Annotated in this window: 53 protein-coding genes, 1 tRNA gene and 1 pseudogene (1 of these 55 only partly in view); 26 read left to right on the forward strand and 29 right to left on the reverse strand. The window is 69.9% G+C overall.

The features are described from left to right. Positions 1-44 precede the first annotated feature (44 nt). The 8 genes from OXS27_RS22250 to OXS27_RS22285 all read right to left on the reverse strand — a co-directional run bounded on the left by OXS27_RS22250 (position 45) and on the right by OXS27_RS22285 (position 6,463). On the reverse strand, positions 45-2,360 hold the full coding sequence (locus OXS27_RS22250) for an AAA family ATPase (RefSeq protein ID WP_267358705.1): 2,316 nt from the start codon (positions 2,358-2,360) through the stop codon (positions 45-47). Then, complete coding sequence (locus OXS27_RS22255; protein ID WP_267358706.1) at positions 2,357-2,644, reverse strand: hypothetical protein; 288 nt, start codon at positions 2,642-2,644, stop codon at positions 2,357-2,359. The genes OXS27_RS22250 and OXS27_RS22255 overlap by 4 nt, the downstream gene beginning before the upstream one ends. Positions 2,645-2,844: 200 nt before the next feature. Further along, on the reverse strand, positions 2,845-3,069 hold the full coding sequence (locus tag OXS27_RS22260; RefSeq protein ID WP_267358707.1) for a DNA-binding protein: 225 nt from the start codon (positions 3,067-3,069) through the stop codon (positions 2,845-2,847). 130 nt (positions 3,070-3,199) lie between these two features. Further along, positions 3,200-3,739: a hypothetical protein gene (locus OXS27_RS22265; RefSeq protein ID WP_267358708.1), complete on the reverse strand. Its 540-nt coding sequence runs from the start codon at positions 3,737-3,739 to the stop codon at positions 3,200-3,202. Positions 3,740-3,747: 8 nt separating this feature from the next. Continuing rightward, a complete protein-coding gene (locus OXS27_RS22270) occupies positions 3,748-4,935 on the reverse strand; it encodes a site-specific integrase (RefSeq protein ID WP_267358709.1) in 1,188 nt (395 codons plus the stop codon). A gap of 142 nt (positions 4,936-5,077) precedes the next feature. Beyond that, positions 5,078-5,170 (reverse strand) — tRNA-Sec (locus OXS27_RS22275). Positions 5,171-5,263: 93 nt separating this feature from the next. Then, positions 5,264-6,313: an oxidoreductase gene (locus tag OXS27_RS22280; protein ID WP_267358710.1), complete on the reverse strand. Its 1,050-nt coding sequence runs from the start codon at positions 6,311-6,313 to the stop codon at positions 5,264-5,266. Between the two features lie 27 nt (positions 6,314-6,340). Continuing rightward, positions 6,341-6,463, reverse strand: coding sequence for a hypothetical protein (locus tag OXS27_RS22285; protein ID WP_267358711.1), 123 nt, complete (start codon positions 6,461-6,463; stop codon positions 6,341-6,343). Between the two features lie 433 nt (positions 6,464-6,896). On the opposite strand from OXS27_RS22285, the gene OXS27_RS22290 reads away from it, so the two are divergent. From OXS27_RS22290 to OXS27_RS22325, 8 genes are all read left to right on the forward strand, one after another. Then, positions 6,897-9,257: a PAS domain-containing sensor histidine kinase gene (locus OXS27_RS22290; protein WP_267358712.1), complete on the forward strand. Its 2,361-nt coding sequence runs from the start codon at positions 6,897-6,899 to the stop codon at positions 9,255-9,257. Then, on the forward strand, positions 9,254-10,618 hold the full coding sequence (locus tag OXS27_RS22295) for a sigma-54 dependent transcriptional regulator (RefSeq protein ID WP_243927344.1): 1,365 nt from the start codon (positions 9,254-9,256) through the stop codon (positions 10,616-10,618). The genes OXS27_RS22290 and OXS27_RS22295 overlap by 4 nt, the downstream gene beginning before the upstream one ends. A 335-nt stretch (positions 10,619-10,953) precedes the next feature. Beyond that, positions 10,954-11,205 (forward strand): RNA chaperone Hfq, encoded by a 252-nt coding sequence (gene hfq / locus OXS27_RS22300; protein ID WP_007563033.1) that lies wholly within the window; start codon positions 10,954-10,956, stop codon positions 11,203-11,205. Between the two features lie 286 nt (positions 11,206-11,491). Next, entirely contained in the window at positions 11,492-12,904 is a 1,413-nt protein-coding gene (gene hflX / locus OXS27_RS22305; RefSeq protein ID WP_267358713.1) for a GTPase HflX, read from the forward strand. Continuing rightward, complete coding sequence (locus OXS27_RS22310; RefSeq protein ID WP_267358714.1) at positions 12,904-14,292, forward strand: adenylate/guanylate cyclase domain-containing protein; 1,389 nt, start codon at positions 12,904-12,906, stop codon at positions 14,290-14,292. Before hflX ends, OXS27_RS22310 begins: the two co-directional genes overlap by 1 nt. Before the next feature lie 458 nt (positions 14,293-14,750). Then, positions 14,751-14,981, forward strand: a complete 231-nt coding sequence (locus OXS27_RS22315; protein WP_267358715.1) for a hypothetical protein — start codon at positions 14,751-14,753, stop codon at positions 14,979-14,981. Between the two features lie 227 nt (positions 14,982-15,208). Beyond that, positions 15,209-16,099: a putative selenate ABC transporter substrate-binding protein gene (locus tag OXS27_RS22320; RefSeq protein ID WP_267358716.1), complete on the forward strand. Its 891-nt coding sequence runs from the start codon at positions 15,209-15,211 to the stop codon at positions 16,097-16,099. 5 nt (positions 16,100-16,104) lie between these two features. Beyond that, on the forward strand, positions 16,105-16,773 hold the full coding sequence (locus tag OXS27_RS22325; protein WP_267358717.1) for an ATP-binding cassette domain-containing protein: 669 nt from the start codon (positions 16,105-16,107) through the stop codon (positions 16,771-16,773). Between the two features lie 56 nt (positions 16,774-16,829). Here the strand turns inward: OXS27_RS22325 and OXS27_RS22330 are convergent, their stop codons facing one another. Together OXS27_RS22330 and OXS27_RS22335 are read right to left on the reverse strand one after the other, a co-directional pair. Next, positions 16,830-17,063: a hypothetical protein gene (locus tag OXS27_RS22330; RefSeq protein WP_243927356.1), complete on the reverse strand. Its 234-nt coding sequence runs from the start codon at positions 17,061-17,063 to the stop codon at positions 16,830-16,832. Positions 17,064-17,137: 74 nt separating this feature from the next. Then, entirely contained in the window at positions 17,138-19,015 is a 1,878-nt protein-coding gene (locus tag OXS27_RS22335; protein WP_267358718.1) for a glycosyltransferase family 2 protein, read from the reverse strand. A 265-nt stretch (positions 19,016-19,280) separates the two neighbouring features. On the opposite strand from OXS27_RS22335, the gene OXS27_RS22340 reads away from it, so the two are divergent. The 5 genes from OXS27_RS22340 (at position 19,281) to OXS27_RS22360 (ending at position 23,133) form a co-directional block, all read left to right on the forward strand. Next, positions 19,281-20,105 (forward strand): transporter substrate-binding domain-containing protein, encoded by an 825-nt coding sequence (locus OXS27_RS22340; RefSeq protein WP_267358760.1) that lies wholly within the window; start codon positions 19,281-19,283, stop codon positions 20,103-20,105. 76 nt (positions 20,106-20,181) lie between these two features. Further along, on the forward strand, positions 20,182-20,409 hold the full coding sequence (locus OXS27_RS22345; RefSeq protein ID WP_243927360.1) for a hypothetical protein: 228 nt from the start codon (positions 20,182-20,184) through the stop codon (positions 20,407-20,409). After that, positions 20,406-20,684: a type II toxin-antitoxin system RelE/ParE family toxin gene (locus tag OXS27_RS22350; RefSeq protein WP_267358719.1), complete on the forward strand. Its 279-nt coding sequence runs from the start codon at positions 20,406-20,408 to the stop codon at positions 20,682-20,684. The genes OXS27_RS22345 and OXS27_RS22350 overlap by 4 nt, the downstream gene beginning before the upstream one ends. 129 nt (positions 20,685-20,813) lie before the next feature. After that, positions 20,814-22,514 (forward strand): lysine--tRNA ligase, encoded by a 1,701-nt coding sequence (locus OXS27_RS22355; protein WP_267358720.1) that lies wholly within the window; start codon positions 20,814-20,816, stop codon positions 22,512-22,514. Positions 22,515-22,521: 7 nt separating this feature from the next. Beyond that, positions 22,522-23,133, forward strand: coding sequence for a pyridoxamine 5'-phosphate oxidase family protein (locus OXS27_RS22360; protein WP_267358721.1), 612 nt, complete (start codon positions 22,522-22,524; stop codon positions 23,131-23,133). Between the two features lie 96 nt (positions 23,134-23,229). Here OXS27_RS22360 and OXS27_RS22365 read toward each other — a convergent pair whose 3' ends face one another. The 6 genes from OXS27_RS22365 to OXS27_RS22390 form a co-directional block, all read right to left on the reverse strand. Further along, entirely contained in the window at positions 23,230-23,640 is a 411-nt protein-coding gene (locus OXS27_RS22365; protein ID WP_267358722.1) for a hypothetical protein, read from the reverse strand. Between the two features lie 307 nt (positions 23,641-23,947). Next, complete coding sequence (locus tag OXS27_RS22370; RefSeq protein ID WP_267358723.1) at positions 23,948-24,271, reverse strand: type II toxin-antitoxin system PemK/MazF family toxin; 324 nt, start codon at positions 24,269-24,271, stop codon at positions 23,948-23,950. Continuing rightward, positions 24,268-24,483, reverse strand: a complete 216-nt coding sequence (locus tag OXS27_RS22375) for an antitoxin MazE family protein (RefSeq protein WP_267358724.1) — start codon at positions 24,481-24,483, stop codon at positions 24,268-24,270. Before OXS27_RS22375 ends, OXS27_RS22370 begins: the two co-directional genes overlap by 4 nt. Positions 24,484-24,636: 153 nt before the next feature. Continuing rightward, positions 24,637-25,536: a transglutaminase family protein gene (locus OXS27_RS22380; protein ID WP_267358725.1), complete on the reverse strand. Its 900-nt coding sequence runs from the start codon at positions 25,534-25,536 to the stop codon at positions 24,637-24,639. Next, positions 25,533-28,070, reverse strand: coding sequence for a circularly permuted type 2 ATP-grasp protein (locus tag OXS27_RS22385; protein WP_243927462.1), 2,538 nt, complete (start codon positions 28,068-28,070; stop codon positions 25,533-25,535). The genes OXS27_RS22380 and OXS27_RS22385 overlap by 4 nt, the downstream gene beginning before the upstream one ends. Positions 28,071-28,083: 13 nt before the next feature. Further along, complete coding sequence (locus OXS27_RS22390; RefSeq protein ID WP_267358726.1) at positions 28,084-31,362, reverse strand: transglutaminase family protein; 3,279 nt, start codon at positions 31,360-31,362, stop codon at positions 28,084-28,086. A gap of 203 nt (positions 31,363-31,565) precedes the next feature. On the opposite strand from OXS27_RS22390, the gene OXS27_RS22395 reads away from it, so the two are divergent. Then, the gene (locus OXS27_RS22395) at positions 31,566-32,750 is read left to right on the forward strand and encodes a putative zinc-binding metallopeptidase (protein WP_243927372.1); all 1,185 of its coding nucleotides are present in this window, start codon (positions 31,566-31,568) and stop codon (positions 32,748-32,750) included. 312 nt (positions 32,751-33,062) lie between these two features. Here the strand turns inward: OXS27_RS22395 and OXS27_RS22400 are convergent, their stop codons facing one another. After that, positions 33,063-33,278, reverse strand: a complete 216-nt coding sequence (locus tag OXS27_RS22400; RefSeq protein WP_267358727.1) for a hypothetical protein — start codon at positions 33,276-33,278, stop codon at positions 33,063-33,065. A gap of 337 nt (positions 33,279-33,615) precedes the next feature. Next, positions 33,616-34,077 (reverse strand): manganese-binding transcriptional regulator MntR, encoded by a 462-nt coding sequence (gene mntR, locus OXS27_RS22405; RefSeq protein WP_243927376.1) that lies wholly within the window; start codon positions 34,075-34,077, stop codon positions 33,616-33,618. Between the two features lie 155 nt (positions 34,078-34,232). Between mntR and OXS27_RS22410 the strand changes: the two genes are divergently transcribed. After that, a complete protein-coding gene (locus OXS27_RS22410) occupies positions 34,233-35,561 on the forward strand; it encodes an Nramp family divalent metal transporter (RefSeq protein ID WP_267358728.1) in 1,329 nt (442 codons plus the stop codon). 18 nt (positions 35,562-35,579) lie between these two features. On the opposite strand, the gene OXS27_RS22415 is transcribed toward OXS27_RS22410, so the two are convergent. The 3 genes from OXS27_RS22415 to OXS27_RS22425 all read right to left on the reverse strand — a co-directional run bounded on the left by OXS27_RS22415 (position 35,580) and on the right by OXS27_RS22425 (position 38,136). Further along, positions 35,580-36,011, reverse strand: a complete 432-nt coding sequence (locus OXS27_RS22415) for a type II toxin-antitoxin system VapC family toxin (protein WP_267358729.1) — start codon at positions 36,009-36,011, stop codon at positions 35,580-35,582. A 90-nt stretch (positions 36,012-36,101) separates the two neighbouring features. Further along, complete coding sequence (locus OXS27_RS22420) at positions 36,102-36,356, reverse strand: type II toxin-antitoxin system Phd/YefM family antitoxin (RefSeq protein ID WP_267358730.1); 255 nt, start codon at positions 36,354-36,356, stop codon at positions 36,102-36,104. Positions 36,357-36,447: 91 nt separating this feature from the next. Beyond that, positions 36,448-38,136 (reverse strand): thiamine pyrophosphate-binding protein, encoded by a 1,689-nt coding sequence (locus OXS27_RS22425; protein WP_267358731.1) that lies wholly within the window; start codon positions 38,134-38,136, stop codon positions 36,448-36,450. Positions 38,137-38,370: 234 nt separating this feature from the next. On the opposite strand from OXS27_RS22425, the gene OXS27_RS22430 reads away from it, so the two are divergent. From OXS27_RS22430 to OXS27_RS22440, 3 genes are all read left to right on the forward strand, one after another. Further along, positions 38,371-39,519, forward strand: coding sequence for an acyl-CoA dehydrogenase family protein (locus tag OXS27_RS22430; RefSeq protein ID WP_267358732.1), 1,149 nt, complete (start codon positions 38,371-38,373; stop codon positions 39,517-39,519). Positions 39,520-39,539: 20 nt separating this feature from the next. Further along, complete coding sequence (locus OXS27_RS22435; protein ID WP_243927465.1) at positions 39,540-40,109, forward strand: cytochrome b; 570 nt, start codon at positions 39,540-39,542, stop codon at positions 40,107-40,109. An 84-nt stretch (positions 40,110-40,193) separates the two neighbouring features. Further along, positions 40,194-40,688, forward strand: coding sequence for a hypothetical protein (locus OXS27_RS22440; RefSeq protein ID WP_243927388.1), 495 nt, complete (start codon positions 40,194-40,196; stop codon positions 40,686-40,688). 141 nt (positions 40,689-40,829) lie between these two features. On the opposite strand, the gene OXS27_RS22445 is transcribed toward OXS27_RS22440, so the two are convergent. Next, entirely contained in the window at positions 40,830-41,522 is a 693-nt protein-coding gene (locus OXS27_RS22445; protein ID WP_267358733.1) for a helix-turn-helix domain-containing protein, read from the reverse strand. Between the two features lie 99 nt (positions 41,523-41,621). Here OXS27_RS22445 and OXS27_RS22450 point away from each other — a divergent pair, with 99 nt between their 5' ends. From OXS27_RS22450 to OXS27_RS22460, 3 genes are read left to right on the forward strand one after another with little or no spacing between them, the layout of a single operon-like run. Next, positions 41,622-42,413, forward strand: coding sequence for a VOC family protein (locus OXS27_RS22450; RefSeq protein WP_267358734.1), 792 nt, complete (start codon positions 41,622-41,624; stop codon positions 42,411-42,413). Positions 42,414-42,426: 13 nt separating this feature from the next. Next, the gene (locus OXS27_RS22455; protein ID WP_267358735.1) at positions 42,427-42,927 is read left to right on the forward strand and encodes a VOC family protein; all 501 of its coding nucleotides are present in this window, start codon (positions 42,427-42,429) and stop codon (positions 42,925-42,927) included. Continuing rightward, positions 42,920-43,585 carry a dihydrofolate reductase family protein gene (locus OXS27_RS22460; RefSeq protein ID WP_267358736.1) on the forward strand — a complete coding sequence of 222 codons (666 nt, stop codon included), beginning with the start codon at positions 42,920-42,922 and terminating at the stop codon, positions 43,583-43,585. Before OXS27_RS22455 ends, OXS27_RS22460 begins: the two co-directional genes overlap by 8 nt. Positions 43,586-43,681: 96 nt before the next feature. On the opposite strand, the gene OXS27_RS22465 is transcribed toward OXS27_RS22460, so the two are convergent. From OXS27_RS22465 to OXS27_RS22475, 3 genes are read right to left on the reverse strand one after another with little or no spacing between them, the layout of a single operon-like run. After that, the gene (locus OXS27_RS22465; RefSeq protein WP_267358737.1) at positions 43,682-44,923 is read right to left on the reverse strand and encodes a cytochrome P450; all 1,242 of its coding nucleotides are present in this window, start codon (positions 44,921-44,923) and stop codon (positions 43,682-43,684) included. Continuing rightward, a complete protein-coding gene (locus tag OXS27_RS22470; RefSeq protein WP_267358738.1) occupies positions 44,916-46,238 on the reverse strand; it encodes an FAD-dependent oxidoreductase in 1,323 nt (440 codons plus the stop codon). The genes OXS27_RS22465 and OXS27_RS22470 overlap by 8 nt, the downstream gene beginning before the upstream one ends. Next, positions 46,238-46,453: a ferredoxin gene (locus tag OXS27_RS22475; protein WP_243927402.1), complete on the reverse strand. Its 216-nt coding sequence runs from the start codon at positions 46,451-46,453 to the stop codon at positions 46,238-46,240. The genes OXS27_RS22470 and OXS27_RS22475 overlap by 1 nt, the downstream gene beginning before the upstream one ends. A gap of 499 nt (positions 46,454-46,952) precedes the next feature. Between OXS27_RS22475 and OXS27_RS22480 the strand changes: the two genes are divergently transcribed. Both OXS27_RS22480 and OXS27_RS22485 read left to right on the forward strand, forming a co-directional pair. After that, positions 46,953-47,741 (forward strand): SDR family oxidoreductase, encoded by a 789-nt coding sequence (locus OXS27_RS22480; protein WP_267358739.1) that lies wholly within the window; start codon positions 46,953-46,955, stop codon positions 47,739-47,741. 147 nt (positions 47,742-47,888) lie between these two features. Next, entirely contained in the window at positions 47,889-48,029 is a 141-nt protein-coding gene (locus OXS27_RS22485) for a hypothetical protein (RefSeq protein ID WP_267358740.1), read from the forward strand. Between the two features lie 190 nt (positions 48,030-48,219). On the opposite strand, the gene OXS27_RS22490 is transcribed toward OXS27_RS22485, so the two are convergent. The 3 genes from OXS27_RS22490 to OXS27_RS22500 form a co-directional block, all read right to left on the reverse strand. Then, positions 48,220-48,768, reverse strand: a complete 549-nt coding sequence (locus OXS27_RS22490; RefSeq protein ID WP_243927415.1) for a TetR family transcriptional regulator — start codon at positions 48,766-48,768, stop codon at positions 48,220-48,222. A 74-nt stretch (positions 48,769-48,842) separates the two neighbouring features. Continuing rightward, entirely contained in the window at positions 48,843-51,947 is a 3,105-nt protein-coding gene (locus OXS27_RS22495) for an efflux RND transporter permease subunit (protein WP_267358741.1), read from the reverse strand. Next, entirely contained in the window at positions 51,944-53,029 is a 1,086-nt protein-coding gene (locus OXS27_RS22500; protein WP_267358742.1) for an efflux RND transporter periplasmic adaptor subunit, read from the reverse strand. The genes OXS27_RS22495 and OXS27_RS22500 overlap by 4 nt, the downstream gene beginning before the upstream one ends. 417 nt (positions 53,030-53,446) lie before the next feature. On the opposite strand from OXS27_RS22500, the gene OXS27_RS22505 reads away from it, so the two are divergent. Beyond that, positions 53,447-53,656 (forward strand): hypothetical protein, encoded by a 210-nt coding sequence (locus OXS27_RS22505; RefSeq protein WP_267358743.1) that lies wholly within the window; start codon positions 53,447-53,449, stop codon positions 53,654-53,656. Positions 53,657-53,823: 167 nt separating this feature from the next. Here OXS27_RS22505 and OXS27_RS22510 read toward each other — a convergent pair whose 3' ends face one another. Continuing rightward, the gene (locus OXS27_RS22510) at positions 53,824-54,138 is read right to left on the reverse strand and encodes a ParA family protein (protein ID WP_267358744.1); all 315 of its coding nucleotides are present in this window, start codon (positions 54,136-54,138) and stop codon (positions 53,824-53,826) included. Between the two features lie 370 nt (positions 54,139-54,508). Here OXS27_RS22510 and OXS27_RS22515 point away from each other — a divergent pair. Beyond that, positions 54,509-54,850: pseudogene (locus tag OXS27_RS22515) on the forward strand (DUF4113 domain-containing protein); the annotation flags it as partial. Positions 54,851-55,078: 228 nt separating this feature from the next. After that, positions 55,079-55,344, forward strand: the beginning of a protein-coding gene (locus OXS27_RS22520) for a sodium:proton antiporter (RefSeq protein WP_267358745.1). The gene runs 1,561 nt beyond the window's last position; the window shows 266 of its 1,827 coding nt (coding positions 1-266); the start codon lies at positions 55,079-55,081; its stop codon lies off the right edge, out of view.

Below are 55,344 nucleotides of genomic sequence, written 5' to 3' on the forward strand. Positions count from 1 at the left end.
CTCCACCTGGCCCTACCCCACCTTCCAGGGTGGAGGGGCGGTCATTAACCGGCGCCTGAGGCATGGGTGCCGACCTCCACAAACTCCTTGATCCTGTGCTTTTTGTCCTTGTCTTCGTACGTCGTGAACATGCCGGTCTCGATCCAGACCCGAAGCATGCGGCTGATCCGGCTGCGGTGAGCCTTGTCGTCGTGGTTGAGCTTGAGCGCCCGGGCGATCGGGATGCCGACCCAGTCCGGCGACTGGACGTCGAGCCGCCACCGAGCGCCGGCCGCGATCGTGCCGGCCACTTCTGACTGAGCTGCCCGCAAGTCCTCTGGGCCCACGCCCTCGAAGGCGTCGGGCCACTCCCACGGTTCGACCACCGCGACCTGATCGCCGTAGTCGAGGATGCCGGGTGGCCCGTTGCCCAGCGACACTGACACGAGCTGGTACCAGTCGCTCTTATCCGGCGGCGGGGCGAGGTTGGCCTTGCCGTTGTCGACCCGGAAGAAGCCCCGGTTCGTCGGGATCCCGGCCTTCTCGGCCTGGTCCTTCGACATGAGGTTGAGCACGCGAGCTGAGCGGGCGGCCGCGAGAAGCGCACCGGCTCCGCGGCCGTCCTCCACCGTATACTCGCCCTGGCCCGCGTGCCCCTTCCGGACGTGGTGCACGAGTTCGATGGAGGCGTTGCCGACCTCGGCCACCCGGTTCCAAGCCTTAGCGACGATGTCGATCTCGTCGTTGGCGTTCTCGGTCACGCGGTGCGAGCTGACGAACGGATCGACCGTCAGATGGTCGATCTCATACTCGGCCATGCTGGTGGTCAGATCCTCAATCACCGGCTCGGCGATCTTCACGCCGTCCCGCTGCCGAGTGGCGATGATGATCTCGGCCGTGCGACCGCTGTCGAGGAACAGGCGGCCCTCCAGTTCGCGTGCGTCGATCCCGTAGTGCAGGCAGATTGCAGCGACCCGGCGCTCGGTCTCCTCCAAGGGGTCTTCGAGGTTCACGTACCAGACCTTCAGCGCCTGGGGCGGCTTAACCCCGAGCAATGCCTTGCCGGTCGCCATGGCGATGGCCTCGACCAGCACGAGGCTGGACTTGCCGACGGCGCCGGGGGCGACCGTGGTGCTCAGGAACCGACGGATCAGGTGCCGCCCGTAGACCCACTCGCGCCGCGGGATCAGAGACGGGTTGCGGTAGACGAAGGGCGTCGCCCGGATCCGCTTGCGCTCCGGCGGTGGCTCGGCCTGGGCGGTCGAGTCCTGGCGGGGCGCCTCGTTCTCGTTCCGAGCGCCGCTACGCCAGCCCAGGCTCTCGGGCGCGATACCGATGCGATCACAAAGCCAGAGCGCCGCCTCGGCGGGAGTGTCGACGCTGCCGTACTCCAACACCAAGGCGATGGCAGTACGTCTGCCGGCGTTCTCATCGCCCTGGTCTCGAACGCCGAAATCCTTGGCGCCGGACAGCATGATCGAGAGATCTTCCTCCAGGTCACGGTCGAGATCATGAGAGGACACGCGCCAAGCGCCGTTGTTCGACTGGTAGGCGGTGGGGAACAGCACCGGCACCCACGCCCCGAGGCTGGCGAAGGCGCGGTCGTTGACGTTCCGCCAAAACGGGTCCTTTTCCTGTTCGCCGAAGAACGGGCTATGTCGGCCGCCGGTCGCCGACTGCTGTGCTCGCTGGCTCGTGGTCTGCCTGGGCTGCTCCTGCGCTCGCTTCTCGGCCTTCTTGCGCTCCTGCTCCCGGGCGAGGTCGGCCGCGGCCTGCTGGGCGGCCCCGAACTCTTCGGCCCGCTCGGTCAGGTACGCGAGTGTGCGGGGCGCCTCGCGGATCTCGGTCGGCGTGCCAGGAACGTGCTGGCCCGTGATGGTCAGATACCGGCCGTCGGCGTAGATCTCGACGCCGGCGGGGTGATTGACGACGCAGTTAGCCGTGCCCTTGACGATGAGGCGCAGACCCTCGCCCGACGGCGAAACCTCCATGTAGGTCTCGGCGAAGTCGACCACGACTTGCGCCCAGGACTGGAGCTTGCCGGTCTCGCGGTCACGACACCCGTCGAGATCGATACCGCTCACGACTCCGTCCTTCGACAGGACGAAGCCGACGCCCGGGAGACCGTTTCGCGCAGCGTGACGGGCTGCCACGTCGTAGGGAGCCCAGGTGTCCGGATCCGAGGTGGATCCGAACTGGCCGGTGCGGGCGTTGACCGGCGGCTTGTCCCACTTCCGGGGCTTCTCCTTCCAGAAGTAGTCCCACGCTACCCATTCCGGGCGGCTCTTGAGTTCACGCAGCGCCGGGAGGTCCGGCAGTCCGGCGAACGGCGGGAGCTGCGGCTTCGGCGGCCGCTCGAAGGTCGAGGTGCCGGCCGTCATGCTGCGTCCTCCGGATCGTCAATGAACCGACCGCCGCTCAGTTCGCCGTAGGCGACATCAGTCCAGTAGGGCTGCGCGTCGGGCAGCCGCCGCAGACCATTGGCCTGGATGCGCTCCACCTCGGCTCGGGCATCGTCCAAGGTGTCGAAGTAGACGCGCCGGAGGAACCGCTCGTCGCGGTACAGCTCGGCGCACCACTGGCTGAAGTCGAAGCCCAAGCGGACGCTGTCGGCCTCAAGCTTGTGCTTGCGGAGGCGCGGGAAGGTGAGGAGGTCTGCCGTCACGGGCGCGCCTCCCTCGAACCGACGCCGCTCAGCTCCGAGTAGAGCTGTGCGACCGGGATCGAGCACCGCAGACGATGCGCGATCTTGTGGACGGGGAGGCTGATTTGCGCTATCTCAGAGATGTCGTTCTGCCGAGAAAGACATCCCGAGGGCCGCCAGCTTGCCAGAGCCGCGCGGCCTTCATTTTTATTAGCCATCGCTCAAGCGGCCTCCGTCTCGAGGGAGGCGAGGAAGCTGCGAAGGCTGTCGTCCGGCACGAAGGTAGCGGTGTTGATCTTAACGGTCCGCAGCTTGCCCTTCGCCACCAGCTTGTAAAACGTGTCGTGACCGATGGAGAGTGCGTCCTGCACATCCTTGCGACGATGCAAAAGCTTACCCTTCGACAGACGCAGGTCTCCCTGCGCTGCCTGAACATTCATGTTCATGGCTGCACCTGATGGTTGTCCGCACCAGTCTGTGCGGAGATATGTCTATGAAGGGGTCGCCTGACCGTAAATCAAACTAATCTTCGGAAGCGTTTGAAGCGTTTCGGAAATCCTTCTAGAGATTTCCGAATTAGCCGCGATTGGCTTTCGCGTGCATCTTGATCCAGCTTTGCAACTGCCGACTCGTGATCGTCTTGCCGTACTTGGCGAGGATGAGGTCACGATTGACGGCTTCTAAAATCGCCTCAGCCGTTTTGTGCGGATGAGCCGCAGCCCACTCCCAGTCGGCAATGTGTCTTGAAAGTACTTCTTTTTGAATTTGTAAATTCTTTTGGGCCGATGGAGCTTTCGCTGACCTCGCCTTGGCTGCCTGATTAACATCTTTAAGTCTGCTGCTGCTATTCGATGATCCGAATTTTGCATATAGCATTGACGTCGCCATTAATACATTGGCGGTTAGGATATAAAGCGCATCTGGACTGACAGTTTCGCCCCGTTCGGACATCCCTGCTAATATTTCGATATCTCGGCGATGATTATGGAGTAACTGAACAGCCGCTTGAACGACCGATTTGTCTTCTTCGGTTGAAACCGGATGACGAACGAAGGTGTCGGCGACGTTCAACGCATCGCCGATGAGCTCTTCCCAAATTTGTCTTGCAGGGCTCATAGGGATGCTCAGTCCACCTTCTCGCACCAAGTAGCCCAAGCTGCCATCAGCTCGCGCCGCTTCTCGAACAGGTCGCCGCGCCTGTAGGCCGCTTCGACCTTGCTCTCGATCGCGTGCGCCAGCGCCGCCTCAGTGACCTCGCGCGGGAAGTGGGTGGTCTCGGATGCCCAGTCCTTGAAGCTCGACCGAAAGCCGTGGACCGTGAGGTCGCTGCGGCTCATCCGCTTCAGCAGCTCGAGCATGGCCATGTTGGACGGCGGCTTGCCGCGCCTGCCACCGGGGAAGACGTAGTCGCTCGCCCGGAGCGCAGACATCTCGGCCAGGATCGCAAGAGCGGGGGCGGGGAGGGGGACCCGGTGCTCGAAGCCGCCCTTCATCCGCTCGCCCGGCACGGTCCAGATCCCGGACTCTATGTCGATCTCCGACCAGAGAGCGCCGATCGCCTCGCCAGTCCGCGCCGCCGTCAGGATCGTGAAGGCGAGCATGCGCGCAGCCACTCCGGGCTGGGCGGCAAGGCGCTGCATGAAGGCAGGCACCTCGGCGAAGGGGAGGGCGGCGTGGTGCGACACGCGCTGGATCTTGGAGCGCCGCGGCAAGAGGTTCTGCAGGTGCCCGCGCCAGCGCGCCGGGTTGTCGCCAGTCCGGAAGCCACGCGCCTTGGCCCAGTCGAGTATCGACTCGATCCGGCCACGCACACGAACGGCGGTCTCCGGCTTCGTGGTCCAGATCGGCTCGACTGCCTTTATGACGAGGTCGGTGTCTACCGCCTGCACCGACAGGTCGCCGAAGACAGGGTGCACGTAGGCGTCGAGCGTGGCGAGCCATTGGGCGCCGTGCTTCTCGTTCCTCCAGCCGGCCTTGTGTGACTCGATGTAGGCCGCGGCACACTGCCGGAACGTCATGGCGCGAGCCGCCTCGAGCGCAATCGCCTGGCGCTGGTCCCGGCGCGCCTCGATCGGGTCGATGCCCTCGTAGCAGAGCTTCCGACAGGTCAGAGCCTTGTCGCGCGCCTCGGCCAGCGTGAACGTGTTGGTCGGGCCGAGGCCCATCTCACGCGATTTACCGCGGAGGGTGAACCGGAAGATCCAGCTCTTGGCGCCCTTGCCGGTGACCTGAAGCCACAAGCCGCCGCCGTCCCCGTACATGCCGGGGGTCTTGAGCTTCGCCACTCCGAGAGCTGTCAGCTTGCCCGCCATGTCGGATCCGCCCACGCCGCTACCCACATGGTAATCGCGGATTTTCGCGGAAGCTAGCGGACGGGCGCGGAAAGCCTGCTCGGGATTGCCCGGCGTTTTGAGGGGCTTAACCCCGATATTCGGAAGGGTACGGAAGGGTAGTTGGCGGAAGCGGATGGGAATCGAACCCACCGTACGCTGTTGGCGTACCGCTGGTTTTGAAGACCAGGAGGGCCACCAGACCCCGTTCGCCTCCGGGATCGGGGTTACGGGCCGCCACCAGCCGGGTCAAGGGCTCGCCCCGCGTCGCGGTGCATCGCTGGCGGGACGCGCGCAAAGGTCGCGCCCCTCAGATCCCCCGTTCGTCCGGCGCGAGCGCCAGGCCGACCGACGCCCCCGTCCGGGCCGATATGCGGGCGGCCTCGAGGCAGGCCATCACGCGGACGGCCTCCAGCGCCGCGGCACCGTCGACCGGCCCCCGGGCGATCGTCTCGGCCACGCCCTGGTAGAACCGGCGCTGATCCCCGGGCACGGCCGGACTGTGCCGCACCCGCCCGGCCCCGTCATGGATCTCCAGCGCGTCCGGATCCGCGCCCCATCCGGGGGCCCCGGGGGCGAGGCCCGCCAGCAAGTGCTGCTCCTGACGGTCCGCGCCGTGCTTGATCAGGCTGCCGGCCTCGCCGTGTGCCACGAAGCGGGGCGATCCGCCGGCGACCAGCATGCTGGCGTGCAGCACCACCCGCAGATCCGGATAGTCCAGCACCACGTGGGCCCAGTCGTCCGCCTGCGCGCCGGGGCGGAGCCGCGCCAGGTTGGCGGTCACCCGCTCGGGCAGGCCGAACAGCAGGAGCGCCTGATTGAGGAGGTGGGGCCCGAGATCGTACCAGATCCCGCTGCCGGGGCCGGCACCCTCGCGCCAGCGGTCGCGGACCTGGGGGCGGAACCGGTCGAAATGCGATTCAAAATGGCGAACCGGGCCGATGACGCCGTCGGCGATGGCCGCGCGGAGGGTGAGGAAGTCGCTGTCCCAGCGCCGGTTGTGGAACACCGCGAGCAGGCGGCTCCGGCTCCGGGCTGCTTCGCGCAACCCGCGGGCCTCGGCCAGGTCGAGGGTGAAGGGCTTGTCGACCACGACATGCTTGCCGGCCGCGAGCGCAGCCCGCGCCAAAGGAGCGTGGGTGTCGTTGGGGGCGGCGATCACCACGCAATCGACCGCCTCCGCGGTGGCGACCGCGTAGGGATCGGCGATGACCGCCACACCGGGCAGGTCGGCCGCGACCCGGGCGGGATCGCGCGAGCTGATCAACCGCAGGTTGAGCCCCGGGACGGCACGGATCAGGGGCGCGTGGAAGGTCCGGCCGGAATAGCCGTAGCCGATCAGGCCGACGCGGATCGCCATGCTCGACCTCGGCCGCTGCGGCGGGCCTTACGGCCTGCGCTCCGGCGCGTCGTGCCGATCCTGCCGACCCGTGAACCAGTAGACGAAGCCAGCGGCGACCATGAGCATCAGTGGGGCGACGATGGCCGCAGACAGGAAACCGCCCGTCATTCCTCGATCCTCCGCAAGACGCGCCGCCCGACCAGATGTAGGCCCACGCTGAGCGACAACCAAGTCATCACCAGGGCATTCAGGCCCGTGAGCGCGATCGACGCCGTTGACGTGATGGATGTGACGATCGGAGCAAAGCATCCGACCGCGAGGGCAGCCACGGCCGCACCATTCAATCAGGTCGCAGTCAGCTTGATGCGTTCGTTCCGGGCGGCTTTGTTCATGGCGACCTTCCGGCCAAGCTTACCGCATCGCCAACCGCCGCGCCAAGGATACGTGTGAGGATGCCTGTGAGGCGGAGTCAGTTCAGTGTTTCGATCGACGCCGCGCCGCTCCGTGCGGTGGCAAACCCCTTGCGAATTCAACCTCAGCGCGTAATCACCGAGGGCTATTCGTATTAATTCCGCCACACTGTTGTGGCCCTGCACCAGTCATGCCGTTCCTGCAGCGCTCACCCACAGTGGAAGGCCCCGTGCCAGACCCGGAAGGGCCCGCCGAGGGAACCGGTCCGGACGCGGCTTTGGCCGAGTCGCTGCGACCGGGCCCCCGCGGTCCGGGCTGGATCGGCGCCGCCATGGTGGTCACCGCCCTGATCTCGGCGCTGGCGACCTTCCTGATCCTGGCCGGCGTGATCCGGGTGACGCCCACGCCCGCCTACGGCGTGACGCTGCTCGCCATCAACGCCGCCCTGGTGCTCGGGCTCGCCATCATCATCGCCTGGGAAGCGCGGGTCTTCCTGCACGCCCGCAAGGCCAACGCCGCGGTGGCGCGGCTGCACACCCGCATCGTCGGCCTGTTCAGCCTGATCGCGATCCTGCCGACGATCCTGCTCGCCGTGGTGGCCTCCGTGACCATCGACCGCGGCCTGTCGCTCGGCTTCACCGACCGGGTCCGGGACGTGGTGCTGAAATCCGTGGAGGTGGCCGACGCCTACCAGGAGAACCAGTGCCAGAGCCTCGCCCGGGAGATCCGCATCCTGGCCGACGACCTGACCCGGGCGCGACCGAATTTCGACGTGAACCGGGACTGGTTCGAGAACTTCCTGACCACCCGGGCGGGCAATCTCGGCCTGCCGGTGGCCCAGATCATGCGCGGGCCGACCGAGGTGGTGGCCCGGGCCAAGATCGACGTGCTGAAGACCAACCGCCTGCCCTCGGCGGCGGCGTTCGAGGATGCGGCATCCTCCGCGGATCCGATCTGCCTGCTGCCCACCGAGGGGCGGGTCTTCGCCGCGCTGATGCGCATGCCCGCCTATGACGACGCGGTGCTGATGGTGCAGCGGGAGGTCAGCCAGCTCGCCATCGACTTCCCCGGCGTGTCCCGGGCGGCGGCGGCCGAGTACCTGACCTACGATTCGCTGCGCCGCTCGATCCAGATCACCTTCGCGTCGGTGTTCCTGCTGATCGCGCTGATCGCGCTGCTCTCGGCGGTGTGGTTCGGCATGAACTTCGCCAACCGGTTCGTGGCGCCGATCCGCCGGCTGATCAACGCCGCCGATCAGGTGGCGTCGGGCAATTTCTACGCCCAGGTGCCGACCAAGAAGACCAGCGGCGACCTCGCCCATCTCGGCGAGAGCTTCAACAAGATGACCCAGGAGCTGCGCCGCCAGCATGCCGGCCTGATCGCGGCCAGCGACCTGATCGACACCCGCCGCCGATTCACCGAGGCCGTGCTCTCAGGCGTGTCGCCCGGGGTGATCGGCCTCGACGCGGCGGGCTTCGTCACCATCGCCAACCCGGCCGCGGAACGCATGCTCGATCTGGCGAGCGACGCCCTGGCCGGCCAGCCGCTGGCCCAGGCGGTGCCGGAACTCGCCCCGGTGCTCGCCGAGAGCGAGGCCCGCCCGCGCAGCCTGCAGCAGCAGCAGATCCAGCTCACCCGGTCCCGGGGCGAGCGCACCATCACGGTGCGGGTGACGAGCGAGCAGGCGCAAGGGTCGACCCGCGGCTGGGTGGTGACGCTCGACGACATCACCGACCTCGTCCAGGCGCAGCGCAGCTCGGCCTGGGGCGACGTGGCGCGCCGCATCGCCCACGAGATCAAGAACCCGCTGACCCCGATCCAGCTCTCGGCCGAGCGGATCCGGCGCAAGTACGGCAAGGTCATCACCACCGACAAGGAGGTGTTCGACCAGTGCACCGCCACGATCGTGCGGCAGGTGGACGAGATCAAGCGGATGGTCGACGAGTTCTCGGCCTTCGCGCGGATGCCCAAGCCCGCGATCGCGCCGAACGACCTGACCGAGATCGCCAAGCAGAACCTGTTCATGATGCGCGTGGCGCACCCCGACATCGACTTCGCGTTCTCGGCTCAGGGCGGCGCGGGGAGCGCGGAAAAGATCGTGGCGGCCTTCGACATCCGGCTGCTCAGCCAAGTGATCACCAACATCCTCAAGAACGCCGTCGAGGCGGTGGCCGAGGTGCCGGAGGCCGAACTGGGCAAGGGCAAGATTTCGTTAAGCCTCGCCGTCGAGGACGGGTTCGCGGTGATCGCCGTCACCGACAACGGCAAGGGTTTCCCCGCCGAGGGACGCCAGCGGCTGCTGGAGCCCTACATGACGACGCGCGAGGGCGGCACCGGTCTGGGGCTTGCCATCGTGAGCAAGGTGCTTGAGGAGCACGGCGGCGGGATCGAATTGAACGACAATCCCGCCGGCCGGGGCGGCCAGGTGCGGATGCGGATCCCGCGCGAGCACGGGCCCGAGCCGTCGGCGTCCCCCGGGACCAATTCCACCCCGACAGAGGAGAAGGGCGCCGCACCGACGGCCCCCCGGATCGCGGAGATGCACGCATGAGCGCCGATATCCTGATCGTCGACGACGAGGCCGACATCCGCGACCTCGTGGCCGGTATCCTGGACGACGAGGGCCACCGCTGCCGCACGGCCGGCGGCTCGGACGAGGCGCTGGCCGCCATCGAGGCGCGCCGGCCGCACCTCGTCTTCCTCGACATCTGGCTGCAGGGCTCCCGGCTCGACGGCCTGCAGGTGCTCGACCTGATCAAGGCCGCCAACCCGGACCTGCCGGTGGTGATGATCTCGGGCCACGGCAACATCGAGACCGCGGTCTCGGCCATCAAGGCGGGCGCCTACGACTTCATCGAGAAGCCGTTCAAGGCCGACCGGCTGATCCTGGTGGCCGAGCGGGCGCTGGAAGCCTCCCGGCTCCGGCGCGAGGTCCGCGACCTGACGGCGCGCTCAGGGGCCGCCAACCGCATCGTCGGCGGTTCGCTGGCGATCAACCAGCTGCGCCAGACCCTCGACCGGGTGGCACCGACCAACGCCCGGGTGATGATCACCGGGGCGCTCGGCGCCGGCAAGGAACTCGCCGCCCGCAGCCTGCACAAGGCCTCGGCCCGGTCGAACGGCCCGTTCGTGCTCTTGAACGCCGCCACGATCCTGCCCGAGACCATGGAGGCGGAGCTGTTCGGCGTCGAGGGCGAGAGCGGCCGCCGGGTCGGCGCCCTGGAGGAGGCCCATGGCGGCACCCTCTACCTCGACGAGGTCGCCGACATGCCGCGGGAGACCCAGAACCGGATCCTGCGCGTGCTGGTCGACCAGAATTTCCAGCGGGTCGGCGGCACGACCCGGGTGCATGTCGATGTCCGGATCATCTCGTCCTCGTCCAGGGATCTGCAGGAGGAGATCGCAGGCGGCCGGTTCCGCGAGGACCTGTTCCACCGCCTCTCGGTGGTGCCGATCCGGGTGCCGGCCCTGTCGGAGCGCCGGGAGGACGTGCCCGAGCTGATCCAGTTCTTCATGGACAACATCTCGTCCCAGACCGGCCTGCCCAAGCGCCGGATCGCCGAGGACGCGATGGCGGTGCTGCAGTCGCACAATTGGCCGGGCAACGTCCGCCAGCTCAAGAACAACGTCGAGCGGCTGATGATCCTGACCCAGGCCGACCCGGAGCAGGAGGTCACCTCGGAGATGCTGCCCTCCGAGATCGGCGCCCTGGTGCCGACGACGCCGGGCGGCGCCGGCGGCGAGAAGCTGATGAGCCTGGCGCTCCGGGAGGCCCGCGAGATCTTCGAGCGCGAGTACCTCGTGGCGCAGATCGCGCGGTTCTCGGGCAACATCTCCCGCACCGCCGAATTCATCGGCATGGAGCGCTCCGCCCTGCACCGCAAGTTGAAGTCCCTCGGCATCGGCCCGTGAGCCGGGGCCGGCCCCGGTCCGGCATGCGCGCGTCGGACAGGGGGCTCGGAGCCGCCTCCCGAAAAAAAGCGCCGGCTTTCGGGACGGGGCGATGGACAACCCGGAAGCTGAAGCCGCGCCGCGATTCCAATGTCCGGGGCGATGCTTTAGGGCAGAGGGACGCGTTGAGGACGGCGCCGATCCGTTACGGATCGCCTGGGTACGGGGGTTGCTTGCGCCCACCCTTTGACGACGTGATGTTGTATACACGGCTGCGGACGGGGTGATCGGACGATCCGGCCCGCGGCATACCCATCCCGGGCCGAGCGCACCGGGACAACAAGAAGGCCAAGAAGATGGCGGGCGAACGCGCACAGAACCTTCAGGACACTTTTCTCAATCATGTCCGCAAAAACAAGATTCCGCTGACCATCTTCCTCGTCAACGGCGTCAAGCTGCAGGGCGTGGTGACGTGGTTCGACAACTTCTGCGTGCTGCTGCGCCGCGATGGCCATTCGCAGCTGGTGTACAAGCACGCGATCTCGACGATCATGCCGGGCCACCCGGTGCAGCTGTTCGAGCCGGACGAGACCGCCGAGAAGGCGTGATGTTGTGATGGGGTAGGGCGGGTCGGATCCGCGCGTCTCCCTCCCCCGCAGAGGGGGGAGGGAAGGCGCGGTGGCCTTCGACGTGGATTGCTCTGCAGCCGTCGAACCACGATCTGCGGACATCGTAGCCTCCGCGGAGAGCACGCGACGCGGAGCCGCGTGCGCCCGTGCGGATATCTGCGGCCATCACGGCCCGGCATCTTGGCCCGGCCCGCCCGCATCCCCATTCTGACGAATCCGATCGCTCCAACGAAACCGCCGGCCGCCCGGCGGCGCTAAAGGCCGTATGACCGAAACGCTGACCTCCGGCGAAGCCCGCCTCCAGGCGCAGGCCGCCCCCGAGGGCGAGATCGCCGCGGCGACCCACACCCTGGTGATCGGCCCCTATCTGGCGCGCGGCGCCTACGGGACCGGCCCGGGGCAGGCCGCGCCCACCCGCTCCGTGGAAGCCCGCCTCGACGAGGCCACCGGGCTCGCCGCCGCGATCCAACTCGACGTGCTCGAGAGCCTCGCGATCAGCCTGCCGCGGATCCGCCCCTCGACCTATCTCGGCAAGGGCCGGGTCGAGGAGATCGCCGGCCTGATCCGCGCCCGCGAGATCGGCCTCGTGGTGATGGATTGCGCCCTGTCGCCGGTGCAGCAGCGCAACCTGGAAAAGGCCTGGGGCGCCAAGGTCATCGACCGCACCGGCCTGATCCTGGAGATTTTTGGGCGGCGCGCCTCCACGCGGGAGGGCACGCTCCAAGTGGAACACGCCCACCTCGCGTATCAAAAATCCCGGCTCGTCCGGTCCTGGACCCACTTGGAGCGGCAGCGCGGCGGCTTCGGCTTCCTCGGCGGCCCCGGCGAGACCCAGATCGAGGCCGATCGGCGCATGATCCAGGAGCGCATGACCCGGATCGAGCGCGACCTCGACGCGGTGGTGCGGACCCGTGGCCTGCACCGCCAGAGCCGGGCGCGGGTGCCGTACCCGATCGTGGCGCTGGTCGGCTACACCAATGCCGGCAAGTCGAGCCTGTTCAACACGCTGACCCAGGCCGAGGTCACCGCCAAGGACATGCTGTTCGCCACGCTCGATCCCACCGCCCGGGCGACCAAGCTGCCCCACGGCGAGACCGTGATCCTGTCCGACACGGTCGGTTTCATCTCCGACCTGCCGACCGCGCTGATCGCGGCCTTCCGGGCGACCCTGGAGGACGCCATCGAGGCCGACGTGCTGCTGCACGTGCGCGACGTCTCCCACGTCGATTCCGAGGCCCAGGCCGAGGATGTCGGCGAGGTGCTGCGCGAACTCGGCATCGAGACCAGCGCCGACCGGATCATCGAGGTCTGGAACAAGGCCGACCTGCTCGACGACGACGAGCGCACCCGGCTCCTGAACCTCAGCGGCCAGGCCAAGACCCGCAACGACCGCGACAGCACCGCGCCGGTTCTGGTCTCGGCGCTGACCGGGGAGGGGCTGTCGGCGCTGACCAGCCGGATCGAGGCGCGGATCGGGCGCAACCGCGCGAGCTTCGCGGTGGCGCTGCCGCCGGAGGACGGGGCGGCGCTGAACTGGCTCTACGAGAACGCCGAGATTCTGGACCGCCGGTCGGAGGCCGACGGCACCCTGCATCTGGCGGTGCGGATCGCCCCCGAGAAGGAGCCGCGCTTCCTCAACCGGTTCACGGCCGCACGGCGCCTCGGCCGGGGCGGCTGATGGCCTCGGGCCGCGTCGGCAACCCGCCGCTCCCCGGCCTGCGGACGGCGCGGCCCCCGGTCGCGCACCGCCCGGTGCCGCCGGATCAGGACGAGGACGCGGTGCTGCGGGCCATGCAGGCCGGCGGCGGCGTCCGTCTGCTCGGCCTGCGCATCGTGATCGTGCTGGTGCTGCTGATGGCGGCCCAGGCCTATGACGGCTCACTGCACGCCCTGAGCCACTGGTTCATCCTCGCCCTCTACGGCCTGGGCACGGTCTGGTTCGGGCTGCGCGAGCGGGGCGGCGGGCCGGCGGCGGCGGCCTATAGCTGGGCCGGCACCGGGCTCAATGCGGGGCTCGCCGTCTACGTGCTGATCGAGCACATGCTGGCCGGCGGCGGGGCCGGCCTCGGCGCCGACGCGGTGAGCCGCCTCCCGGCCTTCCTGCTCCTACTCCAGACCGGCCTGAGCATGCGGGTGGCCCAGACCGTAGTGTTCTGCGGCGTCGTCATCGCCTGCTGGAGCGCGACGTTCCTGATCGGGCTGGCGGATCCGGAGCTGTTCCCGAACGCGGAGACGTTTCCGACCGCGCAGCTCACGGGGCTGGCCACCTTCGCGGCGGCGGGCCTGCTGGTGGTGGACGGGGTGGTCCGCCTGCGCGCCGCGGTGGCGCGGGCCCTGCGCATGGAGCACGAGCGGACCCTGCTGGCGCGCTTCGTGCCCGATGCGGTCGCCCTCGATCTCTCGGCCGAGGGCGGCGATTCGGCGCTGGGCGTCCACCGGCGCCACGCCTGCCTGATGATCCTCGACATCCGCGGCTTCTCCCGGCTCTCGGGCGAGCACCCGCCCGAGACCATGGTGCTGGCGCTGCTCGCCGTGCGGGCGGCCGCGCAGGCGGCGGTGGCCGAGGCGGGCGGCCTCGTGGACAAGTATATCGGCGACGCGGTGCTGGTGCAGTTCGTGGTCGGCTCACCCGACGCGCAGGCGCGGGCGGCTTTGGCCTGCGCCCGCGCGCTCCGCCACCGGATCGCGGATCTCAACGCGGCACGGGCGGCCAAGGGGCTGTTCACGCTCCGGGTCGTGGTCGCGCTGCACGCGGGCGACCTGCTGGTCGGGGTGTTCGACGACGGGGTCCGGGCCGAATACACGGTGCTGGGCCCGGCCATGAATGCCCTGTCGCGGATCGAGGCCCAGGCCAAGGCGGCCGACCTCGATCTCGCCGCCTCGGGGGATTTTCTGGATCTTTTACGGGGGGCGCTGCCGGAGGGGATCCGGGCGGTTCCGGTGCCGGGGGCCGTGCTGCCGGAATCGCTCACCCTGTTCGCCGTGGCGGCGGAGCCGGATCCCGATCCGACCCGCCCGAGCGTGCGGATCCCGACATCGGGTCCGGCCGCACCGGCCCAGGGCTGAGCGCGGGGCCCCGCTCCCGTGGGGGCCTGCAGATCCACATGTCGGCCGCCGACGATAGCCGCGTGTGCATCCCCTCGCCCCGCTTGCGGGGAGAGGGCTCCGGTGACCTTGTCGTCACCGGAGCGAGGCGGCAGCCGAAGGTGAGGGGGCGGTTGAGGACGAGACTTCTCCGGAATCGCCCCCTCACCGCCGCTCCGGCTTCGCCTGCGCTTCCCGCATGGACGACGAGGTCCATGCGGGCCTCTCCCCGCACGCGGGAAAGGGGGAAGGCCGCGCCCTGCCGCCTACGTCGCGATCCGCTGGCGCTGTGTGGCTCCCGTAGCCCACCCGAGCGCGGCGAAGCCGGCCCCCGCCGCCATCGCCTGAACCGCCCTGCGCCATGACGCCCGCCACCGGAACCGGGCGGAGTCTAATCCGTTCGGTCGTCGCGGCGCAGCGTCGCGGAGAACGGGACCCCCATGAACAAGCTCATCCTCGGCGCGACGCTCGCGCTCGGCCTCGCCCTCGGCGCCGCCACCCCGACCCTGGCGGCCCCCGGCGACGGCCTCGACCGCAACGCCGCCGCCACGGGCAACAGCAATATGGGCGGCATGCACCGCACCGCCCGGATGCAGTCGCGGATGATGCGCCATCGCATGATGCACCGGCACCACCACCGCCACCACATGATGCGCCGTCATATGCGCTGAGCATTGCGTTCTTCGGTTCGAGCGGTCCCAGAGCCTATTCGAACCGAGGATCCTGGGTTTCCAAAGGGCCATGCCCTTTGGCGGGTTCTTAGGGCGGAGCCCTGAGACGGCCTCCAGGGCTCCGCCCTGGACCCGCGAAAGGTCTCGACCTTTCGAAACCGGAACTGGCACCGTCCGCACGACACCGGGCGCGCCCGTCAATGCGGGGGCCGCACCGCGAGGATGGGATGCTGGGATCGGGACGGTTGGGGCGGTTCGCCCTGGGGTGCCTCGCGGCGCTCGCCGCCATCGCCCCCGCGCAGGCCCAGACCAAGCCGGTCCCACCCCTGGTCTTCACCGGCATCCCCGATCAGGACGAGAGCCGCCTCGTCGAGCGCTTCGGCAAGGTCGCTGCCGACCTGGAGTCCAGGCTCGGCGTGCCGGTGCGCTACCTCCCGGTGAAGAGCTACCCGGCGGCGGTCACAGCCTTCACCAACGGGCAGGTGCAGCTCGCGTGGTTCGGCGGCTTCACCGGGGTCCAGGCCCGCAAGGCCGTGCCCGGCGCCCAGGCGATCGCGCAGGGCGCCGAGGACGCGGCGTTCAAGACCTACCTCATCGCCAATGCCGCCACCGGGCTGAAGCCCGACACAGAATTTCCGAAGGCCATCGCGGACAAGACCTTCACGTTCGGCGCCCGCGCCTCGACCTCCGGGCGGCTGATGCCGGAATACTTCATCCGGCAGGCGTTTCCGGGGAAGAGCCCCGAGCAGGTCTTTGCCCGGGTCGGCTTCTCGGGCGATCACAGCCGCACCATCCAGCTGGTCCAGTCCGGCGCCTTCGCGGTCGGCGCCGTCGACTACTCGGTCTGGGACCTCGACACCAAGGCCGGCAAGGTCGACCCCAAGGCGGTCGCGGTGATCTGGGAGAGCCCGCCCTTCCCCGATTACCAGTGGACCGTCCGGGGCGACGTGGACCAGACCTACGGCGCGGGCTTCACCGAGCGGCTGCGGGCGGCGCTCACCGGCATCACCGATCCGGCGATCCTGGAGCCGTTCGGGCGCTCCAAGTTCATCCCGGTGACCAATGCCGCCTACGCGCCCCTGGTCGAGGTCGGCCGGTCCACCGGCCTGCTGGACTGAACCGCGTGGCGGGCAGCCCGGTCCTCGTCCTCGACAACGCCTCTGCGGCCTATGACGGGCGCCCGGTTCTGTCGGGTATCGACCTGACGGTGCGGGCGGGCGAGCGGGTCGCGCTGATGGGCCGCTCGGGGGCCGGCAAGTCGACCCTGATCGGCCTGATCCACAGGCAGGCCCCCGACCGGGTGGCCCTGATGCCCCAGGCCGCCGCCCTGGTGCGCCCGCTCTCGGCGTTCCACAACGTCTATATGGGCCGCCTCGACCGGCGCTCGACCCTCCACAACCTGCGCAATCTGGTCCGGCCGGCACGCGCCGACGTCGCAGACGTCGAAACCATCCTCGACCGGGTCGGGCTGGCGGACCGGCTCTGGGCGAAGGCCGGGGAATTGTCGGGCGGCCAGCAGCAGCGCGTCTCGGTGGCCCGCGCCCTCTACAACGGACGGCCCATTCTGGTGGGCGACGAGCCAGTCTCGGCGCTCGACCACCAGCAGGGCGGCCGGATCCTCGCCGAGCTGGCCCGGAGCCACGACACCCTGATCCTGGCGCTCCACGACGTCGCGCTGGCGCTGGCCCATACCGACCGGATCGTGGTGCTGGAGGCGGGCCGGATCGTCCTCGACGCGCCGGTGAAGGATTGTGATCCGGCGCGGCTCAAGCCCTTCTACGCGGCGGCCTGATCCGGGTCTGCGCGGCCTGCTTCGCGATCGCGTCGGACGGGTGCTTCGCGATCGCGTCAGGGTCTGGCGCCGCGCTCGCGCACCTGTTCGGCCTGCAGGGCGTTGAGATAGCCGGTCAGCCGCCCGCTCACCGCCGGATCGGCGCATTGCACCCAGAGCGGCGCCGGCAGGGCCCGGACGGGCAGGCGCAGCAGGAACGCCTCGGCCGACAGGGCCGCCTCCCGCTCGGAGCCGGCGGCCAGCAGGCGCGCCCCCGCCTTCGTGCCGATCAGGATCGCGATCGTGGCCATGATGACGATCCAGGGTTGATGAGACACAGCAAGACGACAACGACGCGGATGCGCGAAGCGTTGCGCCGGCGTCGTCAGCGCATCGCATGCCGGGTTTGCCGGGCGCCGGCTTGCGCGTAGAGCCGCAGAGGACCGCGTTGCGAGGTGCGCGCCAAGCCGTGCGGCGTCTTGTTCCAGTGCTCCGGGGCGCGGACCAGTTCGACCAGCGCCAGCCAAGCCGCCACGCTGACCAGCAGGAAGTAGACCGGCATCCCCAGGGCGTACGGGGCGAAATTGCCCCAGCGGCGGCGGATGCAGCCGCGCAGGGCGGGGAGGATGAGGGCCCCGAGCCCGGTCCCGAGCAGGGTGATGGCGAGCCCCGTGTCGAGATTGTCCAGGAAGCGGGGAGCGACCGGGATCTCGCGGACGAGAAAGGACCAGATCGCCGCCGCGAGACAGCCCGGGTAGACCAAGGCCGAGACCACCGTGCCGGGGACCAGGGCCGTGGCGCAGAGCGTCTCCAGCGCGCCGAGGCGGCGCGCATTGGCGAGCGGGCTGCGCCCATGGGCGAGGCTCGTCTGCGTGAGGCCCTTGAGCCAGCGGATGCGCTGGCCGAGCCACGGCCTGAACCGATTGGGCGCCTCCTCGGTGGTGGCACTCGGCAGATCGCCGACCGTGTAGCCCGCGAGCGCCAGTCGCATCCCGAGATCGGCATCCTCGGTGACATTGTGGGCATTCCAGCCGCCCAGGTCCCGCAGCACCCGGACGCGCAGGTGCATCGAGGTGCCGCCGAGCGGGACCGGCAGCCGGCACCGTGCGAGCGCCGGGTTCAGAACGTCGAACAGACCGGCATATTCCACGGCATAGGCGCGGGTGAGCCAGCAATCGTCGGCATTGTCGATCACGAGCCGCCCCTGGAGGCAGGCAGTGTGCTGGGGCAGGCGCGCGAACAGCGCGGCGGACAGGCGCAATTGCCCGGGATCCGGATCGTCCTCCGCGTCGTAGACCGTGAGCAGCTCTCCCCGGGCCAGCGGCAGGCCGACATTGAGCGCCTGCGGCTTGGTGCGCGGGCCGCCCGGCGGCACCACGATCACCTCGAACCGGGCGGGCAGGGGGATCCGGGCGAGCATCGCCCGCATCCCCAGATCGTCGGCCTCGATCAGCAGCTTGATGTCCAGCTTGGCCGGGGGATAATCGAGCGCCGCCAGTGCCCGCAGCAGCGCCTGAACCACCGCGGTCTCTCGGTAGAGGGGCACCAGGACGGTGTAGACCGGCAGGGCGGAATCGCTGAGGGGCGGCACCGCAGCCGTGATCGGCGCTGCAATCGCCAGGGCTGCAAGGCGGACGGTCGTCATGGCCAGGAACAGGCTCTGCACGATCAGCCCCACGCCGCGGGCGAGCGGCGCCGGAAGCGCGGCCCAGAGCGAGAGCCCCGCGGTGAGCGTGAGGGCCAGGACCAGCAACCACCAGACGGCCGACTCGTGCGCGTTCGCCTGCCCGGGCGCGTGCCACGCCCGATCCTGCGCGGCGTAATCCGCCACCTGCTTCGGGATCGCGGCGAACACAGCCTCGCGCAGGTGGGTCGGGCTGGTGATGGCCACCGGGCCGATCCGGCGTGGGCTGCCGAGCAGGCTCGCGATGATCTGGCCGCGCGGTGCCACCACCCAGGGCACCACCGAGCCGGATGCCAGCGGCGCGAGACCGGTGACCAGACTCTCGGGAAAGCGCAGGCCCGGACCGAACCGGATCGGGCCGGCCAGATAGGGGGCCCCGAGCGCCCGGGCGAGGCCGCGGTAATACGCCGCCTCCTCCATCAGGCCGGCATTCAGCAGCGCAGTCGCCGCATCCGTGCCGGCCTTGGCCGCGTCGGCGGCGGCCCGGATCAGCACCCGGCTCTCCACGCCCTCCGCCAGCAGGAAGGCGATCTCCGGCGGCAGGCCGCCCGGCCCTGCCGACGAGCGCTGGAACGGCACGCCACGCTCCCCCGGTGGCCCCCGGACGTGATAGGGACGGCGGGTGAGCCAGTCCCTGTCCCCACGCTCCGATCGGAGCACAGCCCACCTCTCGGAAGCGCCCACGGGAGTGGCGCGCTCAGAGGCAGCTCTAAACCCTTGTTTAGGCCCGCTCTCTTGCGCTGACCTTGCGTCCCTGCCGGGGAACGCCCGCGTGGCGCAGCACGGCGGGCGCTGCAGTCCCATCCGGTTCGCGGCGGCCGCACTCGCATTCGCCCTGTGCATTGTGTGGGGCGGCCCGCCACCGAGCGCCGCCGCAGCGGAGAGTCAGACTGCGACGCCCGTCGTCACGGTGCCGGATTTCTGGAATCCGCGCAGCCGGGGCGAGCGGGTCGAGGCTCCCCAGACCGGCCGGGCGGTCCGCTTCCTCACAGATGACGAGTTCCCGCCGCTGCACTTCGCCGGCCCCGACGGCAACCCGACGGGTTTCGTGGTCGAACTCGCCCGCGCGGTCTGCGAGAAGCTCGCCATCACCTGCACGGTGCAGGCGCGCCGCTTCGACACCCTGCTCGACGCGCTGGACACCAAGCAGGGCGACGTGGTCGCGGCCGCGATCCCCCTGACGGCGGCCCTGCGCGAAAAATTCCTGGCGACCCGGCCGTATTTCCGCTGGCCAGCACGCTTCGCGGCCCGGACCGACAAGGGCCTACCAGTCCCCTCCGCGGCGGGGCTCGCCGGCCGCAGCGTCGGAGTGATGGCCGGCAGCGCGCATGCCGCCTACCTCAAGGCGTTCTTCCCGAAGGCGGTGCCAAAGGATTTCACCGACCTGACGGCGGCCGAGGGCGCGCTCAAGCGCGGGGAGATCGATTATCTCTTCGCCGACGGCCTCAACCTCGCCCTCTATGTTGGCGGCCAGGACGCGGAGAATTGCTGCGCGCTCACCGGCGGCGACTACCTGGAGAACCGCTATTTCGGGGAGGGCATCGGCCTGATCACCCGCCCGGAGGACGCCGCCCTCTCGCGCGCCCTGGATGATGCGCTCCAGCGCGTCTGGGACGACGGCAAGTACACCGAATTGTACCTGCGGTTCTTTCCGGTGAGCCCGTTCTGAGACACCAAGGCTTCCACTGGAAGTGCGAATCGGGAATCCTGCACGGCGTCGGGTCCCCATGGATCAGGAGCGGCGCATGACGGATCTGCTCGAGAAGGCCGTGGCGAAAGCACGGGTCCTCGCACCGGAGATGCAGGACGAGATTGCCCGCCTGATGCTGGCCTTCGTGGATGATGGGGCTTCCGTCTATCGGTTTACGCCGGAGGAGGAGGCGGAACTCGACGAATCCGAAGCTGCGGCTGCACGTGGCGACTATGCCACGGATGCGGAGGTGCGCGCCATTTGGGCCAAGCATGGGCTGTGAGACTGTGTCTAACCCGCCCCGCGGCTGACCAGCTCGATAGCGTGCTCGCCTACATCGCCCAGCGGAACGCGCAAGGCGCTCGTCGTGTGCAGAAGCGTCTGCAAGCGCTCACGGGCCTTCTGCTGCACCCTCCCTTCGTGGGTTCGATGACCGCCCGCGGCGACATCAGGCGCGTCGTGGCGCGTCCCTATCCCTATGCCATCACCTATCGCGTCGCGGATGACGAGATCCTCGTCCTCAGTATTCGACAGACCGCTCGGCAACTGCGAACCTGAACGCCAGCGGAGGCGCCGTGTCGCCTCTGGTACGCGGAACTGAATCCCCGCCTTGCACCGCCGGGCGTTCCGCTCCGGTGCGAACCGCTCTAGGGTGAGCGCTCCCAATTCGCGCTCATCCCAGAAGACATGACCGCCGCACCTCCAGCTCTGACTCTCGATCCCGAAACCATCGAAGCCGCCGCCAACGCCGCCGCCTGGCCCTTCGAGGAGGCGCGCAAGCTCGTGGCGCGGCTGGAGAAGACCGGCAAGACAGAGGTGCTGTTCGAGACCGGCTACGGCCCCTCGGGCCTGCCGCATATCGGCACGTTCGGGGAGGTCGCCCGCACCTCCATGGTACGCCACGCCTTCCGGGTGCTCACCCGCGACGCGGTGCCGACGCGGCTGATCGCCTTCTCGGACGACATGGACGGGCTGCGCAAGGTGCCCGACAATGTGCCGAACCGCGAGATGCTAGCCGCCCATCTCAACCAGCCGCTCACCCGGGTGCCGGACCCGTTCGGCACCCATGACAGCTTCGGGGCGCACAACAACGCCGAATTGCGCCGCTTCCTCGACGCGTTCGGGTTCGCCTACGAGTTCCGCTCGGCGACCGAATGCTACCGCGAAGGCGTGTTCGACACGGTGCTGCTGCGCGTGCTGGAGCGCTACGATTCCGTCATGGAGATCATGTTGCCGTCTCTGCGCGCCGAGCGCTCGGCGAGCTATTCCCCGTTCCTGCCGCTTCATCCGGTCACCGGCCACGTGATGCAGGTGCCGATCGACGAGGTGAAGGCGGAAAGCGGCACGATCGTGTGGCGCGATCCCGCCACGGGCGAGCGCTACGAGACCCCGGTGACCGGCGGCCACGCCAAGCTGCAATGGAAGCCCGATTGGGCGATGCGCTGGGTCGCGCTCGGCGTCGATTACGAGATGGCCGGCAAGGACTTGATCGATTCGGTCAAGCTTTCGGCCAAGATCGCCCGGGCGCTCGGCGGCGAGCCGCCGGAGGGGTTCAATTACGAGCTGTTCCTGGACGAGAAGGGCCAGAAGATCTCGAAGTCGAAGGGCAACGGCCTGACGATCGACGACTGGCTCAAGTACGGCACGCCGGAATCCTTGAGCCTTTTCATGTACACCAAGCCGCGCGAGGCCAAGCGCCTGTTCTTCGACGTGATCCCGCGGCACGTGGACGAGTATATCGGCTTCCTCGACCGCTATGCCGGCCAGGACGCGAAGCTGCGCCTCGGCAATCCGGTCTGGCACCTGCACGCCGGCACCCCGCCGGAGCCCGAGCGTGTCGAGGGCGCGAGCTTGACCTTCGCGATGCTGCTCAACCTCGCGGCGGTGGCCAATACCGAGGATCCGGCGGTGCTGTGGGGCTTCATCCGCCGCTACGCGCCGCAGACCGGGCCGGAGACCCATCCAGGCCTCGACCGGTTGGTGGTCCACGCGCTGACGTATTTTTCGGACTTCGTGCGACCCGCCAAGACCTACCGGGCGCCGACCCCCGAGGAGCGGGCGGCCCTGGAGGATCTGTCGGAGACGCTGGCGGACCATGCCGGCTCCACCGATCCGGAGGCCCTGCAGGCGGCGGTCTACGAGGTCGGGCGGCGCCACTTCCCCGACACGTCCGGCAAGGCCAAGAGCCCGGACGGGCGACCCGGCGTGTCACAGGCGTGGTTCACGAGCCTCTACAACGTGTTGTTCGGCGAGGCGCGCGGGCCCCGGTTCGGCTCCTTCGTGGCCCTTTATGGGGTTGAGGAGACGCGGGGCCTGATCGCCTCGGCCCTGTCGGGCGCGCTGGTGGCCGAGCACGAGGCTTTCACGGCCGGCAAGAATGCGGCCTGAGTCTGCGATGATCGTCGACAGCCTCGCCGCCCTGGACGCGATCTACCACGCGCCTCTAGCGCCCGCCTCCACGGTGAAGGTAGCGGCCTCGGTCACGCCGGACTACGCGGCGCTGATCGCGGCCTCGCCCTTCGCGGTGCTGGCGACGAGCGGCCCGGAAGGGCTTGATTGCAGCCCCCGCGGAGACCAGCCGGGCTTCGTGCGGGTTGCCGATCCGCACACGCTGATCCTGCCGGACCGGCGCGGCAACAACCGGATCGATTCCTTGCGCAACATCGTGCGCGATCCGCGGGTGGCCCTGCTGTTCCTGATCCCGGGCTTGGGCACGACGCTGCGGGTGAACGGGCGGGCGGTGATCTCGGCCGATCCAGATCTGCTGGCCTCCTTCAGCGTCGACGGCCACGCGCCGCGCACCGCAGTCGTGATCACGGTCGCGGAGGTGTACTTTCAGTGCGCCCGGGCGATCATCCGGGCCAAGCTGTGGGATCCGGAGGCCCGGGTCGATCCGACGAGCCTGCCGACCCCTGGGGCGATCCTGGCGGCGCTGACCGCAGGTGAAGTCGGCGGCCAACGCTACGATGCGGAATGGCCGGGACGGGCGGCCAAGACGATGTGGTGAGGTCCACAGGCCGCGCCGCTGCAGTCCGGCCTTCGCGGAACGGATGCGCCTGATCGGCTCCCGTAGCCGTTCCGCTCGGCCTTCAGGGTCCGGAGCCTATTCCCCTGCGGCTCCCTCCCGGCTGCAACCGGCAACCAGGGCGGCGACCCCCTTTCGGGCACCAGCCAACGGGATCGATTCCGTGTCATCCGAGAGCGTGATGCGGAGCGTCTGGCCGGACAGAAGACGGACCCATTCGGGACTCAGAGCCGGCTCGGCCTTGAGGATGATGATGTCGTCGAGTTCCTGCTTTTGCGCGCGCATCGGCAAGGCGAGCTTGCCGCCCTCGGACGCGAACACGACCTTGGCTCGGGTCCCGTCACGCGTCCGGTCCCGACCGTCGATGTAGGAGACGGCAAACCGGCGGCTTCGTGTGTCGCAGACCAGCACGACGCTCTGGTCGCTGGTATCCGGCACCTCGTAGGCGAGCAAGATGCGTCCCTCGCCATCGCGCCGGGCCCATTGCATCTCCGTCTGCGCTGATGCCGGACCAGCGAGCAAAAGTCCCATGACCGTCGATGCGATCAAGCCGAGTCGCTGTCCCGTCATGAATACTCCAAGTCATCCTGGCGGCGTCAGCAGCTCACATGCCTCGGGACGATGATTTAACGGCACGGCATCCACAGAGGAATAGCCTCAGATCCCACGTCGAGCGGGATATGTCTGCGCTGCGATCAGGAGAACTCTTCGGTCCGCGACCAAACCCTGGCTGCGCATGGCGCGACCTCCGAGGTTCCGAAGCGGAGGATGGCGGACCGCCGATCGGTCGCCGACGCTACGCGAGGCCGAGGAACAGCGCGAGGGACCGCGTCACGGCCAACAGGGTCGCGTCATCAAGGCGCCCGATCGGTGACACGACCATCTCCCGCCTCACCGACATAGCCTTGTCGATCTGAACTTGAGACGGCTTGCTCAGTCCGTTCTGAGCTGTCGGCTGTACGCTCAGCCGGATCAGCGGTGCGTCGACCAAGGTCGACGAGAGCAGGAGGATCGTCACCGTGCCGGTCTGTGCAAAGGCATCGGACTGGATCACGAGCGCCGGGCGGGGCTTTCCGAAATCGCCCGCCATGGCGACAGTGACGAGATCGCCGCGCGTCACGACTCCGCCGGATCGGCGAGCGCGGCGTCGAGGAAGACGTTCAACGCGTGATCGGCCGCATCGGCCTCCGCCGTCAGCAGCGACTGGCGCCGGCACTCCTCGGCGAAGCCCGGCCGGCTCGTATCCGGAACCCAGATCTGCACCGGCCTGAGTCCGGCCGCCCGCAACGCGTCTCGACGCTTCCGAACTCTCTGAGCGACCGGTGTGGCCATCGTGATCTCCTGTCTGTTACATGTAACAGACAGGAGATCACGATGGCGCACGTCAAGGCGTGATGGGACACACCCGTTCTGGGTCGCTCCACCGGGCGCGAGAGGACGGGTGCATTCCCCCGATCGCCTGCAGCCAACCGGCCCCCGCCTGCCTTACCCCACCAGCGCCAGATCCTGCGTCTCGGTATCGGGGATGACATCGACCTCGACCTTGAGGCGCTGCTTGCCCGAGCCGCTGACGATACCGTCGAGGGGGGCCACGTCGCCGTAGTCGCGGCCGCGCGCCACCACGATGTGGTCGTCCCGCACCGGCACGCCGTTGGTCGGATCCAGGCCGAGCCAGCCCGCGCCGCACCAGACCGCGACCCAGGCGTGGCTCGCATCGGCCCCGCGCAGGCGCGGGCGACCCGGCGGCGGCACCGTGCGCAGGTAGCCGCTGACATAGGCCGCAGGCAGGCCCATGCCCCGCAGGCCCGCGATCATCACGTGGGCGAAATCCTGGCAGACCCCGGCCCGCAGGGCGAAGGATTCGGCGAGCGGCGTGTAGACGTTGGTGGCGCGGGCATCGAACCGGAAGTCCCGGCCGATCCGCAGCATCAAATCATGGGCCGCCCCGTAGGCGCTGCGGCCGGCGGAAAAGCTCGACCGTGCGTAGGCGGTCACCTCGGGCAGCAGCGGCACCCGGCCGCTCGGATACAGGAAATGCACCGGCGCCCGGCCGCCGAGGTCGCGGCCCGCCACCACGGCGTCGCGGACCCGCTCCCAGGCCATCCCGGATTCCGGCGGCGGCGGGGCCGCGCGCTCGACCCGCACGGTGGAGAGCGCCTCGACGCTGAAGACGGTGTGGGGCGTCTCCAGGGTGATCGCCAGCGCGTCGATCCCGAAATAGTCGTGCCGTGTGACCGCGGTGGCGGGGCTCGGATCGATCGTGACGGCGCTCGCCAGCACGCTCTGGCCCTCACCGTCCTGTGGCTTGAGCCGCAGGGTGCAGCGGGCGAAGCGCACCGGCCGGCCGTAGCGGTAGGTGGTGCGGTGGCGCAACGTGTAGATCACGCCAGCCCCGTCAGCTTCTCGGGGCGCAGCGCGTTCGGCCCCGTCGGGAAGTAGCGCGCCGCGATTCCGTCGGCGAGGCGCTCGAGGTCGGTCTCCAGGGCGGTGAGGCGCACGGCATCGAAATCGGCGGCCTCGCCGCTGCGCAGCTCCGCCAGGATCCGGGTGGCGAGGCGGACATGCGGCTCCGGGATGCCGTCGGCGGCGAGCGCCGGCAGGTCGGCGAGGTGGCGGGTGATCGCCTCCGCCTGGAAGGCGATCGAGCGCGGGTTGTAGGGGTCGAGCAGTACGAGGTCGCGCACGGGATCGAGGGCCGCCCCCTGCAGGTAGCGGCGCCCGTAGCTGATCTGCGAGTCGCAGAGCGACAGCATCACCCCGAGGCAGCCCGGCGTCGCCTCGTCGTTGGCGAAGGCCAGCGCGAAGGTGCAGGTGTTGACCGCCCGCTCGATCCGCCGGCCGAGCTCGACGAAGTGCCAGCCCTCCGCGCGGCTCATGTTCTCGTGGGTGAGGCCGGACAGCGCCGCAAGCTGGCTCAGCGCCCTCTCGGCGCGGCCCGTGAGCTGGGATTCGGCCAGCGCCCACCCGGTGTCGAGGGAGAGGGACTCGCCGAGATCGGCGAGCACCCGCCAGGCCTCGCCGGAGAGGCGGGCGCGCAAGGCAGCGGCGTTGCGGCGGGCCGACTCGACATGGGCCCAGGCCGAACCCGGCCGCTCGCGCCCGGCCAGCGCTTCCTGGGCGAGGCGGGCGGTGGGCAGGTCGGCCGCGCCGATTGTGGCCCACTCGTACAGGAGGGCCCGCAAAGCCAGGGCGGCCGGCGTGTCGAGGGCGCCCGAGATATCGGCCCCGACCGCGTCGCCGACGCTGCGCAGATGGGCCAGCACCAGCCGGATCACCGCCTCGGCGCGTTCCAGGTAGCGGCCGAGCCAGAACAGGCCGTCGGCCGCCCGGGCCGGGAGGTGTCCGCCGACGCGCCGCACCCGCGGTGCCGCGTGCAGGCCGATCGGGGGCGCGGCGACCGGTTTTTCCGAGAGCACCCAGACATCCGCCGAGCGGATACCGAGCCGCAATTCGATCGGATCGACATCCTCGCGTTCCGCGACCCGGCAGAAGCCCCCGGGCATGACCTGCCAGCCGAGCGGCGTCCGCGTGGCGAAGACGCGGACCACGAAGGGGCGGGGCGCCAGCGAGAGGCCGTCCGGGCCGCGCTCCCAGCCCGGCATGGTCGAGAGCGGCGCGGCCTCCTGGGCGACGTAGTCGAACGGCCGGTCGCGCAGGGCCGCCACCACCCGCTCCCGCTCGGCCGCCAGGACCGGGCCCGCCAGGATCGCGTCGCGCCCCGCTCCGCGCTGGGGCGTGGCGGCCGGGCGCAGGGTCAGGCTGTCGAGGTTGGCCTGCGCGTGCGCCAGACCTTCGAGGTCGCCGCACCACCACGTGCGCGGATGGCCGAGCCGCAGGGGCTCGCCGAAGATCCGGCGGGCGATGCCGTCGAGATAGGGGGCGAGCGCGGCCGACTCCACGAGCCCCGAGCCCGGCATGTTGGTCACCACCAGGGAGCCGTTGCGCAGGGCCTCGAGAATACCGGGGATGCCGAGCCGCGAGGCCGGGTTCAGCTCCAGGGGATCGAGGAAATCGGAATCGATCCGCCGCCACACGGCGTCGGCACGCTTCAGGCCCGAGACGGTGCGCACGTGCAGGCGCCCATCCTGCATGACGAGGTCGTCGCCCTCCACCAGCATCAGGCCGAGATAGCGTGCGAGCGCCGCCTGCTCGACATAGGTGCTGCTGTAGGGGCCGGAGGTCAGCAGGCAGATCCGCGGGTCGATCCGCTCCGCGCCCAGCGTCAGCCCGTCGCGAAACGCCTGGAAGAAGGCCGGCAGGCGCTCGACATGGAGGTCCTGGACGAGGTCCGGGAAGGTCCGGGCCAGGACCATCCGGTTCTCCAGCGCCCAGCCGAGGCCCGAGGGCGCCTGCGTCCGGTCGGCCAGCACCTGCCAGCGCCCGTCCGGTCCCCGGCCGAGATCGGCGGCGTAGAGCTTCAGGTAATGGCCGCCGGGAGGCATGACCCGGTGGAGCGGGTGCAGGAATTCGGGCGTGCCGGCCACGATCGCGGCGGGGAGCAGCCCCTCCTCGACCAGCCTTCCATCGCCGTAGACGTCGGCGAGGATCGCCTCCATCAGCTCCGCGCGCTGGACGATGCCGGCGCTCAGCGAAGCCCATTCGGCGCCCTCGATCACCAGGGGCAGGCAGCCGAGCGGCCAGGGATGCTCGCGCTGGTCGCCGGCGATCCGGAACGAGATGCCGGCGTCCCGGATGTGCCGCTCCGCCGCGACGAAGCGGGCCAGGATCTCCGTCTCGGTCAGGCCGCCGAGGCGGTCGAGCAGGCGCGGCCAAGCCCCGCGGGGCTGGCCGTCCGGCCCCAGGAACTCGTCCGGCCGCCCGGGGACCGGCCGGTAGCCCGCGGCCCAACGGGCGACGCGCGCCCGCGGGTCCTCCGCCGGCTCGGCCCGGGCGAGGCTCTCCGCGAGCGCCGCCTCCATCACGGCCCCCCGATCATTGCGGAGCCGGCGTGCGCAGGTCGAGGGTCAGCGGGAACTCCGCACTCGATTCCGGCCGGGGCATCTCCACCCGGCCCGGGGTGTGGCCGTGCGGCTGGAACCGGGCGAGGCGCCGCCCCTCCGCCTCGTAGGCGTTGACCGGGTGGGTCTCGTAGTTGCGCCCGCCCGGATGGGCGACGTGGTAGCGGCAGCCGCCAAGCGAGCGCCCGCTCCAGGCATCGAGGATGTCGAAGGTCAGCGGTGCGTGGGCCGGAATGGTCGGGTGGAGCGAGGAGGCCGGCTGCCACGCCTTGAAGCGCAGGCCCGCCACGGCTTCGCCGCCGCGGCCGGTGGAGGTCATGGGCAGGCGTCGGCCGTTGCAGGCGATGACGTGCCGCTCGGGCACGAAGCCCTCGACCTTGACCTGCAGCCGCTCGACCGAGCTGTCGACGAAGCGCACGGTGCCCCCGCTTGTCCCTTCCTCGCCCATCACGTGCCAGGGCTCCAGCGCCTGGCGCAGCTCCATCCGGACGCCGCCATGCTCCACCGCGCCGAAGACCGGGAACCGGAACAGGGCCTGCGCCTCGAAGGCGACCGGATCGAAACCGTACCCTGCCGCCCGCAGATCCTCCAGCACCCCGAGGAAGTCGGACCAGAGGAAATGCGGGAGCATGAAGCGATCGTGGAGGTTCGTGCCCCAGCGGACACAACTCCCGGTCTGCGGCTCGCGCCAGAGCCACGCCACGAGGGCGCGGAGCAGGAGCTGCTGCGCGAGGCTCATCCGCGCGTCCGGCGGCATCTCGAAGGCGCGGAATTCCAGGAGGCCGAGGCGCCCCGTCGGGCCGTCCGGCGAGTAGAGCTTGTCGATGCAGATCTCGGACCGGTGGGTGTTGCCGGAGACGTCCACGAGGATGTTGCGGAACACCCGGTCGACCAGCCAGCGCGGGATGTTGGGCGCGTCGGGGGCGGGGATCTGCGCCAGCGCGATCTCCAGCTCGTAGAGCCCGTCATGGCGGGCCTCGTCCATGCGCGGGGCCTGACTGGTCGGGCCGATATACAAGCCCGAGAACAGGTAGGAGAGAGCCGGGTGGCGCTGCCAGTAGAGTACGAGGCTCTTGAGCAGGTCGGGCCGGCGGAGGAACGGGGAATCGTCCGGCGTGACGCCGCCCATCACCACGTGGTTGCCGCCGCCGGTGCCGGTGTGGCGCCCGTCGACCATGAACTTCTCGGCGCCGAGCCGGGTCTGGCGGGCGTCGGCGTAAAGGTCGGTGGTGATGTCGACCGCCTCCCGCCAGGAGGCGGCCGGGTGGACGTTGACCTCGATCACGCCCGGGTCGGGCGTCACCTTGATCATGCCGATCCGCGGGTCGTAGGGCGGCTCGTAGCCCTCGATCTGGATCGGCAGGTTCAGCTCGGCGGCGGCCGCTTCGAGATGGCCGGCGAGTTCGAGGTATTCGTCGACGCGCTGCACCGGCGGCATGAACACCCGCACCACCCCGTCCCGGGGCTCGATCGATACCGCCGTGCGCACGGCCACGCCGGTGATGCCCGAGCCGTTGACGGTCGTCTCGCCGGGATGCCCGTCGGGCAGCGCGGCGCGGGGCTCCAGGGGATCCTGCGGCTGGTAGTAGGGATAGTGCTCCGGCGGCACGTAGGGCAGGGACGACAGGGGCAGGCGGAAACCCAGCGGCGAGTCCCCCGGCACCAGGAAGGTGGCACCGCGCCGGAACTCCCATGTCTCCGAGATCCAGACCCGATCGGCATCGCCGTCCTTGCCGGTGGGCAGGCTCGCCAGCGGCAGGACGTAGCCCGCGGCCTCCCCGACGCCCCGCGCGTAGACCCGCTTGATCCGCGCATCGAATTCCACCGAACCGGACTTGGCGTCGGCCGGCGTGACGTTGACCGGCAGCGCCGCAACCTTCTTCTCCCAGAGCTCACCGTCCTCGAAGGCCGGAAAGACGTAGTCGGACAGGCCGAGGCGGCGGGCCAGCGCGTCGGCGAGCGCCTTGGCCTGCGCGATGGTGGCCGTTCCTTCCTCATCGGGCGCAGCCTCCGGAGCGATCAGGTCCGGGTTGCGCCAGATCGGCTTGCCGTCCTTGCGCCAGTAGAGCCCGAAGGCCCAGCGAGGCAGGCTCTCGCCGGGATACCACTTGCCCTGGCCGTAATGGAGCAGGCCGCCGGGCCCGAACCGGTCGCGCAGGCGCCGGATCAGCTGGTCGGCGCGGCCGCGCTTGGTCGGGCCGACAGCGGCGATGTTCCATTCGGGGGATTCGAAATCGTCCACCGACACGAAGGTCGGCTCGCCGCCCATGGTGAGCCGCACGTCCTGCTTCGCGAGGTCGGCATCGACCCGCTCGCCCAGCGCGTCCATGGACGTCCAGACCGCCTCCGAGAACGGCTTGGTGATCCGCGGCGTCTCGGCGACGCGGGTGATGCTCATCTGGAAGTCGAAGGTGGTCTGGGCCGGCTCCATCGCCCCCGAAATCGGCGCGGCCGAATGGTAGTGCGGCGTCGCGGCCAGCGGGATGTGGCCCTCGCCGGTGAGCAGCCCCGAGGTCGCGTCCATGCCGACCCAGCCGGCGCCCGGCAGGTAGACCTCGGCCCAGGCGTGCAGATCTGTGAAATCCGCCGAGGCGCCGGTGGGACCGTCGACCGCCGTGGTGTCGGGCACGAGCTGGACCAGGTAGCCGGAGACGAACCGGGCGGCGAAGCCGATCCGGCGCAGCACCTGCACGAGCAGCCATGCGGAATCGCGGCACGACCCGCTCTTGAGCCGCAACGTCTCGGCGGGGGTCTGGACGCCGGGCTCCATGCGGACGCCGTAGGCGGTCTCCCCGGCGATCTGGGCGTTCAGCGCCACCAGGAACAGGACGGTGTTGGGCTCGTCGGGCAGCCGGGCGAGCAGCGCCTCCATCTCCGGGCACTCCGCGTCGACCGGCAGGCGATAGGGCGCCAGCTCCTCCGCAAGTTCGGCGTCGTACGCGAAGGGATGGGTCTGGGCGTAGTCCTCCACGAAGAAGTCGAACGGGTTGATCACCGCCATGTCGGCGGTGAGATCGACCTCGATCTTCAACTCGTCGGTCTTCTCCGGGAAGACGAGCCGGGCGAGCCAATTGCCGCTCGGATCCTGCTGCCAGTTCAGGAAGTGGTTGGCGGGCGTCACCGTCAGCGCGTAGGCCGGGACCTTGGTCCGCGCGTGCGGCGCCGGGCGCAGGCGGATCACCTGAGGCCCGAGGCTGATCGGCCGATCGTAGCGGTAATGCGTGACGTGGTGCAGGGCGGCTTTAATCGACACGATGGCTCCGTCGAAAGGATCGAACGCGGTTCTCGATGCCGGTCCCTGGCGCCGGACCCAACCGCGCAGTTATGCGATACACTCCCACCGACAAGCAATTTCCGTGCGGTGCCTTGTGTATCTGCCCGGCTGTCTGGCAGGAACTTTGCCCCGCAGCCCCGCTTGACCGGCAGGTGGGCCGGATGCCGGCCCGGGACGGCCCGATGAAGATTTTCCAGTGCCAGGCGTGCGACCAGCCGGTCACCTTCGAGGCGACCGACTGCGAGAGCTGCGCCCGGCGCCTCGGCTATGTGTGCGCGGTTCACGAGGTCTCGGCCCTGGAGCCGCAGGGGCTCTCGGGTCATCCGCTGATGGGCGGCGCGCGGGTGTTCCACGCCTACGCGGATCCCGGTCGGCGCTATCGCCTGTGCAACAATGCCCTGTCGGGGGCCTGCAACTGGCTGGTGCCGGAAGACTGCCCCGACATCTTCTGCACCGCCTGCCGCCACAACCGGGTGGTGCCGGACCTGTCGCAGCCCTGGAACCTGACCCGCTGGCGTCCGATCGAGGCCGCCAAGCACCGGCTGTTCTACTCGCTCCTCTGCCTGGAATTGCCGCTCGCCACCCGCGCCCAGTACACGGACGGGCTGGCCTTCGACTTCCTGGTCGATCCCGCCGAGAGCTTTTCCGGCGGGCCGCCGGTGCTGACGGGCCATATCAACGGCCTGATCACCATGAACATCGCCGAGGCCGACGATGTCGAGCGGGAGCGCCGCCGGATCCTGTTCGGCGAGCATTACCGCACCCTGCTCGGCCATTTCCGGCACGAGATCGGGCATTATTTCTGGTATCTGCTGGTGCTGAACGGCCCCGCCTGGGAGCCCTTCCGGGCGCTGTTCGGTGACGAGCGCCGCAACTACGTCCAGGCGCTGCAGGATCATTACGCGAAGGGCGCGCCGGCCGACTGGGACGAATCCTACGTCTCGGCCTACGCCACGGCCCACCCGTGGGAGGATTTCGCCGAGACCTTCGCGCATTATCTGCACATCGTCGACACGCTCGAGACCGCCTCGACTTTCGAGCTGCACGTGCGCCCGCGCCTGCGCCACAGGTCGGCGTCGCCGACGGTGATCGACTTCGACCCCTACAACACCCTGGACCTCGACCGGCTGATCGCGGCGTGGCTGCCGCTGACCTACGCGATCAATTCGCTGTCCCACAGCATGGGCCAATCGGCGCTCTACCCGTTCAAGTTGACACCAACGGTGATCGCGAAGCTCGCCTTCGTGCACGAGCGGATCTACGCCTCCCGCACCGGCACCCTGCCGGATGCCGGCGAGGCCGGGGCCGAGATGCTGCGCGCGGTGATCATGGGCCTGCGTCAGAAGGTGGCGTCGGCGACGGGGTGAGGGCTGGGGACGCCTTGGGGTTGAAGCAAGCCCTCAGCTTCGGCCGGGGCGACGCTTGTACAGGCTCGGATCGAGAACCTTAGCGCTCGCCGCTCTCTGTCGGCGGCGGAGGCACCTGACCATCCATCCGGCCATGAACCTCCGGCGTCGTCGCAAGGGCTTCTCTGGCTTCGCGCGCCAACCACGGCAGGTCCGTCGCCATGAAGGCAGCCGCCGCCTGCGCACTGTCAGGCAAGCGGAGATCCTCCCGCTTGACGGGGTGGCCGCGCGCCATCGCCGGCTTCGTGATGCGTGCCGCTTTTCGCATCGGGGTCACCGCCGAACCATATGAGGAAGGCCGCCCAGGTCGGGCGCAAGCGCGAAGCCCTGCAACCTGTACAAAGGGATGAGGTTCGGGTCGACGTGATGGAGCCGGAGTTCCGGCACGCCGATCAGTTGCCTGTAGGCTTCCGCCATCGTGAGCACGATCCCGATCACCTGCCCTTTGAGCGGATGCCTCGGATTAGGATTGCCCTCGAGAAAGTCCAAGCCACGAACCTGTCTTGGTTCACGGCACCGATCGCCAACCCGCACAGCGTCGTGTCGTGCCAGATCGCGGCGTTGAAGCACTTCGGGTGGCCGTTCTGGAACTTGGCCGACAATGCGGCCCAGTCCCGATTCACCAGCCGACCCCGGTGTCCGAACCAAGTCTCCGTGAACGCAAATCGCGCTGCACCAGCAATGATTTCACAGCGCACTTGGGAGCCAAAGCCCAGCTTGGCTACCGCCAGTGTACCGGCCTGCATCACGCGTTTCGCATGGGCTGATCTGGCCACGAGGCGTTGCATCGACCGCCCTTGGCGCTCTCCGCCCGAAGAGGTGCCCGTCATGCCCCCCCGTGCCGCGCCGCGAAGGAACGGAACGCCTCAAGCGTCTCGGCGCTGACGTGATGCTCGATTCCCTCAGCGTCCCGACGGGCGGTCTCGGGGCTCACCCCCAGCGCGCAGAGGAAGCGCTCGACGATGCGGTGGCGCTCCCGGGCCTGGGCGGCCAGCCGACGGCCGGTCTCGGTCAGGAACACGCCGCGATAGGGCCGCTGCTGGACGAGCCCGTCCTCGCACAGGCGCTTGAGCATCTTGGCGACGGTCGGCTGCGCCACGCCGAGGCGCGCCGCAATGTCCACCTGCCGCGCCTCGCCGCCATCGCCGATCAGATCGTCGATCAGCTCGACGTAATCCTCGACCAACTCGGAGCGCCGGGCCTCGCGGGCCTGGCGAAAGCTCTCCACGTGGCGCTCGGGATCGACCAGGACGGTCTCGGGCGGGCCCTGCTCGGACGGTTCCTGCATCGGCTCTCCCTCTCGGCACGCACGCGCCGCCCCGCCCCTGTCTAGCAAGAACCGCCCGCGGGAGGGGAGTCCCACCAGGTCCTCATTTAGGGCTTGAATCCGGCGCGCTCAGCCCTGAATATAGCCTACGCTATATTTTTGAGGAGAAGGTGGGCATGGTGGCGCCGAACGCCGCGACGGCTCCCGGAAGCGCCGCGCCCGGGGCGATGAGCCGGCGGACCGAGGGCGCGATCCGTGACGTCCTCGACGGGCGCCGGGGCGGCCGAGGCCGGTTCCTGCTGTTCGTGGGGCCCGCCGTGACGGCGTCGATCGCCTACATGGACCCCGGCAACTTCGCGACCAACATCCAGGCTGGCGCCCGCTACGGCTACGGCCTCCTCTGGGTGGTGTTGCTCGCCAATTTCACCGCGATGCTGTTCCAGGCGCTCTCGGCCAAGCTCGGGATCGTCACCGGGAAAAACCTCGCCGAGCATTGCCGGGACGCGACGAGCCGCCCGGTGCGCCTCGCCCTGTGGGGCATCAGCGAGGTCGCCGCCATGGCGACCGACCTCGCGGAGTTTTTGGGCGGCGCCATCGGCCTGTCGCTGCTCACCGGCATGCCGCTCATGGCCGGGATGGCGGTCACGGCGGTCATCACCTACGCGATCCTGCTCCTGGAGCACGAGGGTTTCCGGCCGCTGGAGATCGCCATCGGCGTCATGGTTGGCACGATCGGCCTCTGTTACGCGGTCGAGCTGCTGGTGGCCCCTGTGGCCTGGGGCGAGGCGGCGAAAGGCCTCGTCACCCCAAGAATCCCGGACGCGGAGGCGCTGACCATCGCGGTCGGGATCATCGGCGCCACCGTGATGCCGCACGCGCTGTTCCTGCATTCGGGCCTGACTCAGGGGCGGGGCAACCCGCGCAGCGAGGCCGACCGGCGCCTGCTGGTGCGCTACTCGAACCGCGAGGTGGTGGTGGCGCTGCTGCTCGCGGGCCTCATCAACATCGCGATGGTCATCATGGCGGCGGCGGCCTTCCATCTCGGCCACAGCGAGATCGCCGAGATCGGCGAGGCCTACCGCACCCTGACGCCGCTGCTCGGGCCAGCGGCCGGGGCGGCCTTCCTGGTCTCGCTGCTGGCGTCGGGCATCTCCTCCTCGGTGGTGGGGACGCTGGCCGGCCAGATGGTGATGCAGGGCTTCACCGGCTGGCGGATCCCGCTCCTCGTCCGCCGGCTCGCGACCATGTTGCCGGCCTTCGTGGTGGTGGCGATCGGCGTCGATCCGACCCGGGCGCTGGTCCTGTCGCAGGTGGTGCTGTCGCTGGCCCTGCCGGTGCCGATGGTGGCTCTGGTGCTGTTCACCCGGCGCCGGAGCGTGATGGGGCCCTTCGCCAACGGGCCGCTGACCCAGGCGGCCGCCGTGGCGGGGGCGGCGGTGGTGCTGGCGCTCAACATGGTACTGCTGGCGGCGGCGTTCGGGGTGCCGGTGCCGGGACTGGGGTGAATCCCGTCGGGATGAAGATCAGCTGTCGCTGCCCACATGCCAAGGGTTGAGCAATGGCGCGCCGGTTGCTGCGAAAGCGGTGGTGTTGCGGGTAACGATCGTCAGGTCGTGCACGAGGCCCGCCGCGGCGATCCACGCGTCGCGCTCGCTCCGTGGGTCGGGAACGTGAAGATGCGCGCAGCGCAGCGCGATGGCATTATCGATCGGCAGGATGCGGCCGGCGAAGGCAGGCAGAACGCGCTCGTGCAGCCAGAGGCGGAGCGTGGCGGCCTGACGGGCATCGCGGCGCTCGCACCGGGCGATACCGAGTTCGACCTCCATGATCGTGACGACGGAGAGATGGAGGTTGGGGGGTGCGACCTGTTCGGCCCAGGCCTCGACTTCGAAACTGATCCTGCCGCTGCGCCGCTTGCGCAGTTCGGACAGGACGTTGGTGTCGAGGAGATACATGAGAGCGATCTCCGCCGAAGTGGACGTCGGTTCGGCGTAAGAGTGCGACTCACAACAAGGGCTTAGAGCCGTGCGCGATTGGGCACGGCTCTAGTCGAAGGAAGCTGGGCGCGGGATACTCGGCGGCCGGTCGAAATCGATCTCGATCTCGCCGACACCCTCCATGTCGAGGGCATCGAGGATGGTGCCGGGAACCGCTTTCATACGCTCGTAGGCACCGAAGGGCAGGACCGCCATGATCGGCTTGCCGCGCTCGATGATGATGACGGGCCCCTCGGCCGCCGCACGCCTGATGCGGCCGGGCTCGCGGTTGAATTCGCGGCTGGTGAAGGTCGATTCGGTCATGCTGCCCCTCGCAGGTCGCGCCGTGCAGAAGAGATCGGTGGCGTGACCGGACCTGTCAAACAGTCTCGATCTGGCCTTCCGGCAGCCGCCCTCACGTTGCCCGCACCACCACCTCGACCAGATTGGCGCCCCCCGACCGGATCCCCGCCTCGATCGCCGGGGCGATGTCGGCGGCCCGCGTCACCCGCCGGGCCGGCACCCCCATTGAGGCGGCGAGTGCCGGGAAGTCGATGCGCGGGTCGGTGAGGTCCATGGCGATGAAGCGGTTGGCGCGCACCGAGGCGTAGTGCGCCTGGCCCTTCATGAAGGTCTTGAGGATGTTGTACTCAGCGTTGTTGATCACCACGAAGGTGACCGGCAGCTTTTCGTGTGCGGCGGTCCAGAGCGCCTGGGGCGAGTACATCGCGGCCCCATCCCCCACCACGCAGACCACCGGCGCGCGATCGAGCCCTAGGGAAAACCCGACCGCGGCCGGCATGCCCCAGCCGAGCACGCCGCCGCGCATCGCCGCGTATTGATGGGCCGAGGAGCTGTCGAGGAAAGTGCGCAGGTGGGTCAGCGTCGCGGGGGCCTCGTCCACGATGGTGGTCTCGGCCCCGACCGCGCGGGCGACCTCGCGGGCGGCAACCAGCGGCGCGATCACCGGATCCTCGAAGGCCGCATCCGCGGCGGCGGCGAGCTTGGCCCGGCGCTCGGCCCGGGCGGTCACGGCCTGGGCGCGTAGATCCGCAAAAACCTCGTCCCGGTCGGCGAGGCGAGGCCTTAGCAGCGGCAGCAGGGCGTCGAGCGACGCGCGGATGTCGCCCACCGTCGACAGGCCAGTGGCGTAGGTGCGCCCAAGGTCGCGCACATCCGCCGAGAGCTGAAACACCTGCACCCCCGGCGGCACCGCCGAGACCTCCGAGTAGAGTACGGTGATCAGCGACTTGCCGCCGAGCGCGAACACCGCGTCGTAGCGCCCGAGGATCTCCGCGATGGCATCCGCCCGGGTCGGCAGGTTGCCGGCCCAGAGGGGGTGCGCGGTGGGGAAGGGGATGTGGGCCGGCCAGGACGAGCCGTAGACCGGCGCCGCCAGCAGGTCGGCCAGCGCCACCATCTGGGCCGAGGCGTCCGAGGCCTCGATCTCATCGCCCGCGATCAGGGCGAGGCGGCCCGGGGCGATCGCGGCGAGTTTGTTCGCCAAGCGGTCGAGGGAGCCCGCCACCGCCCGCTGGTCGATGGTCGAGGTCTCGCCCGCCGGGACCGTGCTCATCGCCTCCATCACGTCCATGGGCAGCGATAGGAAGACCGGGCCGGACGGGGCTGCCCCTGCATCGTGAAAAGCCCGGCGCAGCAGGATCGGGATCTGGTCCGGGCTCGTCACCTCGCGCGCCCATTTCATCACCGGGTCGGCGATGGCCACGAGATCGCCCATCAGGAGCGGGTCGGTCAGCGCGTGGCGCAGGTCCTGCTGTCCGGCGGTGACCACCAGCGGCGTACCGGAGACCTGGGAATTCACCAGCCCGCCCATGGCGTGGCCGAGGCCGCCCGCCGTGTGCAGATTGAGGAAAGCGGGGCGCCGCGCGCCCTGCGCATAGCCGTCCGCCATGGCGACCGCGGTCGCCTCCTGCAGAGCCAGAATGTAGGCGATGTCGGGCGCCTCGGTGAGCGCGTCGATCAGCGGCAATTCGGTGGTGCCGGGATTGCCGAAGATGTAGCGCACCCCCTCCGAGCGCAGCACCTCCACCAGAAGGTCGGCGCCCCGGCGGCGGCCCGCTGCCTCGACGGTCTCGATCGTCATGTCTGGCCCCCGGTCGAATCGGCCCGGAGGCTAGACCATGGGCACCCCAGGACAAGCCCCGGTGGCAGCCTGGCGCCAGCCTGCTCCAAGGCTCATCGAGGGGGTCGATGCGCGGCTCTTCGTCGGCTTGCGCCCCCTTCGGTCGCATGCTGCAACGACTCACGAACCCGTGATCCCGGGTCTTCCCGGGGTCGCAAGGTCCCGCCGGCCGATGCGGCCCGTTGGAAGGACACCATGGACCAGCGGACACCGTCCGATCTGAGCTGCGACGCCGAGGCCGCGGCGCGCGTGATCTCCCTGTCGGCGGCGCGGCGTGCCGCGGGCCAGGATCGCGACGATGGGTTCCCGCACGCGGATGTCGCCGACCTCGCCCGCCTGGGCCTGCTCGCCGCGCCGGTCCCGATGGCTTTGGGCGGGGCGGGTCTCGGCGCGGAGCCGGGCGCCGGGACGCTGGCTGAGGTGCTGCGCCTCGTCGGCTCCGGCAGCCTGGCGCTCGGACGGCTCTACGAGGGCCACGTCAATGCCCTCCAGCTCATCGCCCAGTACGGCGAGGCCGGCCAGCGCGCGCGCCTGTTCGCCGATGCCTGCACGGGCCACCTGTTCGGCGTCTGGAACACCGAGCCGGCCGGGGCGGGCCTCGCCCTGGAGACCGACGAGGATGGCCTATCCTTGAGCGGCGCGAAATCCTTCGCCTCGGGCGCGGGCTTCGTGACCCGCGCCCTGGTCACGGCGCCCTGTCCGCGCGGGGGCGGGACCCTGATGCTGGTGGTGCCGCTGGAGCCGGGCACCCGGGCCGCCCTTTCGGCGTGGCGGGCGCAGGGCATGCGAGCCTCGGCCACCGGAACCCTCGATTTCGGCGGGATCGCCCTCTCGGACGACGCCATCCTCGGACACGCGGACGACTATTTCCGCCAGCCGGCCTTCTCGGGAGGCGCGTGGCGGTTCCTGGCGGTGCAGCTCGGCGGCATCGAGGCCGTGTTCGATGCGTGGCGGGCCCATCTCGTGCGCCTCGGGCGCGGGGCCGATCCCCATCAGCTCGCGCGGCTGGGCGAGGGCGCCATCGCGGTCGAAGGGGCGCGGCACTGGGTGGCGCGGGCGGCGGATCTGGCCACCGGCGGGACGCTGCCGGCCGCCCGCGTCGTCGCCTTCGTCAACCTCGCCCGGCTCGCGGTGGAGAAGGCCGGGCTCGACGTGCTGCAGCTCGCCCAGCGCTCCGTCGGCCTGCCGGGCTTCCTGCACGGACATCCCCTGGAGCAGCTCTCCCGCGACCTCGCCACCTATCTGCGCCAGCCGGGGCCCGATCGGGCGCTCACCGGGGCGGCGGCGGAGATCCTGGCGGCTGGGGAGGGGGTGGCCTACCTGTGGGACGGGGAGGCCGCGTGAGCCGGATCCCGGGTGCGGCGGTGGCCTCCGACTGCCTCGAACCGGCGCGGGCCGTCTGGCGCGATGCGCCGCAGCGCTACGGCCGCGTCAGCCGCGGCTTCCACTGGCTGATGGCGGCTTTGTTCGCGTGGCAGTTCGCGGGAGCGCTGCTCTATGTCGGCCTCGGCGACACGGCGGTGACGCGCCTCGTCGGCGGAAGCCACTTCACCCTGGGGGCGACGTTGTTCGCGCTCGCGCTGCTGCGCGGCGCCTGGGGGCTCGCCAACCTCCCGCGCCGCCCGCCGCATCGGGGCCGCCTGGGCCGCGCCGCGGTGGCGGGCCATGCCGTGATCTATGCGCTGATGATCCTCGTGCCGGGCCTTGCGCTGCTGCGCCAGTACGGATCGGGCAAGCCGTTCACGCCCTACGGCATCCCGCTCATGCCGGGCCGGGACGACAAGATCGCCTGGATGGTGGCGCCGGGCGACCTGCTGCATCACTGGCTGGCCTTCCTCCTGTTGGCGATCCTGGTCGGCCACGTCGCCATGGCGGTGCTGCACCGTGCCCTCTGGAAGGACGACGTGCTGGCACGGATGGCCGGTCGTTCCTGAGAGGGCTGCCGTCCGGCAGCCCCGGGATTGGCGACGCATTTGCATCGCATCGTCCGTCAACCCGGGTTGTCGAGGAGGCGGACGATGCGTTCGGTCTTGGCTCTGATGCTGGCGACGTTCGCACCGGCCGCGGTTCAGGCTGCCTGCGTGCCGGTGCCGATGCCCGAGACATCAACCGAGCTTAGAAGCTCCTTCGGCACACGGATGCAGCAACTCGGAGCCGGGGACTGGAGCTTCGCGATCGAGACACCGCGCGGGACGATGTATCACTCCCGTTCGACCCTGGTTCGGTTCTTCACCAAGGAGGCGGGCGACCGGATCGAGGAAGCCGGCCTTCTTCTGCCCCCCGAGGGCACGACGGCCGACGCCGCCCGGATGGAGGCCGCGGCGACCTTCCTCGGCGCGCATATCTCCGGATCGTCCGAAAGCAACCTGCAGTCCCGCGTCATCCGCGCGATCGCCGTCACGCGCAGGGATGGAACCGGCCAGGCCGTGCGTGAGGACGACACCGTGCTGATGTTCTCCAGTCCCGAGCCGGGCGCCGTCGCGCTGGTCGCCGGCCGCATGCGCTGCCGGTGAGGCTGCTTCAACCACGTGCCCCGCGCAACCGGGCGGGCCTCCGATCGGCGCAGAGCTGGCCGGAACCGCCGCGTGTCCGGCATGCGGACCGGTTCTTGGGGCCCGGCGCGCCCAGCCCCCGCCCGTGCGCGCGCCTGTCCCTCATGCGGCCTTGGCGGGCAGCCGGAACAGGTCGATGAAAGAACGCGCCAGATCGGCGTCCCCCGCGAAGGCGAGCGTGCCGCCAGCGCCGTCCCGGGCCAGGGGCGCCTTGCCGTAGATCGTGCGGCGCATCGCCATCGTATCACCCGTGAAGGCGAGGTCGGGCGCCGCCACGACGCCCCGGCTCACGTGGATCTCGCCATCGCGCACAGCCGCGACGAAGTCCTCGCCGGGGAAGTGGAAGGCAACCGACACCGGCAACGCCATGGCCGGCGCGTGCTCGACCAGGGCCTGGAGCGACATCATCGCGGAGGCGGCCGACATGAACAGGCTCGGATCATGCCGGGGCGAGCGCGCGGCCCAGCGGCCCATGGCGCGCATCAGCGGTGCGGCCTCGTGGCCCCATGCGGTCAGATCGTAGACCTGCACGTTGGCGGGGGACGGCAGGCGGTAATGTCGGACGATGCCTACGGCTTCCAGGCTGTCCAGGCGCTGCGTCAGGACGTTGGCGCTGATGCCCGGGAGGTTCACCCGGATCTCGCCGAAGCGCCGGGGGCCGAAGACCAGCTCGCGCATGATCAGCAGCGACCAGCGCTCGCCGATGAACTCCAGGGCCAGCGCGGTGCCGCAGGCATCGTCGTAACGACGCCCGCGCGTCCTGGGTGCCTCGATAGTTATTTTTTCTGACTGCATGGTTGCTTTCTATAACCGCTCCTGGCAGCCTGGGCAAAGCGGGGCCGGCCGGCGTGTCGCGAAGCGGCCGAAGCGCCGAGTGTCACGGAGGAGCGCCCGATGCCACCTGCCGAGGGGACGCCCATCTGGTTCGAGCTGAACGCCAGCGATCAGGACGCGGCGCATGCCTTCTACGAGGCGGTCGCCGGCTGGCAGGTCCTGCCGTCGCCGATGCCCGAGCATGGCGGCTACCGGATCGCACACGCCGACGGGACGCCAGTCGCTGGGATCCGGCCGTCGATGCCCGAGGCGCCCGGCCTTCCCGGCTGGGCGGTCTACCTCGCGACCCGCGACGTCGATGCCCTGGCGTCCCGCGTCGTCGAGCTCGGCGGCCGGATCCCGTTCGGACCGATCGACATCCCCCATGTCGGTCGCTTCGCGATGGTGTGCGATCCGCAAGGGGTGGTCTTCGCCGTGATGAACGCGGCGCGCCCCGGCGAGAGTCGCGCCTTCGGACCCGTCCCGCTCGGGACGGAGCGGACCCTGGGGCAGGGCGTGTGGATCGAGCTGGCGACGCCGGATCCGGAGGCGGCGCTGGCGTTCTATGGAACGCTGTTCGGCTGGGAGGTGCTCGGGGCCATGCCGATGGGCGCGATGGGCGCGTACACCTTCATCGGCCAGGGCGATCTCCGACCCGGCGCGGTGATGTCGAGCGCGGCCACCGGCGCACCGGCGCGGTGGAACTGGTACGTCCACGTGGCCGACATCGACGCCGCGGTCGCGACGGTCCGGGCGCGCGGCGGCACGGTGCTGCAGGGCCCCGATCCCATCCCCGGCGGCAGCTACTCGGCCAACATCGCCGATCCGGCGGGCAACCGGATCGGCCTCGCCGGTCCGCGTCAGGCGGCGTGACGGGAGACCGGTGATGACAAGCGATAAGCTGACGACCTGCCTGTGGTTCGACCACGGCGAGGCCCGCAGGGCCGCGGAATTCTACGCTGCCACCTTTCCGGACAGCCATGTCGGCGCGCCGATGAATGCCCCGTCGGATTTTCCCGGCGGATCCGCGGGCGCGGAGTTGACGGTCGCGTTCACCGTCCTCGGCCGGCCGTTCGTCGGCCTGAACGGCGGCCCCGCCTTCAAGGCCAATCAGGCAGTCAGCTTCATGGTGCTGACGGAGGATCAGGCGGAGACCGACCGCTACTGGAACGCCCTCGTGGGCGGCGGCGGGGCGGAGAGCCAGTGCGGCTGGTGCACCGACCGCTGGGGCTTCTCCTGGCAGATCACGCCACGCGCGCTGCTCCGCGCCAACAGCCATCCCGACAGGGCCGCGGCCCGGCGCGCGTTCGAGGCGATGATGTCCATGCACAGGATCGACATCGCGCGGATCGAGGCCGCCGTCCGGGGGGAATCCGCCGATGCGTAAGATCACCGGCTCCCTCTTCCAGTCGCTCGACGGCGTGATCCAGGCACCGGGTGGTCCGGAAGAGGATCAGACCGGATTCACGCAGGGCGGCTGGACCTTCCCGTATTTCGACGCCTCGCTCGCCGGACCGATGGGCAAGCTGCTCGGGGGCACGTACGAATTGCTGCTCGGCCGGCGCACCTACGAGATCTTCGCGGCCTACTGGCCGCATAACGGCGATCAGCCGATCGGCGCGACCTTCAATGCCGTGCGCAAGCATGTCGTGACCTCGTCCGACCGGGCGCTCGGCAGGACCAACAGCCAGCGACTGGTCGGGGACCCCGTCGCGGCGGTCACCCGCCTGAAGGAGAGCGATGGCCCCGACCTCCTCATCCAGGGGAGCAGCATGCTCTATCCGGCGCTGCTTCCGGCGGGTCTCGTCAACCGGATCGTCCTGATCACCTTCCCGGTGATGCTCGGCCGCGGCAAGCGCTGGTACGCGGACGATCCGTCGGCCGCCCGAACCTGGACGCTGGTCGAGCAGGCGCACTCGCCGAGGGGCGTCCACGTCGCGACCTTCGCGCGGGACGGCGCGGTCCAGACCGGCAGCTTCGCCACGAAGCCGCCGAGCCCAGACGAGCGCGCGCTCCGCCAGCGCCAAGCGGCCGGCGACTGGTAGACGGTCGGCATCCGGGGCGACATCCGGCCCGGCGTTCCGCCGCCGGAATCCGGCGTGCCCTTCCTGCGAGGGCCGTCGTTCCGACCGCCTGGCCGATCAGGCGATGCCCGCTATGGCGATGGCGAGGTTCTCGGGGCCGCGGAGGGACGCGCCCGGCCGGTACGGCGGCGGGTCGTCGAGGAGCCGCGGCGCGACGAGGCGCCGGCAGAGCGCGACGAGGGCGATCTCGGCTTCGATCCGCGCGAGCGGCGCCCCCACGCAGTAATGGAGGCCCCCGCCGAACCCGAAATGCTGGTTGTCCGGCCGGTCCGGATCGAACCGGTCGGGATGCGCGAACCGCGCCGGGTCGCGGTTTCCGGCGGCGAAGAGCAGGACCACCGACGATCCGGCCGGGATCGTCGTGCCTGCGACCTCGATGGCGCCGAGGGTCTTGCGGGTGCGGAAATGGACGGGGGGCTCGTAGCGTAGCATCTCCTCGATCACGCGGGGCGCCCGTTCGGGGTCGGCCTTCAGCTTCTCGAGCTCCTCCGGATGCCGAAGCAGGGTGAGCATGCCGTTGGTGATGAGGTTCACCGTCGTCTCATGGCCCGCGACGAGGAGCAGGATCGCCGTGGAGATCAGGTCGATATCGCCCATGGCCGGGTTCTTCCGGTCGCCGCGGGCGGCGAGGCCGCTCAGCATGTCGTCGGCCGGATGGCGACGCTTCGCGCGGATCAGCCGGCGCATGTAGCCGGAGATCGCGTCGAAGGTCGCGGTGATCTCCCGTCGCCCCGCCTCGTCGTGGCGGGCGTCCGGCTCCAGCGCCGTCGCGAGGCGGATCGCCCAGGCGTGGAACTGCGCCTCGTCGGCCTCGGGCACGCCCAGAAGCTCGCAGATGACCGCCACCGGCAGCGGATAGGACAGATCGTCCACGAGGCACACCCTGTCGCGGCCCCGGCACTTGTCGATCAGGGCGTCGACCAGTGCCGCGACCTTGGCGTGGGAGTCCCGCACCCGGGCGATGGTGAATTCCTTCATCACGAACCCGCGCAGGGTGTCGTGATCGGGCGGATCGCGGAAGATCAGGGGACGGTGGGCGTTGACCACCCGGTTCCGGATCGGGTTGAGGATCCAGTCCTTCAGGGGGTTGCCCGTTCTGGGCCGCCGCGAGGGCGGCAGGTCCTCCGAACTCAACCGGGGATCGAAGATCAGGCTCCTGAGCGCGGCATGGGTGCTGACGACGTAGCTGCCGTCGGCCTGCCGCGATACGGGCGTCTCGCGCAGGCGTGCGTAGAGGGGATAGGGGTTCGACCGGTTCCTCGGATCGAGGACCTGCGCGAACAGCGTCTCGTCAGACATGGGCCGTCTCCGGAACCGCCGCGGCTCGGTCGGCAGATCGCCGCGGGCTGGTGAAGCCGGGCTCCCGCACCTCGATCCGCGGCTGATCGGTGGCGCCAAGAATGGGCGGGAAGGCCGCCCCGGCGGCCACGGCGTCGGCATAGGCGGGCAGCCAGCGCGCCTGATCGAAGGAGAGGGTGGCGACCGTACGCCCGGCCCGGCCGTAGACGGCGAGGAACCGGCCCGAGGCCCGCGATCCCTGGACGACCGCCAGGCCATCCGCCCCCGCGGTCAGGCCGACGAGCTTGATGTTGAGGCCGAACTGGCTCGACCAGAAGGACGGCAGGTGCGCGTAGGGGACTTGGCCCGCCGCCGGAGCGCACATGTTCGCGGCCGCGTGGCGGGCCTGATCCACCGCGTTGCCCCAGTGCTCGATGCTGCCCAGGCGGCCGCCGGTGAGCGGGTTCGGCCAGCGTGCGACGTCGCCGGCTGCGTAGATGTCGGGATCGGGCGCCCCCGCCATGGTTATGGCGCGGCAGGCCGCATCGCAGGTCAGGCCGCCCGCATCGGCGACGAGGCCGGCCGCGGCGAGCCAGCCCGTATCCCGCGTCGCGCCGAGGGCGACGATGACGAGATCCGCCGCGATGACCGCGCCGCCCGGCAGGTGGGCGCGCCGTACCTGTCCCGCCTCGCCGGAGAGGGCCTCCACCTTGGTGTCCGGGCGGAGATCCACGCCGGACGCCCGCATCCGTTCGGCCAGCGTCGCCCCGATCACGGTGCCGAGCAGACGGGCGAGCGGCGTCGGGTTGGGATCGACGAGGGTCACCGCCAGGCCGAGGTCGCGGCAGCAGGAGGCCGCCTCGCAGCCGATCAGACCGGCGCCGACGATCAGGACCCGGCTCGGCCGACGCGCGAGGGCGCTCCGCAGGGCGCGGGCATCCTCCAGGGTCCGCATCGTGAAGATCCCGGCGAGTCCGGCGCCCGCTCCGGGCCATGGCCGCGCCCGGGCGCCGGTGGCGATCAGGAGTTTTTCGTAAGGCAGCGCCGCGCCGTCGGCGAGGCGCAGCACCCGGCGTTCCCGATCGAGGGCGATCGCCGGCTGGCCGAGCCGCCACTGCGCCCGCAGACGAGTCAGCCGCGGAAGCGCGGTCGCCTCGGGGGGAAGCTCGCCCGCAAGGACGTGCTTGGACAAAGGCGGCCGGTCGTAGGGCTGGTGCGGCTCGTCACCGACCAGAGTGAGGGGCCCGTCATAGCCGCCGTCCCGCAGCGCCTCAGCCCCGCGCAGCCCGGCCAGGGAGGCGCCCACCACGACGATGCCCGGTCGCTGCCCGTCCATCACGGTTCGTCATCCTCGGCGAGCCCGGCGGGTTCGACCGCGATCGCCCGGACCGGGCAGGCCTGCTGCGCCCGCTCGATCTGCGACCGCTTCGCCTCCGGCGGCGCCGGATCGTAGAACAGGATCTCGTGACCGCGCACCTCGAAATATTCCGGGGCGGCGTAACAGCATTGGGCGTAGCCCTGGCACCGGTTGAGATCGACGACGACACGCATTCACGCCCTCCGTAGAGATGTGCGGCTCGTATTCAGGCGCTCAAGACGGACTGAGTGTAGCGCCTCGCAGGCGCGGCGGTAACCGAGTCCGAACGTCGTCGTGCAGTGCGATCACGCGGAACCGGGAACGTCAGGTTCGGCCGTCGCCCCGCCAGGCGAGGCGGGCCGGCCAAGCCGCGGCCCGGAAGCGCAAAACCGACGGCGCCGCCCGATGTTTGACGCGCGCCGCTTTCCTCGGAGCGCGTCGATCGCAGCCGCGGGACGAACGGGTCCGCCCGTCCCAGGCCGCACCGCGATCGCGCACCGCCCGGTCGGGTCGATCTCGCCGAGAAGGCGCCCCCAGGGATCGTCACCAGATCGGCGCAGGTCCACGCTCGGCGAGCCGTCGTGTGCGCAGCCTCACCAACCGAAGCCATGAGCGACCTTGACCCGATACATGACGACCATCATTCTCACTTATCATGACGACTGTCATGTATGACAAGCAGGATCCTCGACCATGAGTGACACGTCCGCCGTCCTGATCACCGGTGCGTCCTCCGGCATCGGTGCCACCTATGCCGATCGGTTTGCCCGCCGCGGCCACGACCTCGTCCTGGTCGCCCGGGACGCCGCGCGTCTCGCGACGCTGGCCGAACGGCTCCGGTCCGAGACGGGCGTCGCCGTCGGCGTGCTCCCCGGCGATCTCACGGCCGAGGCCGACCTCGTGCGGATCGAGGCGCGGCTCCGGGACGACGCGCGCATCGGCGTGCTGGTGAACAATGCCGGCGCGGCCGGGCACGGAGGCTTCCTCGATCAGGATCCTGCGGCGGCGGCGGCGCTCATCGCGCTCAACGTCACCGCGCCGACCCGCCTCGCCAGTGCCGTCGCGCCGCGCTTCGCGCAGGCGGGGTCGGGGGTGATCGTGAATATCGGCTCCGTCGTCGGCCTCGCCCCCGAGTTCGGCATGGCCGTGTACGGGGCGACCAAATCCTACATGCTGTTCCTGAGCCAGGGCCTGCAACGCGAGCTCGGTCCGAAGGGCGTCTACGTCCAGGCTGTCCTGCCGGCGGCGACCCGGACCGAGATCTGGGAGCGCTCCGGGCGGGACGTGAACACGCTTCAAGGCGTGATGGAGGTCGGCGAACTCGTCGATGCGGCGCTCCAGGGCTTCGACCGCCGCGAGGATGTGACGATCCCGCCCCTGCCCGATGCCGGCCAATGGCAAGCGTTCGAGACGGCGCGGATCGCGATGGTCCCGAACTTCGCGCAGTCCCACGCCGCGGAGCGTTACCGCGCCTCGGCCTGATACCGAGTCGAACCCCGTCCAGGTCGCTTCACGTCGCGACATCTGCCTATCCGGCCCCCGGCCCGCCCGCCGATCCCATCTGGTGGACCGGCGCGCGGGCCGTTATCGACGCGCAGGGTTGGGGGCCGCCGAAGAGACCCGTCGCCGATGCCCTTCGACACCGACCTCGACCCTAAGTCGGCGCGTCGCCGCGTCGTGGCATGGTCCGATTCCCCCCTCGTGGCGATGGGCAGTCAGCGCCTCGGCGGTCTCGACTGCCTGCGGGTGATGTGCCCTCTCCGCCGCTGATCGCCCTGCTCGGCATCGAGCGCGTCTCGGCCGAGACCGGCCGGGCGCTCACGTCTCGCCTCGACCGCACGATGGGCTGGGCCGGGCCTCCCGCACGGCCCCTCGGTCGCCGCGACGACAACGCCGCCGGCCTTGCTCGGCGCGCTAGGGTAGGCCTAACGCGGGCGGACAGGCGGGACCCGCCGCCGCGTCACTGTGCTGCCGACTCGGTGGCCGCTTCGAGCAACGCCTTCGCCAGCGCCTCGTCGTCGACGGCACGCGCCAGGACGACCGCCCCGACCAGCGTCGCCAGGGTCGCCAGGGTCTGCTGCTGGCGCCGCTCCTTGGCGGCCCGGGGCGTCAGGCTCGCCAGGGCGGCCGCTAGGTCCCGGACGCCGTCGGTGAACCGGGCCCGGACGGGGCTACCGATCGGCTCCCGTGCGACGTCGTTCGCCAGGGCCGCGAGCGGACAGCCTTTGCCGGGCGTCTGGACGTGCCCGAGGGACAGGTAGTTCGCGAGGAGGTCATCCAGACCTCCGAGGCGCTCCTTCGAGCCAGCCCGCGCGATGTCGAACGCCTCGGCTGCCAGGGCCTCCTTGTTGGCGAACTGGCCGTAGAACCCGCCATGGGTCAGGCCGGCGGCGGCCATGATGTCGGCGACGCCGACCCCGTGCAATCCGCGTTCGCGGAACAGGGCCGCCGCCACCTCGACCACCCGCTGCCGGTTCAGTCTGGCCTGTTCCTGGGAGACGCGGGGCATCGCCTGATCCTTCGAGACGACCTGATATATAGATGCGCGGCGTCATTTAACAGGAGGCCGCGCCGACCGTGCCGTCAGTGGGCGAGGCCGGCCGGCGTGCGCGCCGCGGCGGCGACCGCCCCCGGGCGAGGCGCGCGCGCAACCCGGAACCACAGGGCGTAGAGGGCCGGCAGGAACAGCAGGGTCAGCAGGGTCCCGACCCCGACGCCGCCGATCAGCACGTAGGCCAGCGCGCCCCAGAACACCGAGTGGGTGAGCGGGATGAAGGCCAGCATCGCGGCGGCCGCCGTCAGGATCACCGGACGGGCCCGGCGCACCGTCGATTCGACGATGGCCTCGTAGTCCGACAGGCCCGCCGCGCGGTCGTGGTGGATCTGGTCCACCAAAATCAGCGTGTTGCGCATCAGGATGCCCGAGAGCGCGATCAGGCCCAGGATCGCGTTGAAGCCGAAGGGCTGGTGGAAGATCAGCAGGGTCGGGACGGCGCCGACCAGGCCGAGCGGCGCGGTCGCGAACACCATGAACATGGTGGTGAACGAGCGCACCTGCAGCATGATGACCGTCAGCGTCACGATCAGCATCAGCGGGAAGACCGCCACGAGCGCGTTCATCGCCTTGGCGCTCTCCTCCACCGCGCCGGCCGTGTCGATCCGGTAGCCGGGCGGCAGCTTCGCCTTGATGGCGTCGAGCAGGGGGACGATCTGCGCGTGGACGTCCGGCGGCTGCTTGCCGTCGAGCACGTCACCCTGCACGCGGATATAGGTCTCGCGGTTGTAGCGCTTGAGCACCGCATCCTCGGTGCGGCTCTCCAGGTGGGCGACCTGCGAGACCGGGACTTGCCGCCCGTCATGCGTGGTCAGGGTCAGGTCGCCGATGTCGCCCAGCGAGCGGCGCTCGGGGCCGGGGCTGCGCAGCAGCACGTCGACGGTGCGCAGGTTCTCGCGGACCTGCGTCGCCGGCGTGCCGTTGAGGTAGCTCTGCAACTGCTGGCCGGCCTCCTTGGGCGTCAGGCCGATCAGGCGCAGCCGCTCCTGGTCGAGGGCGAGGTGCAGGGACGGCGTCTTGTCGCCCCAGTCGAGGTGGACGAGGCGCATGTTGGGGTTGGCCATCATGACGTCACGGACCTCCTCGGCGAGGCCGTGGATCACCGCATGGTCGGGTCCCACCACCCGGAACGCGACGGGGAAGCGGATCGGCGGCCCGAACACGATCTGCAGCACGCGCACCCGCGCCTCGGGGAAGAGCCCGTCGCTCACCAGCTTGCGCAGCTTGATCCGGAGCGCGTCACGCGCAGCGGCGTCGGGGGTCTGGACCACGATCTGCGCGAAGGCGGGGTCGGGCAGTTCCGGGTCGAAGGACAGCACGAAGCGCGGCATGCCCTGGCCGATATAGCTCGTGATCTCGCGCGCCTCCGGCAGTTGCCGGACGGCCGCCTCGACCTTCTTGACGCTCGCCTCGGTCGCCGCGAAGGCCGAACCGGTCGGCAGCGTCACCTCGACGATGAGTTCGGGGCGCTCCGAATTCGGGAAGAATTGCTTCTCGACCTTGCCCATGCCGACGACGGCGAGGGCGAACAGCCCGATTGTGATCCCGGCCGCCAGCCACTTGTGGTCGACGGAGGCGCGCACCACGCGGCGCAGGCGCTGATAGTTCTTCGTGGCGTAGATCGCCGCGTGACCGCCCGCGACCGTCTTGATGCTCGGCAGGAGCTTGACGCCGAGATAGGGCGTGAAGGTCACGGCCACGATCCACGAGATGATCAGCGAGAAGCCGACCACCCAGAAGATGTTGCCGGCATATTCGCCCGCCGTGGAGGCCGCGAACCCGACCGGCAGGAACCCCGCGATGGTGACGAGGGTGCCGGTCAGCATCGGCGCCGCGGTGGCGCTCCAGGCATGGGTGGCCGCCTCGACGCGGTCGACGCCCTCTTCCATGCGCACCACCATCATCTCGATGGCGATGATCGCATCGTCCACGAGCAGGCCGAGCGAGATGATCAGGGCGCCGAGCGTGATGCGGTCGAAGTCGCGCCCGGTGACCATCATCACCACGAACACCGCCGCGAGCGTGATCGGGACCGCGAGCGCCACCACGATGCCGACCCGGAAGCCCAAAGCCACGAGGCTGACGACGATCACCACCGAGAGGGCGGTGAAGAACTTGACCATGAACTCGTGGATGGCGTCGTCGATCACCTTCGCCTGGTCGGTGATCTTGGTGAAGGTGATGCCGGTGGGCAGCGCGTGGTGGATCGCCACCTCCTCGGCGTTGAGCGCTTCGCCCAGCGCCAGGCCGTTGAAGCCCGGCTTCATCACGAGGCCCAACATCAGCGCCGGCTCGCCGTCGTTGCGGATCGCGAAGACCTTCGGGTCCTCGTAGCCGCGCTTCACGTCGGCGATGTCGCCGAGCTTGAGGCTGCGGTCCCCGACCGCCACCGGCAGGTTTCGGATCGCGTCGAGTCCGTCGATGGCGCCGTCCAGGCGCAGGTAGACCCGCGGGCCGTCGGCCTCCACGAAGCCGGCCGGCGTCACGTCGTTCTGGTTGGCCAAGGCCGCCAGCAACTGCTGGCCGGTGATGCCCAGCGTCGTGAGGCGCTGGTAGGAGATCTCGACGAAGATCTTCTGGGCCTGCTCGCCCAGGATGTTGATCTTCTCGACGCCGGCCACGCGCAGGAGGCGCTGGCGCAGATCCTCGGCGCGCAGCACGAGGTGCCGGTGCGGCAGGCCCTGCGCCTGGAGCGCGTAAAGCGCGAAGTAGACGTCCGAGAACTCATCGTTGAACAGCGGGCCGAGCACGCCGCGGGGCAGGGTGGAGGCCTGGTCGGAGAGCTTCTTGCGGGCTTGGTAGAACTGCTCCTGCAGCTTGACCGGCGGCATGCTGTCCTTGAAGTAGACCTTCATCAGCATGATGCCGGGCCGGACCGTGGTCTCGACCCGGTCGTAGTGGACGAGTTCCTGCAGGCGCTTCTCCAGCGGGTCAGCGACCTGCCGCTGGATCTCCGAGGTGGTCGCGCCGGGCCACGCGGCGGAGACCGCCATCGTCTTGACGGTGAAGGCGGGATCCTCGGCGCGGCCGAGCTTCTGGAAGGCGAAGAATCCGGCGGCGGTCACCGCGATGATCAGGAAGAGCGTGACGGCCCGCTCCCGGACCGCCAGGGCGGAGAGATTGAAACCGCTCATCGGACGACTCCCGTCAGGCTGGAGGGCGCCTGCCGCACCGTCTGGCCGGCCTTCAGGAGGTGAGCGCCGAGCGCCACGATCCGGTCGCCGGGGGCGAGGCCGGTGACGATTTCGGCCCCCTCCTCGGACATGCGGCCCAATGAGACCGGCTGGGCGCTGACGGTCTGCGTCTCGGCATCGTATCGCCAGACCGCCGTGCCGTGCCCGACGTCGAACAGGGCCCCGAGCGGGACGTCGACCGACGCCGTGCGCCCGGCCTCCGCCGGCTTGAGCCGGAGCGTCACGGTCGCCCCGAGCGGCGCATCCTCGCCCCCGCCCGACAGGATGTAGCGCGCCCGGTAGGTGCGCGTGGCCGGATCGGCGGTGGCGGACAACTCTCGCAGCCGGGCCGGATAGGTGGTCTCGCCCTCAGCGTAAAGCGTCGCCGAGGCCGCCCCCGTGGCCAGCCGCCGGCTCGCCTCGGGCAGGAACACCTCGGCCTCGCGGGCGCCGTCCCGGGCCAATTTGACGACGGTCTGCCCGGCGGCCACCACCTGCCCCGGTTCGGTCGGCACCTCCATCACGACGCCGTCGGCATCGGCCTGGAGCTCGGAATAGCCGGCTTGGTTCGCCACTTGGCTCGCCTGCGCCTCGGCGTTGGCGAACTGGGCGATGGCGGCGTCCGCGGCGGCCTTGTTCTGGTCGTAGGTCTGCTTCGAGGTCCAGCCGTCACCGACGAGCTTGCGGCTGCGCTCATCGTCGGCTTTGGCCTTGATCATCTGCGCCCGGGCCGCCTCGACCGAGGCCCGCGCCGCGTTGAGCGCCAGGGTGAAGTCCGTCCGGTCGAGGCGCATCAGCGGCTGACCCAGGCGCACGTGGTCGCCCGGATCGACGAGGCGCTCGAAGATCTTGCCGCCGACCCGGAAGCCGAGGTTGCTCTCGGTGCGGGCCCGGATGACGCCGGTGTAACGCGCGATACCGGCCATCGCCGGGGCGACCGCGACCGTCTGCACCAGCGGCGGCTCCGGCGGCACGGCGGTCTCGGCCGGCGAGCATGCCGCGAGAGCCAATGCAGGAAGCCCGAGCACCCATCTCGCGAACATCGCTCGCCTCTTCGGTCAGCGCTTAAATATGATGTTCATCATCTATATGGCCGGGTCCGTTCGGTCAACGATCTCCCCCGACGGCTGTGCGGCGTCGCACGGAGGCTCGCGGCTTCCGGAGGACGAAAGCGGTCAGACCCTGTCATTCTCCGGCGGTCGGACGTGGAGATTCGGGACGCCGGGCGGCGCGCTTCAGAGCGAAACCGGGCGATCAGCCCGCCGTGCTCGTCCGCGATGCGGTCGCGACCGTGCGCTTTGCGGACGGAGGGCTTGGACGCCTTCGGGTGGCGGCGTGCGGGGCGGGCGTACGAGCGTGGTCCAGGCTGACGGGCGGCGCCCGGGTCGCGGGTCGGGAACCGCCTCCGGAACCGGAACTTGCCCTGACGCACCGACCTGCCGTCGGGCGAGGAGGCCGCCATGTCGATCGACACCGAGAAGCACCATGCGTTGCTCAGCGCGCTGAAAGCGGCGCAGGGCAAGGGCGACGGCTCCTTCGAACAAGCCGTCACCGATGCCTTCGAGCACGTCTTCGAGCATTTGGGCCGCCTGAACAGCCATGTCTCGCTCGGCGGCCCCGACGGCGACGACCGCCATCTGAAACCGGGCGAGTCACCGACCCTGCGATAAACCGACCCGTGCGGTCGGTCCGGTTCGGGATCTGACAGCGGAGCCCGAAGACCGGATCCCGGCGGATGCAGCAGGACTTCGAGCGCTGTCACCGCGCAGGCGGACCCCAGTGGCCCAGATGTGATGGAGTGGCTCGGCCACCATCTCGGCGACCACGTCAGGCGCGGTCAGATCCCGCTCGGGACGGCAAGGCTTGACGCAATTGTCGATGGAGTCGAGGTCGGAGCGGATGTCATCCGCATCGTCGGCGCCGAGGGGAGCCGGGAAACCGCCTTGGCCGGCACGAGCCGGGCGGGCTTCCTAGAAACCACGTCCGGCGGATCATCGCCGCGTTCGTCTGCCCACTCGGCCACCGTCGCCTGAGGGTCCAGGTCCACGATCGCAACACGGAGGCCATCCTGGATAGCTGCGACCGCTAAGTGGGCCGTCAGAGTGCTTTTCCCGCTACCGCCCTTACGAGCGGCCATGGCGACAATCTTCATGCCCGACTCTGTTAGGCATAGTTCCCAACTGGTTGAGCAGAATACTTGTAGGTCGTCAAACCAACAAGGAACGATACCAGTTTGCTTGTATGGCTATAGGCCATTCTAGGGTCCAGGGGAGCTTGGTCCGGCCGAAAGGTGAGCTTCCGGATCTCATTCGTCGGTCTGTTATGTCGCCACGAAGGTGCGAACGCGACGACGTATTTCGGTAAGGCGAGGCGCCTGCGATCATGCGACACCTCGGGCTTGGCCGGAAGCAGACGTTCGGCTTTGCGCCCATTCCAGACATTTGGCTCGTCATTGGTCATCCCCAAAAGCGGACATGGCCGCAGACGCCAAGCTAGACCGTAAGCATTTGCCCGGGATGGTTAAGGCAAGCAACGACACCCTGGTAATGGTAATGGCAGCCTTGCACGGCGTCCGGAAGACCTAGCGGAACGGCTTCCACTATTCGAAGGCCGGCGTGGTCACGACCAACCTCTTGCCGCTCCACGCCTCACAGCAGGCGATGCCCGGCCTCGGCCAGATCGATCGCGAACAGGGCGTCGCGCTGATGGCGGCGTTGGACGCCTGCACCAGGCGCTTCGGGCGTGGGGCGGTCGTCCCGGCCGCGGCGGGGTTCGCGCCGGCGCGAAAATGGTCGACCAAGTTCGAGATGCGCTCGCCGCGCTACACGACCCGGCTGGAGGAGATCCTGGTGGTCGCGGCATGAGGGGTGTTCCTCTATGCTGCCGATGCAGTCACCTTCGATGCCCGTACCGGCGTCTGCGTCCACGAATGCACCATGTGGACGGGAACCGCGGCGGGGGCGCTCGATTGGACTTGTGCGCTCGGCAAGCTCCCCGCTCTTCGTAGGGAATGGTGCGGGCGTCCGACCCCACTTGAAATTCCGGTTCGGCTGCCAAGGGGTGTGTCCGGACGCCGGCCCGGAGCGTCCTTCATGGAACATGGTGTCGCGACGACGATCCTCTGCGTCGTTGCCGGCGGCATCGCCGCTCAGGTTCTAGCCGCCCGGCTGCGCATCCCGGCCATCGTCCTCCTGCTTGCGCTCGGGTTCCTGGTCGGACCCGTACTCGGCCTGCTGCATCCGACGCGGGATTTCGGCCCGAACCTCAGGCCCCTCATCGGCTTGGCGGTCGCCATCGTAGTGTTCGAGGGCGGCCTCGCCCTGGACTTCCGCGAGTTGCGAGCATCGGGCGAGGGTGT

The organism is Methylobacterium sp. GC_Met_3 (assembly GCF_026540775.1).
Taxonomy (GTDB): domain Bacteria; phylum Pseudomonadota; class Alphaproteobacteria; order Rhizobiales; family Beijerinckiaceae; genus Methylobacterium.

What these genes read in the sequence shown, in the direction of transcription:
- OXS27_RS22250 (WP_267358705.1), bottom strand. Translation starts at nt 2,360, where the DNA reads ATGACGGCCGGCACCTCGACCTTCGAGCGGCCGCCGAAGCCGCAGCTC.
- OXS27_RS22260 (WP_267358707.1), bottom strand. Translation starts at nt 3,069, where the DNA reads ATGAACATGAATGTTCAGGCAGCGCAGGGAGACCTGCGTCTGTCGAAG.
- OXS27_RS22265 (WP_267358708.1), bottom strand. Translation starts at nt 3,739, where the DNA reads ATGAGCCCTGCAAGACAAATTTGGGAAGAGCTCATCGGCGATGCGTTG.
- OXS27_RS22270 (WP_267358709.1), bottom strand. Translation starts at nt 4,935, where the DNA reads ATGGCGGGCAAGCTGACAGCTCTCGGAGTGGCGAAGCTCAAGACCCCC.
- OXS27_RS22280 (WP_267358710.1), bottom strand. Translation starts at nt 6,313, where the DNA reads ATGGCGATCCGCGTCGGCCTGATCGGCTACGGCTATTCCGGCCGGACC.
- OXS27_RS22285 (WP_267358711.1), bottom strand. Translation starts at nt 6,463, where the DNA reads ATGACGGGCGGTTTCCTGTCTGCGGCCATCGTCGCCCCACTGATGCTC.
- OXS27_RS22290 (WP_267358712.1), top strand. Translation starts at nt 6,897, where the DNA reads ATGCCGTTCCTGCAGCGCTCACCCACAGTGGAAGGCCCCGTGCCAGAC.
- OXS27_RS22295 (WP_243927344.1), top strand. Translation starts at nt 9,254, where the DNA reads ATGAGCGCCGATATCCTGATCGTCGACGACGAGGCCGACATCCGCGAC.
- hfq (WP_007563033.1), top strand. Translation starts at nt 10,954, where the DNA reads ATGGCGGGCGAACGCGCACAGAACCTTCAGGACACTTTTCTCAATCAT.
- hflX (WP_267358713.1), top strand. Translation starts at nt 11,492, where the DNA reads ATGACCGAAACGCTGACCTCCGGCGAAGCCCGCCTCCAGGCGCAGGCC.
- OXS27_RS22310 (WP_267358714.1), top strand. Translation starts at nt 12,904, where the DNA reads ATGGCCTCGGGCCGCGTCGGCAACCCGCCGCTCCCCGGCCTGCGGACG.
- OXS27_RS22315 (WP_267358715.1), top strand. Translation starts at nt 14,751, where the DNA reads ATGAACAAGCTCATCCTCGGCGCGACGCTCGCGCTCGGCCTCGCCCTC.
- OXS27_RS22320 (WP_267358716.1), top strand. Translation starts at nt 15,209, where the DNA reads ATGCTGGGATCGGGACGGTTGGGGCGGTTCGCCCTGGGGTGCCTCGCG.
- OXS27_RS22330 (WP_243927356.1), bottom strand. Translation starts at nt 17,063, where the DNA reads ATGGCCACGATCGCGATCCTGATCGGCACGAAGGCGGGGGCGCGCCTG.
- OXS27_RS22345 (WP_243927360.1), top strand. Translation starts at nt 20,182, where the DNA reads ATGACGGATCTGCTCGAGAAGGCCGTGGCGAAAGCACGGGTCCTCGCA.
- OXS27_RS22355 (WP_267358720.1), top strand. Translation starts at nt 20,814, where the DNA reads ATGACCGCCGCACCTCCAGCTCTGACTCTCGATCCCGAAACCATCGAA.
- OXS27_RS22360 (WP_267358721.1), top strand. Translation starts at nt 22,522, where the DNA reads ATGATCGTCGACAGCCTCGCCGCCCTGGACGCGATCTACCACGCGCCT.
- OXS27_RS22365 (WP_267358722.1), bottom strand. Translation starts at nt 23,640, where the DNA reads ATGCAATGGGCCCGGCGCGATGGCGAGGGACGCATCTTGCTCGCCTAC.
- OXS27_RS22375 (WP_267358724.1), bottom strand. Translation starts at nt 24,483, where the DNA reads ATGGCCACACCGGTCGCTCAGAGAGTTCGGAAGCGTCGAGACGCGTTG.
- OXS27_RS22385 (WP_243927462.1), bottom strand. Translation starts at nt 28,070, where the DNA reads ATGGAGGCGGCGCTCGCGGAGAGCCTCGCCCGGGCCGAGCCGGCGGAG.
- OXS27_RS22395 (WP_243927372.1), top strand. Translation starts at nt 31,566, where the DNA reads ATGAAGATTTTCCAGTGCCAGGCGTGCGACCAGCCGGTCACCTTCGAG.
- mntR (WP_243927376.1), bottom strand. Translation starts at nt 34,077, where the DNA reads ATGCAGGAACCGTCCGAGCAGGGCCCGCCCGAGACCGTCCTGGTCGAT.
- OXS27_RS22410 (WP_267358728.1), top strand. Translation starts at nt 34,233, where the DNA reads ATGGTGGCGCCGAACGCCGCGACGGCTCCCGGAAGCGCCGCGCCCGGG.
- OXS27_RS22415 (WP_267358729.1), bottom strand. Translation starts at nt 36,011, where the DNA reads ATGTATCTCCTCGACACCAACGTCCTGTCCGAACTGCGCAAGCGGCGC.
- OXS27_RS22420 (WP_267358730.1), bottom strand. Translation starts at nt 36,356, where the DNA reads ATGACCGAATCGACCTTCACCAGCCGCGAATTCAACCGCGAGCCCGGC.
- OXS27_RS22425 (WP_267358731.1), bottom strand. Translation starts at nt 38,136, where the DNA reads ATGACGATCGAGACCGTCGAGGCAGCGGGCCGCCGCCGGGGCGCCGAC.
- OXS27_RS22430 (WP_267358732.1), top strand. Translation starts at nt 38,371, where the DNA reads ATGGACCAGCGGACACCGTCCGATCTGAGCTGCGACGCCGAGGCCGCG.
- OXS27_RS22440 (WP_243927388.1), top strand. Translation starts at nt 40,194, where the DNA reads ATGCGTTCGGTCTTGGCTCTGATGCTGGCGACGTTCGCACCGGCCGCG.
- OXS27_RS22445 (WP_267358733.1), bottom strand. Translation starts at nt 41,522, where the DNA reads ATGCAGTCAGAAAAAATAACTATCGAGGCACCCAGGACGCGCGGGCGT.
- OXS27_RS22450 (WP_267358734.1), top strand. Translation starts at nt 41,622, where the DNA reads ATGCCACCTGCCGAGGGGACGCCCATCTGGTTCGAGCTGAACGCCAGC.
- OXS27_RS22455 (WP_267358735.1), top strand. Translation starts at nt 42,427, where the DNA reads ATGACAAGCGATAAGCTGACGACCTGCCTGTGGTTCGACCACGGCGAG.
- OXS27_RS22460 (WP_267358736.1), top strand. Translation starts at nt 42,920, where the DNA reads ATGCGTAAGATCACCGGCTCCCTCTTCCAGTCGCTCGACGGCGTGATC.
- OXS27_RS22465 (WP_267358737.1), bottom strand. Translation starts at nt 44,923, where the DNA reads ATGTCTGACGAGACGCTGTTCGCGCAGGTCCTCGATCCGAGGAACCGG.
- OXS27_RS22470 (WP_267358738.1), bottom strand. Translation starts at nt 46,238, where the DNA reads ATGGACGGGCAGCGACCGGGCATCGTCGTGGTGGGCGCCTCCCTGGCC.
- OXS27_RS22475 (WP_243927402.1), bottom strand. Translation starts at nt 46,453, where the DNA reads ATGCGTGTCGTCGTCGATCTCAACCGGTGCCAGGGCTACGCCCAATGC.
- OXS27_RS22480 (WP_267358739.1), top strand. Translation starts at nt 46,953, where the DNA reads ATGAGTGACACGTCCGCCGTCCTGATCACCGGTGCGTCCTCCGGCATC.
- OXS27_RS22485 (WP_267358740.1), top strand. Translation starts at nt 47,889, where the DNA reads ATGCCCTTCGACACCGACCTCGACCCTAAGTCGGCGCGTCGCCGCGTC.
- OXS27_RS22490 (WP_243927415.1), bottom strand. Translation starts at nt 48,768, where the DNA reads ATGCCCCGCGTCTCCCAGGAACAGGCCAGACTGAACCGGCAGCGGGTG.
- OXS27_RS22495 (WP_267358741.1), bottom strand. Translation starts at nt 51,947, where the DNA reads ATGAGCGGTTTCAATCTCTCCGCCCTGGCGGTCCGGGAGCGGGCCGTC.
- OXS27_RS22500 (WP_267358742.1), bottom strand. Translation starts at nt 53,029, where the DNA reads ATGTTCGCGAGATGGGTGCTCGGGCTTCCTGCATTGGCTCTCGCGGCA.
- OXS27_RS22505 (WP_267358743.1), top strand. Translation starts at nt 53,447, where the DNA reads ATGTCGATCGACACCGAGAAGCACCATGCGTTGCTCAGCGCGCTGAAA.
- OXS27_RS22510 (WP_267358744.1), bottom strand. Translation starts at nt 54,138, where the DNA reads ATGAAGATTGTCGCCATGGCCGCTCGTAAGGGCGGTAGCGGGAAAAGC.